Here is a 55926-nt window from a genome sequence, read left to right as displayed (position 1 = left end):
TCGGAGATGGGCGTGACGGGCGCCCTGGTCGTGCTGCGGCACGGCGGCGAGACGCGCTTCCTGCCGGACCAGGTGCCGATGCTGGCGTCGTTCGCCGACCAGGCGGCCGTCGCACTGGAGTTCGCCGAGCAGCAACGCTCGCAGCGTCTGCTGGACGTGCTGGAGGACCGCGACCGGATCGCCCGCGACCTGCACGACCACGTGATCCAGCGGCTGTTCGTCACCGGCCTGACGCTGCAGGCCACCCTGCGCCGCATCACCGAACCCGAGGTGGCCGCCCGCCTGCGCACGGCGGTGGAGCAGCTCGACGAGACCGTCCGCGAGATCCGCACGTCCATCTTCGACCTGCACTCGAGCGACAACACCTCGTTGCGGCGCAGGCTGCTGGACCTCGTCGCCGGCCTGACTGAGGCCACGCACCTCAAGCCGTCCATCCGCATGTCCGGCACCGTCGACAACTCGGTGCCGCCCGAGCTCGCCGAACACGTCGAGGCCGTGGTGCGCGAGGCCGTCACGAACTGCGTCCGGCACGCGTCCGCCACCGAGCTGACGGTGCTCATCGACGCCGGCGAGGACGTCGTGATCACCGTGCAGGACAACGGGATCGGCGTCCCGGCGGACGCGGCACGCAGCGGTCTCCGCAACCTGGCTCACCGCGCGTCGATGTTCGGCGGGTCGCTGGAGGTCCAGGTGCCGGACGGCGGCGGTGCCTGCGTGATCTGGCGCGTCCCGCTCGGCTAGCGCTTGTCGCCGTCCTTGCGGAACTGCGAGGCGAACACCGCGGCCTGGGTGCGGCGCTGCATGCCGAGCTTCGCCAGCAGGTGCGAGACGTAGTTCTTGACCGTCTTCTCGGCGAGGAACATGCGCTCGGCGATCTGCCGGTTCGTCAGGCCCTCGCCGATCAGGTCGAGCACCGTGCGCTCCTGCTCGCTGAGCATGCGCAGCGGGTCGCCCTCCTCGCGCTCGCGGCGGATCCGGTTGAGCAGCGCGGAGGTCGTGCGGGCGTCCAGAAGGGACTGTCCGGCCGCCACCGTGCGGACGGCGTTGACCAGGTCGGCGCCGAGGATCTGCTTCAGCACGAAACCGGACGCGCCCGCCATGATCGCGTCGAAGAGCGCCTCGTCGTCCGCGAAGCTCGTCAGCATCAGGCACTGCAGGCCCGGGATGCGGCTGCGCAGCTCGCGGCACAGCTCGATGCCGTTGCCGTCGGGCAGCCTGATGTCGAGGACCGCCACGTCGGCCTGGGCACCCGGCACCTTGGCCAGGGCCTCCGTGACCGACGCGGCGTCACCGACCACTTCCAGGTCGGACTCCTCGCCGAGCAGGTCCGCAATGCCGCGGCGGACGATCTCATGGTCGTCGACGAGGAACACACGCGTCGCCATGAGGGTCACGGTAGCCCAAAGACCCTGACACGAGGGGACCAACGGCACGCGGCTCACTACGACGATCGGGCCTACTTTGGGATCATGAGCAGTCTCCCCGTGGTGGTCGGTGTCGACGGTTCCTCGTCCGCGCTCGCGGCGGTGGCGTGGGCCGCCCGGGCCTGCGTGCTGCACGGCGCGCCGTTGCGGCTGGTGCACGCCTACTCGTTGCCGACGCGCGGGTACCCGGAGGTCATCTCTTCGGCGCGTGACCTGCGCTCGGCCATGTACGACCAAGGGCGGATGTGGCTTTCTCAGGCCGTTGCCGTCGCACGGGCGGAAGCTCCTGATGTGCCCGTGGAGCACGACTTGCGCATGGAACACCCCACACCCGTGTTGCTCGCGGAGTCTGCACGCGCACGAGAAGTGGTGGTGGGATCGCACGGACTGGGCGGTTTCACCGGCGCGTTGGTCGGCTCAACGGCCGTGGCGCTGTCACAGCACGGTGAGTGCCCAATAGTGGTGGTGCGCGGCAACCGCCAGGAGGGACCCGTGGTGGTGGGTGTCGACCTCTCGCCCGGTTCGGACCCGGCCATCGGCTTCGGGTTCGAGGAGGCGGCGGCGTCCGGGGTGCCGCTGGTGGCGGCGATGGCGCACGTCGACGAGCAGTCGTCGTTGCTGAACACGCGAATGTCCGGGTGGCTGGAGAAGTACCCGGACGTCGCGGTGGAACAGATGGTGGTGGGGGAGCGGCCGATCCCGTTGCTGATCGAGCTGGGGCAACGGGCCGGGCTGCTCGTCGTCGGGTCTCGGGGGCGTGGCGGATTCGCCGGGATGCTGCTCGGGTCTACCTCGCAGGCCCTGATCTACCACGCCCCGTGCCCGGTGGCCGTCGTCAGGCCTGCTTGACGGCCGAGATCTCGAACTCGAGGACGACCTTCTCGCTGACCAGCACACCGCCGGTCTCGAGCGCGGCGTTCCAGGTCACGCCGTAGTCCTTGCGGTTGATCGTGTGCGAGCCCTCGAAGCCCACGCGGGTCTGGCCGTACGGGTCGATGGCCACGCCCTCGAAGGCGAACGGGATCGTGATGCTCTTGGTGATGCCCTTGATGGTCAGGTCACCGGTGATCTCGAAGTTGTCGTCGTCGATCTGCTTCGCGGAGGTCGAGACGAACGTGATCTCCGGGTGGGTCTCGACGTCGAGGAAGTCGTTGGTGGTCAGGTGACCGTCGCGCTGCGCGTTGCGGGTGTCGATGCTCGCGACCTTGAGGGTCACCGCGGCGGTGGTGTTCTCGGGCTTGTCACCGTCGATGGAGATCTTGCCGTCGAACTCGTTGAACGCACCACGAACCTTGGTGACCATCGCGTGGCGTGCGACGAAGCCGATGCGGGAGTGCGAGCCGTCGATGACGTAGTCGCCGGTCAGTTCGGAGAGGTTGGTGGCGGTGGTCATGGTGTCAAGTCCTTCGGTTGCTCGATTTGGTTGAAGTGTCACTCACCCTGCCGGAACGTGGATGATGTGTCAACTATTCCCGTATGCTGAACCAGTGACACGATGGTTGGAACCTGAGCAGCAGCGGGCGTGGCGTGCCTACGTCCGCATGCAGGGGGAGCTCAATGCGCATCTGAGCAGGCAGATGTCAGTCGACTCGGACATCTCGATGGCTGACTTCGCCGTGCTGGTGCAGCTCACGGACACGCCGGATGGACGCGTACGCGTGTTGGAGCTCGCACGTTTTCTGCACTGGGAGAAGAGCCGTATCTCGCATCACGTCGCAAGGATGGAGAAGCGCGGCCTGGTGCGCAGGGAGAACTGCAGCAGCGACGGGCGCGGGTCGTTCGTCGTGCTGACGGACCAGGGCCGGTCGGCGATCGAGGAGGCCGCCCCCTCGCACGCCGAGACGGTCAACAAGCTGGTGTTCGACCTGCTCGACGACTCCGAGGTGGTGGCGCTGCGGGAGATCTCCGAGAAGATCTTCACGCGCCTAACGACAGGAGAATGTGCGGCGGTAATCGCTCGGTGCGATGCCGACGACCCGGTGGAAGTGGTGCCGGAGGAGAGCGGCTGTCCCGAAGCCTGACCTGGTCGCGACCGCGTCGACGTCCAGGTCGGTCTCCTCGAGGAGCCTGCGCGCGTGAAGTACCCGTTGGAGTGACAGCCACTTGTTCGGGGTGGTGCCGGTCTCCGCGGCGAACCTGCGCGCGAAAGTCCGTTCGGACATGACGGCGAGCCTCGCCATCGTGGCCACCGTGTGGTTGTCCGCGATCGTGGCGAGCACCTGCTCCAGCACGGGCTCCAGGCTGTCGGAGCTGCACTCGGGGATCGGAAGCTCCACGAACTGCCGCTGACCGCCGTCGCGCTGCGGGGCCACGACCATCCGGCGCGCGATGGTGTTGGCGACCTTGGTGCCCAGCTCCCGCCGGACCAGGTGCAGGCAGGCGTCGATGCCCGCCGCGGTGCCGGCGCTGGTGATGATGTCGCCGTCGTCCACGAACAGCACGTCCGGGTCCATCTGGGCCTTCGGGAACCGCTCCTGGAACTGCCGCGCCTCCCGCCAGTGCGTCGTGCAGTTCCGGTCGTCGAGCAGCCCGGCCGCGCCGAGGATGAACGCCCCGCTGCACACGCTGAGCAGCGTCGCGTCGGTCTCCTGAAGCGCCTTGACCAGTTTCTCCGGGTAGTGGTCGCGGACCCGCGCGGCGGGCAGTGCGACCAGGTCGACGCTCTGCAGCGCGTCGAACCCGTGTTCCGGTGTGATGCTCACGCCCCGGATGCTCGTCGGCACCGGTTCGTTCGGGAGCTCGCCGCACACCCGGAAGTCGATCAGCGGCACGCCCTCCTCCGTCCGGTCGATGCCGAACACCTCGCAGAGCAGGCCGAACTCGAACGGCGCGACGCCGTCGATGAGGGGAACCGCGACCGATCGGAGCATGGCAGGATTTTAGCGCGCAGCGTCAGATCTGCCACTGTTGGCGGGATATTGCCGACCATACATTTATGACATGACTCTTGCAGTGATCCTCCTGGCAGTAGCAGCCCTCTCCGTCTGGCTCGACCGGCACCGCGACCGCAACGCCGGTCTGGCGGGCTCGACCGACGTCAACGACCGTGACCGCACCCGAGTGCGCAACGACCTCCGGTACCTCACCTGATTCAGTGCCCGATGATCTGCGGTGCCGGTCCCGTGTAGCGGGCGACCGGGCGGATGATCTTCGTGTCCTCGGACTGCTCGAGCGCGTTGGCACACCACCCGATCACCCGGCTGCACGCGAACGTCGGCGTGAACATCTCCCGCGGGATGCCGCACTGCTCCATCACCACGCCGGCGTAGAACTCCACGTTCGCGTACAGCTGCCGGCCGGGCTTGAGCTCGGCCAGCAGCTCCGTCACCCTGCGCTCGACGGTGACGGCGAAGTCCGTGAGCCGGGTCGGCTGCTCCTGCGCGATCTCCTTGAGCAGGCGCGCCCGCGGGTCCTCCGTCCGGTAGACGGCGTGCCCGAAACCCATGATCCGGTCGCCCTGCTCGATGCGCTCGCGCACCCAGGCGTCGATGTTGTCCGGCGACCCGATGAGGTCGAGCGCCTCCAGCGCCCGGTCCGGCGCGCCACCGTGCAACGGCCCGGAGAACGTGCCGATCGCCGCCGTCACCGCTGACACGACGTCCGCTCCCGCCGACGCGACCACGCGCGCGGTGAACGTCGACGCGTTGAAGCCGTGGTCGATCGTGGCGATCAGATACTGCTCGACCGCGCGGCTCGCCCAGGTTGACGGCTCACGCCCGGTCAACATGTACAACCAGTTCGCCGACGTTGACAAATCAACCCTGGGGTTGACGGGATCAAGTCCGAGCTTGAGCCGGTGCAGTGCCGCCAGGATCGTCGGCGTCAGCGCGCTGACCCTCAGCGCGTCGGCCTTCCTGGTGCTCATCGGCGCGTCCCACATCGGCTGCGACGGCAGCATCGACAACGCGGTCCGCAACCCGGCCAGCGCCGTGCACCCCGACCGCGCGACGGCGGGCAGCACCTCGCGGATCGCCGCCGGCAGCGTGCGCAGCTCGGCGGTCTGGCGGGCGAACAGCGCGGCCTCGTCCTGGTCCGGCAGCCGGCCTTCCGCGAAGAGGAACCACACGTCCTCGAACGACCGCGTCCTGGCCAGTTCGATCGCGTCGTGCTCGCGGTAGTGGTAGTAGCCCGCGGCACCGTTCACGTCCCCGATCAGGGTCGTGGTGACGACGACGTCTTTAAGCCCTTTGGGTGCATCAATCAACATGGACACCAGGCTCCGTCAACATGTCTTGTACAGTCAACGTTGATGGAATCAATGTTGACGACGAATCAAGCTGCTCGCCGCCTGGGTGTGAAACCGGCGACGGTCTACGCGTACGTCAGCCGCGGCCACCTGACCAGCACGAAGGTGAACCGCCACAGCATGTTCGGCGTCGCCGAGGTGGAGGCCCTGGCGCAGCGCACTGGTGCGCGCGGAGCAGTGGCCGCTGTGACGGATCGCATCCGCACCCGCATCTCCCTCCTGGAGAACGACCGCCTGCACTACCGCGGCCGTTCCGTCCCTGAGCTCTCAAGCACCAAGCGCTTCGAGGACGTGGCGCACTGGCTGTGGACCGAGATCGACTCGGTGGGCATGCAGTTCCCGGAGGGCCAGGAGATCTGGATGGCCCTGCCCGACAGCGCCACCCTCACCGACCGGGTCCGCGTGGCCATCGCCCTGGCCAGCGTCGGCGACCCGCTGCGCTACGACCTGGACCGCGCCGTCACCACGGCCAAGTCCCTGATCGCCGACGTCGTCGAGTCTCTCCCGATGCTGGGCAGGCCGCAGGGCACCGACATCGCCGAACGGTTGTGGGCCCGCCTCTCGCCCGAGCCCGCCCAGCCTGATCTCCTCAACGCGGCCCTGATCCTGCTGGCCGACCACGACCTGGCCGTCTCGACCATGGCCGCCAGGGTCGCCGCCTCCGCGCACGCCAACCCGTACGCCGTCGTGTCCGCGGGCATGGGCGCCATGGAGGGTCAGAAGCACGGCGCCGCCACCACGATCGCGTACCGGTTCCTGCTGCAGGCCCAGTCCGACCCGATGGGCACGGTCGCCGAGCACCTGCGGTCCGGCCTGCCGATCCCCGGCTTCGGTCACCGCGTCTATCGGGCCCGTGACCCGCGTGCGGACCACCTGTTCGCGTTGCTGCGCAGTCATGGGGACCTGGTGGCGGACAAGGTGATCGCCACGCAGTCGCAGACGTTCCCGAACATCGACCTCGCGCTGGCCCAGTTCGCCCTGCTGTTCAAGATGGCGCCGGACGCCGGCGAGGCGATCTTCGCGATCGCGCGGATCGTGGGGTGGATCGCGCACGCGATGGAGGAGTACAAGGAGCCGGGCCTGCGGTTCCGCACGATGGGCGTGTACACGGGGGACAGGCCGTAGCCGTGTGAAGCGCCAGGCGGCCCCCAGGACGCCTGGCACCTCGGAGCTCGTTCAGTCCGGCAGGCCGGCGTGGTCCTCCCCGGCGAAGGCGAGGATCCGCGCGTTGGTCAGCTCGAGCTCCTCCAGGTTCAGCGCATGGGTCGCCCCGGGCACGATCTCGGTGCGCACGTTCGGGACGAGGGACTCGACGCGCGCGGCGAGCTCCGGTGCCTTGATCAAGCTGCGCTCGCCCAGGATGAAGTAGGTGGGCACGTCGATCGACCGCAGCTCGTCGTCGGTGAACACGTGCAGCGGAGCCATCTGGACCTTGTACTTCATGCCGCGGAACACCAGCGGGCGCATCGTGTGACGCACGGCGGGATCGCCGCCGCTGACCCGGCGCAGGATCGCGGCGGGCAGCCACCAGCGGGACAGCTCGCCGATGCTCCAGAGGACGAACTTCCGGAAGTTGATCCCGAACCCGCCCGGTTCGAAGGCGAGGACGCCGGCGACCCCCGCAGGACGCCGGGTGGCGAGGTTCAGCGCCAGGCAGGCGCCGCGCGAGATCCCGACCAGGTGGACCTTCTCGTGGCCGAGCCCCGCGAGGACGTCGGCGAGCCAGTCCGCCTCGTCGTCGGTGCTCTCCATGGGCCGGGTCTGAACCGAGCGCCCCGGTTCGCCGATCATGTCGACGGCGTACACGGTGTGTCGCGCCGCCAGTTCGGCGACGAAGGGGTACCAGGACAGCGAAGTGCCCATGGCGCCGTGCAGCAGCACGATCGGCGTGCCGGTACCGCTGCGCCGGACGCGGGTCGAGCCGAACCGCGTCCCCACGTCCAGTTCCTCCGACGGCACCGGCCACTTCCGCCGGATCGCCTCGTACGTGGCGAAGTAGCGGTCCGCTGCCTTCTGGTCCACGAACTTCCCGACCATCACACCCCCAGGTTGTTTTTCTAATGCAGATGCAATGTAACAGCGTCGCGCGGTGCCCGTCGACACCGTTCGTTGTGACACAGTGATCACATGCCGAAGCGCGTCGACCACGAGGAGAAACGGCGTGACCTCGCGGAGGCGCTCTTCCGGATCGCGTCGACGCGAGGCCTTCAGTCGGTGACGTTGCGCGCGGTCGCGGCGGAGGCCGGCGTGTCGATGTTCCAGATCCAGTACTACTTCCCGACCAAGGAAGAGATGCTGCGGCACGCCTGGCAGCGGATCACCGAGCTGGGCGCCGAACGTGCCGGGCAGCGCATCGCGGAGGCGATGCAGACCGGTGACGAACGCGCCGTCATGCGGGCGTGTCTGCTCGCGGTCCTGCCGACGGACGAGCGCAGCCGCATGCTCTGCGCGGTGCAGATCGCCTACTTCGCGCTGGACGTCACGCGCGGTGGTCAGGCACCGGACCAGCAGGCGATGATGCCCCACCTCGTGCGCCTGCTCGCCGACCAGCTCGGACTCGCCCGCACACGCGACAGGGTCCCGTCACACCTCGACCTCCAGCTGGAGGCGGACGCGCTCGCGACCATGACGGGCGGCCTCCTCAGCGCGATGCTGGTCGACGCCTACGACGCGAAGCAGGCCGAGGAGATCATCGACTACCGGCTCGGCCAGCTGTTCTCCGGCTAGCGAGGTCCGCCCCTTGGCCGCTGGCGTGATCGCGTCACGAAGCGGACCATGAAAACCATGAGATTGTCCGCTGTGGACAACCTGAAGGTGATCCTGGTGGCGTGGGTCATCGGTGGCCACGCGCTGCTCGGCTACGCCGCGATCGGTGGCTGGCCCTACGACGAGGTCAACGAGGTCACGTTCCACCCCGGCGTCGAGACGGTGCTGGCCGCGGTGATCGGGCCGTCGGGGCTGTTCTTCATGGGCACCTTCTACTTCATGGCCGGGATCTTCACACCCGGTTCGATCGAGCGCAAAGGGCGGCAGCGGTTCATCGCCGACCGGCTCGTCCGGCTGGGTGCGCCGTGGGTGGTCAGTGCCGTTGTCGTGTGGCCGACGTTCGTGTGGATCGCCTACAACGGGGCCGGGCGCGACGTCTCGTGGTGGCAGGCGTTCACGGACCGGCAGCCGTTCCTGGACAGCGGGTCGCTGTGGTTCGTCGGGGTGTTGCTGATCTTCAGCATCGCCATCGCCTTGGCGCCGCCGATCAAAGAGCGCACGATCACCACGAAGACCGTCGTGGGCATGACGATGATCGTGGCGGGCACCACGTTCCTGACGCGGCTGCTGTTTCCGGCGCGCAGCGGGCAGGTCGGGGACCTGCACCTGTGGTGGTGGCCGCAGTGTCTCGGGATGTTGCTGCTCGGGGCCATCGGCGGGCGCAAGCTCGCGGAACGGGTGCCGGACGAGATCTACCGCATGACGCGCAACGTCGTCATCGGCACGATCGCGGTGCTGCCGATCGCGGCGGCGCTCATGGGTGTGCTGGATCTGGCCAAGAGCGCGGAACCGTTCCTCGGGGGCTTGAAGTGGCAGGCCGCGATCCTCGCGCTCATCGAGGGGATCCTCGTGGTGGCGGGGAGTTTGTGGCTCATCGGGCTGGCGCAGCGGCGGCTGACGCGCCAGGGGCCCTTCACCGAGGGGCTGGCGCGGTCCGCCTACGTCGCGTTCGTCGTGCAGGGGCCGATCCTGCTGAGTCTCGCCACCGCCCTGCGCCCGCTGCAGCTGCCGGCCGAGGTGAAGGCGCCGCTGGTGGGAGCGGGGGCGATCGCGTTGTCGTTCGCGATCGGCTGGTACGTCACTTCACGCCGAGGCGCTTCAGCACGCTCGTCGTGATGCCGGCGGCGTCCAGGCCGTGTGCGCGCAGGATGCGGGCACGGGAGTCGTGCGGCAGGAAGCGTGGCGGCAGCGCGAACGTCGCCACGCAGGTCGGGGTGCCGGCCAGCGCCTGACCCAGCCGAGCGCCCAGTGCTCCGGTGGACGTCGTGTCCTCCACGGCCAGGACCAGGCGGTACTGGCCGCTGTGCTTCACGAGGTGCGGGTCCAGGGGCGCGATCCAGCGCGGGTCCACCACGTCCACGCGGACGTCGTGCGAGGCGAGTTCCTCCGCCGCGGCCAGGCACGGACCGGCCAGCGGACCGACCGCGACCAGGAGCACCTCGGCGTCCGGCACCTCGCGCAGCACGTCGAAGTGGCTCACGCGCCGCACGGCCGGCACGTCCGGACCGACGGCGGCCTTCGGGTAGCGCACGACCGTGGGGCCGTCCGACACGTCGACGGCCTCGCGCAGCAGGGCACCCAGCGACGCTGGATCCCGTGGCGCGGCAAGGCGAAGGCCGGGCACGACGGGCAGTACGGAGGCGTCCCACATGCCGTGGTGCGACGCGCCGTCCGGGCCGGTCACGCCCGCGCGGTCCAGCACGAACGTCACCGGGAGCCGGTGCAGCGCCACGTCCATCAGCAGCTGGTCGAAGGCACGGGACAGGAACGTCGCGTAGACGGCGACGACCGGGTGCAGACCACCCATGGCCATGCCCGCGGCGGACGTCACGGCGTGCTGCTCGGCGATCCCGACGTCGAAGACGCGCTCCGGGAACCGTTCGGAGAACGGCCGCAGCCCGACTGGTTCCAGCATCGCCGCGGTCAGGCAGACGACGTCCGGCCGCGAGGCCCCGATGGACACGATCTCGTCGGAGAACGCGTCGGTCCAGGTCCGCCCACCGGAGGCACCGGACGCGCCGACCGCGTGCATGCGGTCCGCCTCGTCGGTCTCGGCGGCGGTGTACCCCTTGCCCTTCACCGTCTTGCAGTGCACGACGACCGGACGGCCGAGCGCCTTCGCTTCCCACAGGGCGTTCTCGACGGCGTGCACGTCGTGCCCGTCGACCTCGCCGATGTACGCGAGACCCAGCGCCTCGAACAGCTGCCGCGCAGAACCGGCCAGCAGCGACGCCGCGAAACCACCGGCGGTCGGGTCGTAGGAGCGGCCGTTGTCGTTCAGCAGCACCACGACCGGGCGCGAGGAGCCGCCGATGTTGTTCAGGGCCTCCCAGCACATCCCGCCGGTCAGCGCGCCGTCACCGACGATGGCGACGACGCGGCGGTCGGTGCCGCCCAGCTCGAACGCCTTGGCCAGACCGTCCGCATAGGACAGTGCGGTGGAGGCGTGCGAGTTCTCGATGACGTCGTGCGCCGACTCGGCCGCGGACGGGTAGCCGGACATGCCGCCGGCCTGCCGCAGCGAGTCGAAGTCCGCGCAGCGGCCCGTCAGCATCTTGTGCACGTACGACTGGTGCCCGGTGTCGAACAACACCACGTCGGTGGGCGAGCTGAAGACCCGGTGCACCCCGATCGTCAGCTCGACGGCGCCCAGGTTCGGGCCGAGATGGCCACCGGTCCGGTGCACCTTGGAGATCAGGAACGACCGGATCTCGGAGGCCAGCGCGGAAAGTTCCGAAGTGGACAGTGCCCGCACGTCCGCGGGCGAGGTGATGTCAGCCAGCACGGCGCACCGCCATCGGCAACGTGAACGCGATCGTCTCCGTCGCGGTCGTGTGCGTCGACACCGTCACCGAACCCAGCGCCTCCAACGCCGCCACGACCTCGTCCACCAGCCCGGGAGGCGCGGAGGCACCGGCCGACAGCCCCACCGACGACACTCCGGCCAGCCAGGCCGGGTCGATCTCCGAGGCGTCGTCGATCAGGTAGGCGGGTGTGCCGCCGCGGGCCGCGAGCTCGACCATCCGCACCGAGTTGGACGAGTTCTTCGAGCCCACCACCAGCACCAGGTCCGACCGCTCGGCGACCTCGCGGATGGCGACCTGCCGGTTCGTGGTGGCGTAACAGATGTCGTCGCTGCCGGGACCGCGCAGCTGCGGGAACTTCCGCTCCAGCGCCTCGACCACCTCGGCCGTCTCGTCCACGGCCAGCGTCGTCTGCGTCAGGTACGACACCGGGCCGGTGATCTCCAGCTTCTCGACGTCCGCCACCGTCTCCACCAGCACCATCTGGCCGGGAGCCTCGCCCAGCGTGCCCTCGACCTCCTCGTGCCCGGCGTGTCCGATGAGGACGATCGTGTCACCGCGCTCGGCGAAACGACGTGCCTCGGCGTGCACCTTCGTCACCAACGGACAGGTCGCGTCCAGCACGTCCAGCGAACGCCCGCGTGCCTCGGCACGGACGGCGGGGGAGACGCCGTGCGCGGAGAAGACCGCCGTGGCACCGAAAGGCACCTCGGACAGCTCCTCCACGAACACGGCGCCACGAGCCTCCAGTGAACGCACGACGTGGACGTTGTGCACGATCTGCTTGCGCACGTAGATGGGGCCGCCGCGTTGGTCGAGCAGTCGTTCCACGATCTCGATGGCGCGCTCCACCCCGGCGCAGAACGACCGGGGTGAGGCGAGCAGCACCGAACGCGGCGGATGTTCCGTCATCTTGCGCCTTCCAGAGGTGGGTTCAGTGGTCCCGGTGGGTGACCAGCTGGGCGAGCGTGCCGAGCTCCACGGCCGCACGCGCGGTCGGTGAGGACTCGCCGAGATGAACCAGTGCCTGCGTGTGGAGCTCGTCCGCCTGCGTCTGGCTCCACGCCCGTCCACCGGCCGTGTCGACCAGGGTCGCCGCCCGCGCAAGCGTTTCCGCGTTCATCTCCTGCTCGCCGGAGTACAGCGACGCGAGCTCGTCGGCGGCAGGCCCGCCGGCGTTCAGGGAGAAGACGACGGGCAGGGACTTCTTGCGGCTCACCAGATCCGAGTGCACGGCCTTGCCGGTGACAGCCGGGTCGCCCCAGATGCCGAGCAGGTCGTCCACGTGCTGGAACGCGAGGCCGAGCTCGGCGCCGAACCGCCGCATGGCCTCGACCTGCAGGTCGGTGCCGTCGCCGTACAACGCGCCCAACGCCGTGGAGGCACCCAGAAGCGCGCCCGTCTTGCCACGCGCCATCTGCTCGACCTCGGGCACCCGCACGTCACCGCGCGTCTCGAAGTCGAGGTCGTAGGCCTGCCCGTCGAGCAACGCCACGGTGGCGTCGCCCAGCGTCCTGATCGCCTCCAGGGCACGGGGATGCCCTGAGCCGGCGAGGACGTCCACGGCCAGCGACTGCAACGCGTCCCCGGCCAGGATCGCCGCGTTGATGCCGTACACGGTCCACGCCGTGGCCCGGTGGCGCCGGGTCGTGTCGCGGTCCATCACGTCGTCGTGCAGCAGCGAGAAGTTGTGGATCAGCTCCACCGCGACCGCCGCAGGGACGGCAGCGGCGGCGGTACCGCCGACGGCCTCGGCCGCCAGCAGCACCAGCGCGGGCCGGATCGCCTTGCCGCCGTTCTCCAGCACCGGGTTGCCGTACTCGTCGCGCCACCCGTGGTGGTACTCCGCGATCGTGCGCATCGACGGCGGCAGCTGGTCGACGGCCTTGCGCAGAGCCGGGAGCACGAGGCTCCGGCTCCACGCGAGCAGCTCACCGGCCGGTCTGCCGGCGGCCAGGTGTTCGGTCATCTCCGCTGTCATGGCTTAGAGACCGATCTCCACGTTCTCCAGCACACCCAGCGCGTCCGGCACCAGCACGGCCGCCGAGTAGTACGTGGACACCAGGTACTTGAGCATCGCGTGCTCGTCGATGCCCATGAACCGGACGTTGAGGCCGGGCTCGTACTCGTCGGGGATGCCGGTCTGGCGCAGGCCGACGACGCCCTGCTTCTCCTCGCCGAGCCGCATCGCGATGATCGACGTGGTGCCGTTCTTGTTGACCGGGATCTTGTCGCACGGCGCGATCGGGATGCCGCGCCACGACTGCAGCTGCTTGCCCTCGACCTCGACGGTCGGCACGTACAGGCCGCGCGAGGACAGCTGCCGGCCGAACGCCGAGATCGCCTTGGGGTGGGCCAGGATCAGCTTGGTGTTGCGGCGCCGCGAGATCAGCTCGTCCATGTCGTCCGGCGTCACCGGGCCGGAGTTCGTGCTGACCCGCTGCTTGAGGTCGGCGTTGGCGAGCAGGCCGAACTCCTTGTTGTTGACGAGCTCGAACTCCTGCCGCTCGCGCAGGGCCTCGATGGTGAGCCGCAACTGGTGCTCGACCTGGTCCATCGGCTGGCTGTAGAGGTCCGCCACGCGCGTGTGGACGCGCACGATCGTCTGCGCCACCGAGAGCTCGTACTCGCGGGGCCGCAGCTCGTAGTCGACGAACGTGCTGGGCAGCGTCGGCTCGCCGTCGTGGCCCGACGAGATGTCGATCTCGGCCTCGCCGTGCTTGTTCGACGCGTTCGTCGGGTTCGCCAGCTGCTGGGCGATGTGCTCGCGCAACGGCTCGATCTGGCCGTTGAGCTGCGCGAAGGCCGCACGCGACAACACCACGGCCGTCGTCGGCGTCAACGCGCGCGCGGTGAAGCTCCAGCTCTTGTCGGAGCCGGACAGCACCGGCTCGTCACCGATGTACTCGCCGTCCGCGATCGTGCCCAGTGCCACGTCGTCGCCGTACTCGCCGCGGCCGGTCTTGGTGACCTTGCCGTGCGCGATGACGATGATCTCGTCCACCGACTCGCCGCGGTGCGCGATCACCTCACCCGGCAGGTACTCGCGCTGCTCGAAGCGGTTCGCGACGGCGGTCAGCGCCGCCTCGTCCTCGAACCCGCGCAGCAGCACGAACTCCGCCAGCTCCTGCGGCACGATCCGCACCTCGGAACCCACGGAGGTGAACGTGACCCGGCCGTCGCCGATCGCGAAGGTGAGCCGGCGGTTGACCCGGAACGCACCACCCTTCGCCTCGACCCAGGGCAGCATGCGCAGCAGCCACCGGGGCGAGATCCCCTGCATCTGCGGTGCGGACTTGGTGGTCGTCGAGAGGTTGCGGGCGGCCTTCGTCGAAAGGCTCAGCTGCCCGCCCTCGACCCCAAGGCCCGGATCGGTAACAGTCACTGGAAGTCCTGCCAATCTGTTGGTGCTGGGTTGCTAGCGAACAAGAACTGCTGTCAGTTCACGCCGACACGCTTTTCGTCGGCGTGAACTGACAGCACGTTTTGCGGTTGAATCGAAAGCGACCGCGTGCCTAGTCCGGACGGCCGGTGGAACGACTTCCTCGCGGGGACCGGGGAGAAGTCGAATCGGCCGGATCTCTGCGTCCACAGGAGCTCACCGGCGAGCCACGACTTCAGGGCCTCGACGTACCGGTGCAGTCCTGCCTTGGCCTCCGCGTCGAGGCCGTACTCGTCGGCGATGGACGGCAGCTCACCGATGATCGAGCCGATCTGCCGCAGCCGTGCCGCGATCAGGTCGGCCACGACCGAGACGGCCTGCTGCACCTCACAGCCGAAGAACTCCTGCACGGCCAGCACGGCGCTGGTCGAGCTGCCGCCGGTGGCGTAGAGGTGGTCGAAGCCGACGATCTCCTGGCGCAGCGCGGGAACGTCGCCGAACGAGTCGACGAGCGCCCTCATCGTGCTGTTGCGCAACAACTCCGCCGGCAGTTCGGCGCCGACGGACTTGCGGGCGAGCTTCGCGGACAGCTCGGTGGCGATCGACCGGCGGCGCATCTCCACGAGGTCGATCGGGTCGGGCACCCTGCCCTGCGCGGTGTTGTGCAGCTCCCACAGCAGCGCGTCGAAGAACTCGACCAGGTGTTCCTGGTCCTCGTTGTCCAGAGTGGACCGCGAGACCAGGTCGGCCAGGCCCCGCTCGGCCGGGTTGGCCGAGGGGAGCGAGCCGCTCAGCACCGACTTCAGCGCCGCCACGAACGCCCTGCCGCCCGCGACGTTGCGCGGCCGCAGGAAGCCCGCCTGGAACGCGTCGGTGACGTAGAAACCCCACGTGTGCCAGTCGTTGATGTGTTTGAGGTCGTCCAGGGACGCCGTCGGGTGGGTCAGCGGGCCGAAGCCGCCGTAGTCCGCGGCGTCGTAGAACGCCTCGGTCCACGGTGCCCCGGCGAGCATGCCCATGTCCCGCACCCACGTCCTGGTGTGCTGGCGGACGCGGTCGACGTGCGGGGAAAGCCTTGCGGCGAAGGGCATGTCGAACGAGGGAACCTCAACCACGGGCCACCCCCAGCCACGCCGCGGACGTGCCCAGGCCGGTCGGCCCGCGCAGGATCGTGCGGAAGAACGCGGAGTTGCCAGCGCCTCCCTCGACCTTCGTGTAGCGGCCCGCGTGCAGGTGCCACTCGTGCCCTCCGGACTGCCAGTCCTGCAGGCCCTTCACGTACTTGAGCACGCGCGCCTGCTCCAGCTGGTCCACCCCGTTCTCGGAGAACAGCACGGGCAGCTCGGTGAAGACGGTGTTCTCGAACTGGTGCAGCCGCGAGGTCAGCAGCGTGTTCACGGCCTCGACCGCGGTCTGCGTGTCGTGGCCGAAGAACTTCTCGAACACGAGCACCCCGTTGGAGTTCTCGCCCTCCTTCAACACCTCCCGCTCGTACGAGAAGATGTCGTTGCGCAGGTGGATCGCGTCGGAGAACGTGTCGGACAGGACCCGCAGCGGCCGGGTGCCCGCGATGGACGCGGGCACCTCGGCCGCCTCGGAGACCTCCACCAGGTTCGCCGACCACGGCGCGCCGCCGACCTTGCGGCGCATCTCGATGTACTCGATCGGGTTGGCGACCGTGCCGCTCTCGATGTTCTTGATCTCCCACATGCACTCGAGCAGCAGGTTGTGGGTGCTCGTGGTGAACCGGCGCCGCCAGTCCTGCGACATCAGCGGAATGGTCCGCTGCCACAGGTCGACGAGGCCGCGTTCGGTCGGGTTCTGCGGCTCCGGCCACGGGTCCGTGCCGTTGAGAGGCATGAACGCCGGCAGCCGGTCGAGATACGCCTTCGCTCCCGACACGTCCTTGCTCTGCTTGAACTCCGCGAAGAACTCGTCGTCGAAGTAGAAGACCCAGACGTACCAGTCCGTGATGAGGTCGAGGATCTCCGCGGGCGCGTCCGGGTGGGTCCACGCGCACATGAACCCGTAGTCGTCGCCCGCGAGGATCTCGTCGGTCCACACCCCGGTGTCGAGCATCCCCATGTCCCGCGCCCACTGCGTCGAGTGCACGCGGGCGCGTTCGAGATGGGGGTTCATCCGTGCCGGGTGCGGCACGTAGAACTCCGGCATGGTGAAGGAGGCCAAGACCTATCCCTCGCGACCGAGCTCGACGTGCTCCAGCACACCGATCGCGTCCGGCACCATGATGGCCGCCGAGTAGTAGGCGCTGACCAGGTAGTTGATGATCGCCTGGTCGTTGATGCCCATGAACCGCACCGACAGGCCCGGCTGGTACTCGTCCGGGATGCCGGTCTGGTGCAGGCCGATGACGCCCTGGTTCTGCTCGCCGGTGCGGATCAGCATCACCGACGACGTGCGGGTGTCGGAGACCGGGATCTTGTTGCACGGCAGCACGGGGACGCCGCGCCAGGCCGGCACCTGCTGGCCGTGGAAGTCGATGTGCTGCGGGTAGAGGCCGCGCTTGTTGAGCTCACGGCCGAACGCCGCGATCGTGCGCGGGTGCGCGAGGAAGTACCCGGGGTCCTTCCACACGATCGACAGCAGCTCGTCGAAGTCGTCCGGCGTGGGCGGGCCGGTGCGGGTGTGGATGCGCTGCTTGAGGTCCGCGTTGTGCAGCAGGCCGAACGACCTGTTGTTGACGATCTCGTGCTCCTGGCGTTCGCGCAGGGCCTCGATCGTGAGCCGCAACTGCTGCTCGACCTGGTCCATCGGGTTGTTGTAGAGGTCCGCGACCCGGCTGTGGACCTGCAGCACGGTCTGGGCGACGCTCAGCTCGTACTCGCGCGGCGAGAGCTCGTAGTCGACGAACGTGCCGGGCAGGACGGGCTCGCCGTCGTGGCCGGACGACATGCCGATCTCGGCCTCGCCGTGCTCGTCCTGCGGCTTGTTGCGGCTGTTGAACGTCTGCTGGATGTGCGCGCGCAGGCCGCCCGCTTCCCCGTTGAGCGCCTGGAAGTCGTCCCACGACAGCGTGAGCACGGTGACCGGGGTGACGGCCTTGGCCGTGTACTCCCACTCGCCCTGCGGTCCCGCCAGCACGGTCTCGCCGAAGTACTGGCCGTCGGCCAGGTTGCCGAGCACGGTGTCGCCGCCGTACTCACCGGTGCCGATCTTGTCGACCTTGCCGTGCGCGATCAGCACGACGGTGTCCTTCGGGCGGCCCTTCTCGACGATGACGTCGCCGACACCGAACTCCTGCTGGGTGAAGCGCCCGGCGAGGGCCGCGAGGACCTCCTCGTCGTCGAAGCCCTTGAGCAGCGCCAGTTCGGTGAGCTCCATCGGCACCACGCGGATCTCCGCGCCGATGTTCGTGAACGAGACTCGGCCATCGCCCAGCGTGTAGGTGAGGCGCCGGTTGACGCGGTACGCACCACCCGCGGCCTGCACCCAGGGGAGCACCTTGAGCAGCCAGCGGGAAGTGATTCCCTGCATCTGCGGGACGGACTTGGTGGTAGTGGCCAGATTTCGTGCGGCGGCCGTGCCCAAACTCAGCTGCTGACGGCCCTCATTGAGGTCAGAATCCGTCACAGTCACAACCTGCACCCACCTATCTCAATGCGCTAATGGACCAATCCGATAAGCCGGAACGGACGTTAGTTCGCGCTGTTGACGGCTGTGAAGAGGCCAAGAAGGCGACATTCGGGTGGGTGGTTTAGGCCTGATGATGCTACGGAGCGTACAACTGCTGCACTATGCAGCAGGCGTTGTATCGGCAGGTGGGTGATCGAGCTGTATTCGTCAAAACATGGAATAGGGCACTCGTTTGGACCAGTAGGATCACCCTTTTGTGCGGACCGGCGTGTGTTGGCCGGATGCTATACAGCACCACTCCGAGTGGGTCGTAATCCACTCGAAGTGGTGTGTATCAATACAACGTTGCGCCCGTTGATGCGAGCTGTTGTCTATAGCCGGATTTTGTGGCAACGGCTATTCGTGCTATTACACCTCTGGGCCGTTCAGGAACGTTTCCAGTGCGCTGACGACGAACGCGTGGTCCTCTGCCTGGGGCAGTCCGGAGACGCCGACCGTGCCGACGGGTCCGGTGCCGCGCACGATCACCGGGAAGACCCCGCCGTGCGCCGCGTACAGCTCCAGGTCGAGACCCGACTCCGCTTCGAACGTCGAGCCCTTCTCGCGGAACGTCGTGCCGACGTAGAACGAACTGTGGCCGAACAGCTCGACGACACGCGCCTTGCGCTCCAGCCACCTGTCGTTGTCCGGCGAGGTGCCGGGCAGCGAGGCGTGGAAGAGCCGGTGCCCGTTGCGCCGCACCGAGATCGCGATGGACAGCCCCTGTTCGCGGGCGGCGGCGAGCAGGTGCAGGCCCAGGTCGATCGCGACGTCGTTGCCGAAGCGCGCGAACTGGAGCTGACGCTCCTGGGCGAGGAGTTCTTCGCTGGTGAGGCTCACAGTGCGACCACCCGGTTCTCTCGTGCGGAAAGGAAAGCGGCTTCGATGACCCGCAGCGCGTCCACGGCGCTCGCGGGGTCGACGGGGACCGCGCCGGAGCGCAGTTCTGCGTAGAAGGTCTGGTACGCACCGGGTTCGACGGCGACCTCGGTCGTGTCGCCGAGGAGGCCGAGCCGTCCGGTGCGGTCCTCGTGCCCCCAGTCCTGTCCGGTCGGGCGGCGGCCGGCGGCGAGCGCGTCCTCCTGCTCGTCCAGGCCGCTGATCTCGAACGCGCCCTCGCTGCCGAGCAGGCGGAACCTCGGCCCGTGGTGCGCCGCGTGCGCGCTGGCCCACAGGTGGGAGCGGACGCCGTTCTCGTGCGTCAGCGCCACGAACACGTCGTCGTCCACCTGGGCGCCGGGGCGGCGCCGGTCGAGTTCCGCGTAGACGTTCCTGACCGGTCCGAACAGCTGCAACGCCTGGTCGACGAGATGCGCGCCGAGGTCGTAGAGCAGGCCACCCGCCTCCTCGGGGGCGCCGAACTCGCGCCAGTTGTCCCAGATCTCCGGCACCCAGCGCTCGAATCGGGACTCGAACCGCCGAACCTCACCCAGTCGGCCGATGATCTTGCGGACGGTGAGGAAGTCGCTGTCCCAGCGGCGGTTCTGGAAGACCGTGAGCGGCACCCCTGCCGCCTTCGCCGCGGCCACGAGCTCGGCGGCCTCGGCGGACGTCGGCGCGAACGGCTTGTCGACGACCACCGCGACGCCCTTGGCGATGGCGCGCTTCGCGTACTCGACGTGCGTCCTGTTCGGCGTGGCCACGACGATCAGGTCGAGGTCCCGCTCGAACAGCTCGTCGGCGGTGACGATCTCGGCACCGGGGTGCGCGGCACGGGCCTGCGCCTGCCGCTCCGGGTTCGCCGTGACGATCGCGACGAGGTCCATGCCCTCGGTGGAGGTGATCAGCGGGGCGTGGAAGACCCGCCCCGCGATGCCGTAGCCCAGAAGTCCGACTCGAATCATGCTTCCGATTAAAGCAACGCTGTTGAATAATTGCGACCGTGGACCTCACCTCGCTGCGTTCGCACAACGACAGGACAGTGCTCAGGCTCGTCCGCTCCGGGGCTCTGAGCAGGGCTTCTCTCGCGTCCGAGACCGGACTGACCCCGCAGGCGGTCTCGAAGATCGTGGCGCGGCTCATCTCGGCGGGCCTGCTGGAGGAGACCGGGGCCGTGCGCGACGGGGGCCGCGGCAAGCCCAGGATCGCGCTGCGGCTCGCCGCCGGCGGGGCCTTCGCGTACGGCGCCTACGTCGACCGCGACGAGCTGCGGGTGGTGAAGCTCGACCTGACCGGCGAGGTGGTGTCGGCCTCGGTCGCGCCGCTGGCCCCGATGTTCACCCCCGACGACGTGCTGGACGCGCTGGAGCCGCTGGTCGAGGCGGGGGAGAAGGTGCTCGGGCTGGGCATCGGCATCGCCGGTCCGCTGGAACACCGGGACGGCGTGGTGTCGCCGAACGGGCTGCCCGGCTGGTCGTCCGTCCCGTTGAAGGCGCTGGCGGAGAAACGGCTCGGGCTGCCGGTCGTCGTGGACAAGGACACGAACGCGGCCGTGCTCGCCGAGGCGTGGCGCAGGCCGATGCGGGACGCGGCACTGGTGTTCGTGGGCACCGGCCTGGGCGTCGGGTTGCTGCTCGGGGGAGAGGTGCACCGCGGCGCGCGGTCGGGGGCGGGCGAGTTCGGGCACACCACGATCCAGCTCGACGGTCCGTTGTGCGTTTGTGGACGGCGGGGGTGCGTCGAGGCGGTGCACGCGGCCAGTACCGGGGGCGAGGCGGCGCGGGTGCTCGGCGCGGCGGTGGCGAACCTGGTGCAGCTGCTGGACCTCGACCAGATCGTCCTGAGTGGACGGAAGGTGCTCGGGTCGCCGGAGCTGTACCTGCGGGCGATGCCGGACGTGGACGTGAGCGTCACGACGTACGGTGCCGACCTGGTGCCCGTCGGCGCTGGTCTGCTGGTTCTGGGCGAATTGTTTTAGCATCGGCGGCATGGACGTCGAGCACGTCGTCGGCCTGCCGCACCCGCGGCTGAGGCCGTTCGTGACGCGGTACTCCGGGTATCGGATGCGCACCGAGCCCGGCATCCACCGCGGCCTGCCGTCGCGCTCGCTCACCCTCGTCGTCACCGTGGACGGCACCGTCGACCTGGCGGAGGGCAGGTTCGCCGCGTTGTGCGGCGGCCTGCACGACGAGGCCGTGATCATCACCCACGACGGGTTCCAGCACGGCGTCCAGTGCGATCTCACCCCGCTGGGGATGCGCGCGTTCTTCGGCATGCCGGCCGGTGAGCTGGCGGCGACCACGGTCGGGCTCGACGCTCTCGACGCCCCGGCCGCCGAGCTGCGCGAACGGCTGCGGGACGCGCCGACGTGGACGGATCGGTTCGCGCTGCTGGACACGGTGCTCGGCGGCCTGGTCCGGCCGGTGCGGCAGCAGGTCGAGGTGGCGTGGGCGTGGCAGCGGCTCGCGGCAGGGGCGCCGGTGGCGGAGATCGCCGCCGAGGTCGGGTGGAGCAGGCAGCACCTGAGCGCGCGGTTCGCCGCCGAGTACGGGCTCACGCCGAAGGTCGCCGGCCGGGTGATGCGGTTCGAGCGGGCGAACCGGATGCTGCGCGGCGAGCGGCGTCCCACGCTGACCGAGGTCGCCGCCGCCTGCGGCTACACCGACCAGGCGCACTTCAACCGCGAGTGGCGGGCGTTGTGCGGGGCGACCCCGACCGAGTGGATCGCGGCCGAGCTTCCATTCGTACAAGGCAGCGAGCACGGTCAGGGCGCAGAGTTGCTCCCATGAGCACACCACCACCCACCTGTTGGCCCTGTCTGTCCTATCAGGACGCTCCCGCCGCCGTCCGCTTCCTCGTCGAGGCGTTCGGCTTCAAGGAACACCTCGTCGTGCCGGGGGAGGCCGACGGCGAGGTCGTGCACTGCGAGATGGTCTGGCCGGAGGGCGGCGGCGTCATGCTGGGGTCCGCCGTGCGGTCGGTCGGCGAGGTCGAGGCGACCAGGGCCGGCGCCGGATCCGTCTACGTCGTGACCGACCGGCCCGACGAGCTCCACGCGCAGGCACTGGCGCACGGGGCGACCGAGATCCGCGGCCTGCGCGACGAGGACTACGGCTCGCGCGGGTTCACCGTGGCCGACCCCGAGGGCAACCGCTGGAGTTTCGGCACCTATCGCGGAGCGTGAGGCAACCTTCACGCGCAGTTCGGAGTCTTCCCGGGTGGAGAGGTTCACACCCAGGGGAGGACACGTGCGTTCAGCACGATGTTTGGTGATCGCCGCTCTCGCCGCCGGGCTGCTCAGCCCGGTGGCGATGGCGCAGGCAGAACCGTTGAGAGCTCAGAACACCTCGACCATCACGCTGATCAGCGGTGACAAGGTCGTCGTCAACGAGCGAGGGGAGCTCGTCAGGGTCGAGGGGCGGCCCGGCGTGCAGTTCGCCCAGTACGTGCAGAACGACCACCAGTACGTGGTGCCGGCGGACGCGGTCGACGCGGTGGGGCAGGAACGCATCGACAAGCGCTTCTTCGACGTCACGTCGTTGCACGCCTACGGGTACACCGACGACAAGATCGACCGGATCCCGTTGCTGAACGGTGGTTTCCGTTCCGCGGGTGCGGTGCAGAAGAAGGACGCGGCGGCGCAGTGGACCGGGCGGCGCACGAGCGCGTCGCGTGCCGAGAAGCTGTGGCTCGACGGCAAGTCCAGGATCTCGCTGACCGAGAGCGTTCCCATGGTGGGGGCGCCCGCCGCGTGGCAGGCGGGGTTCGACGGCACCGGCGTCACGGTCGCGGTGCTCGACACCGGCTACGACCAGAAGCACCCGGAGCTCGCGGGCGTGGTGTCCGTCGCGAAGGACTTCACGCCTTCCGGCATCCAGGACAACATCGGCCACGGCACGCACGTCGCGGCCACGGTCGCGGGGCGCGGCAGCCAGTACGTCGGCGTTGCCAAGGGCGCGTCGCTCGCGGTGGGCCGGGTCTGCGAGGCGGACTGGTGTCTCGACAGCGCGGTGATCGCCGGCATGGAGTGGGCGGCGCGCGAGGTCAAGGCGAAGGTCGTCAACATGTCGCTGGGCGGCGACCAGTCCGACGGCAAGGACCCGTTGTCGGTGAAGGTCGACGAGCTCACGGCCGAGACCGGCACGCTGTTCGTGGTGGCGGCCGGCAACTCCGGTGTGTACCGCAAGGTCGGGTCACCGGCGGCGGCGGATTCCGCGCTGGCCGTGGCGAACTTGACGAAGGCCGGTGGCGTCAACGAGGGATCGTCGCGTGGTCCGCGCATCGGCGACCACGCCGTGAAGCCGGACATCGCGGCACCGGGCACGGACATCGTGGCCGCCCGCGCCGAGAACACGTTGTGGGAACACGCGGTCGACGACCTGCACGCGCGGCTGACCGGCACGTCGATGGCCACGCCGCACGTCGCGGGCGCCGCGGCGGTGCTGGCGCAGCGCAACCCGTCCTGGAAGGCCGCCGAGCTCAAGGCCAACCTGATGACGACGGTGAAGCCGGTCGCGGACTCGCCCGTGAACATCGGGACCGGCCTGCTCGACGTCGGCCGCGCGGTGACGCAGCAGGTGCACGCGTCGGTGGGCAGCCTGTCGTTCGGGTTGGTCGAATGGCCGCACACCAAGACGTTCACGAAGACGATCACCTACTCGAACACCGGCGGCACCCCGGTGACGCTCGCGTTGAGGCACGACCTCGGCGCGGACTTCGCCGTGCCGTCGTCGGTGACCGTGCCGGCCCAGGGCAGCGTCGCGGTCGACGTCGTGCTCGACCCGCGCAAGGGCCTCGGCACGTTCTTCGGTCACGTCAAGGCTTCCGCCGCGGGCGTCGAGCTGACGACCTCCGTCGGCGCGTACGTGCAGGAGGAACGGCACGCGCTGACGCTGTCGATGATCGGGCGTGACGGCAAGCCCGTCGCGAACGAGTTCGCCGTCGTGGTCAACATGACCACGCAGGAGGCATCGGTGCTCAGCATCGGTCCCGACGGCACCGGCTCGTCGAAGCTGCCGGTCGCGGACTACGCGGTGCTGAGCCGGATCGACGAGGTGACGGCGAACTACGACTGGTTCGTGCCGGTCGCCGCGACCGAGGTGGCCGGGCGCGTGTCGCTGGCGGCGGACGTGTCCGTGACGCTGGACGCCAGGCAGGGCAAGCAGATCAGCGTCGAACTGCCCGAGCGCGACTCGGTGGTGTGGTACCGCGACTCCAAGCTGGCGGTGCCGTTCAAGCCCGGCAAGATCAGCGGTGTCGCCAGCATCATCGACGGCAGGGTCCCGCTGTACGGCCTGTCGTTCGGCGCGCCGCTGCCGGAGCTGACCTACGACTCCGGGCTCAAGGGCGGGCAGCCGCTGCTCTCGGTTCCCGGCGGGTTCCCGGTGCGGTACTACGAGAGCAGCAAGTACCTGCCGCCGGGCGAGCACACGTTCGACGTCGCCGAACGCGGTGCTGACGTGCGCGGCAAGCTCGCCCTGGTCCGGCAGGGTGGCGAGAACCCCTACGCGGTCGCGTGGGAGATGAAGGACGCCGGGGCGGTCGCCGTGCTGTGGGCGGGGCCGGTGCCGTTCGGGTACGACGAGCAGACGGCGATCCCGGTGATCGCCGCGGCCGAGCACCACGTGGCCGTCACGCCGGCGAAGCTCACGCTGCGGGCCATCGCGGGCTCCCCGGTGTCGTACACGTTGTTCCAGCAGGACAAGGGCTCGCTTCCGGTGGGGGTCAAGAAGTTCCGGCACGCGGACCTCGCCGCGGTCAAGGCGCGCTACCACACCTCCGGTGGCGACGGCTCGATCAACCAGCGGAACAACCCCGTCGTCAACGGCACCATCGGCGTGACGCTCGACGAACGGCTCTCCGCACCGGCCGCGCGCACCGAGTACTTCACCCCGGGCACCTGGTTCCAGGAGGGCTTCGACGGACGCTCGTACGGGGGCGGGGACGACCCGATCACGACCTCGTGGGCGCACGTGGAGCCGGTGACCTTCAAGGCGGGCAAGACCTACGAGCGCACGAACCTGCGTGCCGTCACCTCGCCGCGGCTGAGCGGCCCGTCGCTCGTGCCGTGGGCCGACGGCGGTGGCGTCGAACGGTCGGGCGACCTGATCAACGCCCGCATCTCGCCGTTCGGCGGGTCTGGCTGGGTGGAGAACTGGCGCCAGACCGGTGGCGGATGGCTGGAGCTGTCCCACGACGGCGTGGTGCAGGGCTACTCCGACGCCCGGAGGGGTTCCTTCTACGCACCTGCCCGCGACGGCCGCTACAAGCTCGTGCTGGACGCGTCGCGCGACTCGCTGGCGTTGTCCACCAACGTGAAAACTTCCTGGGAGTTCTCAGCTTCCGGCGAAGGCAGGCTGCCGTTGCCGGAGGTCGACTACTCGCTGCCGGTCGACCTGCGCAACAGCTGGAAGGCCGGGGTGCCGATGCCGGTGAAGTTCACGGCGGTGTCCGGCAAGGTCTCGGCGCGCTCGCTGACGGCGTACGCGTCGTTCGACGACGGTGTCACCTGGGTGCCGGTGAAGTCGCTGGTTCCCGCCGGAGGCAAGGCAGGCGGGTTCGTCTCGCTGCGCGTGGTGGCGGACGTCGGCGGCAACACGGTCGACCAGACGGTGCTGAGGGCCTACCGGCTGCGCTGATCGTTCCCTCCACTGAGTGATGTTGCTGTGCTACGCCGAACGGTCGTGCTTCTGTTACGTCTTAGGGCGTAACCGCGCGACCGTTCGGTCGTTGTAACCCCCTGCGGCACCTGCCCCGCCGTGCGCGAGACGATCCAGGGACGCGGCGTCTCAGCGCCCAGGGCAGGTGCCGCCGTTTCTCGGTGGCCCGTTCCCCGGTCCTGTGGTGGCATTTCGGTCCATGGGGACTTTCGAGGAACTGGTGGCCGAGGGCGCGGCCGTGCCACTGGAGGGCTGGGACTTCTCGTGGTTCGCCGGCCGTGCCACCGAGGAACGCCCGCCGTGGGGGTACGCGTCGCTGATCGCCGGGCGGCTGGCCGCCGTGTCCTCCGCGCTGGACCTGCAGACCGGCGGGGGAGAGGTCACCGCGTCCGCCTCGGTGCTGCCGCCGCTGATGGCCGCCACCGAGTCGTGGCCGCCGAACGCCCTCGTGGCGTCGAAGAACCTGCCGTTCGTGGTGCAGGCGCCGGACTCCGGGCCGCTGCCGTTCCGCGACTCGGCCTTCGACCTGGTGATCTCCCGGCATCCCGTCGTGACGCCGTGGGGCGAGATCGCGCGGGTGCTGCGGCCGGGCGGGACCTACTTCTCGCAACAGATCGGGGCCGGCACGAACCGGGAGCTGACCGATTTCATGATGGGGCCGCAGCCGGTGAGCGAGGCACGCGGTGTCGCCGCGGCCCGTGCGGACGCCGAGGCCGCCGGGCTGGAGGTGCTGCGGCTGGAGCCGGTGTCGCTGCGGGTGGCGTTCTTCGACGTCGGCGCGGTGGTGCACTTCCTGCGGAAGGTGCTGTGGACCGTGCCGGGGTTCACCGTGGACGGGTACCGGGACCGGCTCCTGGACATGCACGCGCACATCCAGGAGCACGGGGAGTTCGTGTCCACCTCGACGCGGTTCCTCGTGGAGGCCCGCAAGCCCTGACTCACCCGATGAGCCGCAGGGCGGTCTCCTCGGTGATCGGCACCAGTTCGCCGCGTTCGCGGCCGTCGAACATGTCGCTCTGGATGTCGCTGGCCTCCCAGGCGTAGCCGGGGCCACCTACGTGCTGCTGTTCCTTGTGGTTGCCGTTCGGGGCGATCCACGTGCGGACCACCGACGTGGGGTTGTCCACCGAGGCGCTGCCTTTCACCTGTGCGAAGTAGGAGTACTTCCCGTCGGCGGGGTCGTCGGCGTGGACGCGCGCATGCTCCGCCGCCTCGTATGCCGCGACGGCCTCCGCCGGGATCGGGCGCGCCTCCGCCTGCCACTCACCGTTCTCGATCATGACGAGGTCACGGGTGCTCTCCCAGACAAGTCGCGGCGAGTAGTACTCGTCGTGGACCTGGCCCGCTTCGTCGGTCCATCGGCGCACGATCCCGTTCGAGCCGTCGAGCTCGGGGTGGAAGTCGGTCAGCAGGGCGTAGTACTCGTACCGCGGGCTCACACCGGTCCTCGTTCCGCTGGGGCGGGTCGTGCTTCCGGACCAGGGTCGGGAAGCACGGCCACAGGTGTCACTACTGCTACTCGTACTTCTTACCGACCTCGTGCGCCTTCAACGGCGGGCCCTTGTCGGACCTGATGGCGCCCCCGAGCTTCGCCACGCCGTTCTCGAGCTTGAGCGTGCCGCCTTCCGGTCTGATGTTCGTGCCGCTGGGGAACCCGGAGCCGCCCGGCACGTTCACGCGTTCGGCAGGACGTCGCGGAACGAGTTGTGCAAGGCGGATGCCCTGCGCGAGGCCTGAGTCCGCCGTGGTCGTCGGCAGGACCCGCCGAGGTAGTACCCGAACGACAGTGCCCCCACCGGACGTTCCCGGTGGGGGCACTGTCGTTTCAGGACTAGCGGGGCTGGCGCTCGCGGCGGATCGTCACGCGCTTGCCCTTGATCGTGGCGTCGCGCAGCTGCTCGATCACGTCGTTCGCGGCCGGGCCGGGCACCTCGACCAGCGAGAACCGGTCGGCGATCTCGATGGCGCCGATGTCGCGGCCCTTCAGGTTCGTCTCGCCGGTGAGGGCGCCGACGATGTCCTGCGGGCGGATGCCGGACGAACGGCCGGCACCCAGGAACAGCCTGGTCATGCCCTCGGTCGGGCCACGGCGTTCGCGGCGCGGGCCGGAGGGGGCACCGGCGCTGTCGCGACGCGGGCGGTCCTCGCGGGGACGGACCTCCGGGATCTCCTCCTCGTCGGCGGCGGCACCGGAGGCCTCGTGGGCCAGCTTGACCGCGGCGAGCGCGATCTCCATGACGTCGAACTCGTCGGCCAGCGTCTCGACCACGACGCGGAAGCGCGACAGGTCGTCCTCCAGCAGCGACTCGTGCAGCGACGAGCGGGTCAGCTCCAGCTGACGGGCCCGCAGGTCGGCGACCGTCGGGACCTTCTCGACCGGGATCTTGGTCTTGGTGACGCGCTCGATCGTCTTGAGCATCGAGTTCTCGCGCGGCTCGACCAGGGTGATCGCGACGCCCTCACGGCCGGCGCGGCCCACGCGGCCGATGCGGTGCGTGTACGCCTCGGGGGCGGACGGCACGTTGTAGTTCACGACGTGCGTGAGCTGCTCGATGTCGAGGCCGCGGGCGGCGACGTCGGTGGCCACCAGCAGGTCGGCGGTGCCGGAACGCAGGCGCGACATGACGCGGTCGCGCTGCTCCTGGCTGATGCCGCCGTGCAGCGACTCGGCGCGGTAGCCGCGGCCGTTGAGCGTCTCGGTGAGCTGGTCGACCTCGTCGCGGGTGCGGCAGAAGACGACGGCGGCCGTGGGCGACTCGACATCGAGCACGCGGCCGAGGGCGGCGGGCTTGTGCTCGCGGCGCACCAGGTACGCGGTCTGCCGGACGCGCGGGGCCTCGCCCGGCTCCGTCTTCTCGCGCTCGATCTGGATCAGCACCGGCTCGCGCAGGTGGCTCTTGGCCATGCGGTCGATGCGCGGCGGCATCGTGGCCGAGAACAGCACGGTCTGCCGTTCGGCCGGCGTCTCGCTCAGGATCGCGTCGATGTCCTCCGCGAAGCCCATGTCGAGCATCTCGTCGGCCTCGTCGAGCACGACGACCTGCAGGTCGCCCAGCTGCAACGTGCCGCGCTGGAGATGGTCGATGGCGCGGCCAGGGGTCGCGACCACCACGTCGACGCCGCGGGACAGCTCGCGCAGCTGACGGCCGATGGGCTGGCCGCCGTAGATGGGAAGGACGCGAGCGCCCATGTGGCGGCCGTAGCGGTGGACCGCCTCGGACACCTGCACGGCGAGCTCACGGGTGGGGGCGAGGACGAGGGCCAGCGGCTTCTCGCCCTTGCCGATCTTGTCCGCGATGCGTTCGAGCAGCGGCAGCGCGAACGCCGCCGTCTTGCCCGTGCCCGTGGCCGCCTGGCCCAGCAGGTCGTTGCCCGCGAGCAGTGGCGGGATCGCTTCGCTCTGGATCGGCGTCGGCTCCTCGTAGCCCAGCGTGGTGAGTGCGTTGAGGATGTCGGAGCGCAGCCCCAGGTCGGCGAAACCGTTGTCGGCGGAGGTCATGGGGAGTATCTTCCCCCACCGCCTCACATCGCACTCACTCAGACCAGGTCACGGCGACTCCGCGGCCTCCACGCGCACGTCCGCGCTGCTCGTCGCGCCGTTGACCGTGACCGAGATCTTCGCCTGACCAGGCCTGATGCCCGTGAGGACACCGTTGTCCGGTTCGAGCCAAGCGACGTGCCACGGCTTGATCCCCGACTTCGCGCCGACGTGCAGCGCACGTGACCCTTCCCACACCGCGCCCATCGGATAGCGCACCGGCAACGACCGGGAACCCTGTTTCACCGTCGCCGCAACCGTTTCCGCGACGCCGGATCGCAGGGTGGACGGAGCGTGCACCTGGAGTGCGTCCACGTGCGGCCGGATCTCGGCCTTGACGCCGCTCCCGGAGACGCCGACGAGCGTCCAGCCGGTGAACCCGCCCGTCTCCGCGGGTGCCTTGCCGGAGTTGCCGTTGACCACGAACGGCACGCCGTCCACAGTGGACGCGAAGAACCCGCCCACGTGGCCGCCGACGAACGCCGTGGGTTTGTCTCGTTCGGACAGCAGTCGCTCGAAATAGGACGCTTCCAGCCGGTCGGCGAGCTGGCTCGTGCGCGCGGGCGTGGGATCGCGCGGTGGGTGGTGCATCATCACGACCGCTTGTCCTTCGGCGGTCCGCAGCGCGTTCCGGAGCATCTCCATCTGGTCGAGGCCGCCGCCCCTGAGCGTTCCGGTCGACGAGTCGAGCAGCACGAACCGCGTGCCCCGGTGGTCGAAGGTGCGGTGGGTGCCGCCGAACTCGCGGCGGAAGTTCTCGATCGTGCCCGGACCCATGATCTCGTGGTTGCCCGGCACGTAGTACCAGGGGAAGTCGCCGAGCTCCTCGGTCAGCACCCTGCGCGCGAGCTTGAGGTCCTCTGGAGAGGCCTCGTCCACGAAGTCACCGTTGATCACGACGAACTCGGCGCCGGAGCTCCTGATCTCCCTCAGCGTGCGGCGGGCGGAGCGGACCAGGTCGCTGTCCGGGTCGCGCGCCACGAACTGGGCGTCGGACATGACCGCGAACTTCCAGCCCTCCGCCTGGCCGATCACGTCCTCGCGCAGGTCGGGGGTCGGTGGCAGGGTGATGTCCGGCGGCACCCTCGCCACGATGTCGTCGACCGTCACCTCGCCTTGGTAAGACCGGTCGGCCTTGGTCTCGATCGCGGTGAACCTCGTGACCTGGACCGGGAACCTGAGCTCCGGCGGCACGGCGACCTCGATCTGCCGCCAGCCGTGCCAGGTGACGTAGGGGCCGTAGAGGGACCGCGACTGTCCTGTCGAGTCCGTGACGGTGAACGCGGTCCACTCGCCCTGGCCGTGGCCGTCGACCCAGGCGGCGAGCGACAGGGGTTGCCCGCCGACCTGGATCGGCTGCGGCGGTACGGCGTAGGCGGTGCGCGTACCGGTGGACTGCGTGAAGTCGTAGCTCAGCTTCAGGCCGGCGCCGGTGTGGCCGTCGGGCTCCGGCTCGGCCTTGCCGGTCGCGCGCGCCGACCCGAAAGTCCACTGTGGAGCGTTGTCGAACGTGGCGAGCGGCTGGTCCTGCACGCCGACCGTGACCGCCGTCCGCGTCTCCTTGCCCTGGCTGCGTGCCCTGATCGTGGTGGCGCCGGGCTTCAGTGCCTTGATCTGCAGATCCGGGGTGACCTCGACGACGCTCCGGTCGTAGCTCAGGTCGAGGTCGGCCCGCTCGATCGGCGCGCTGAAGCCCCTCGCGTCGAAGCCGTTGATCCGCAAAGGTGTGCGCTCGTCCTCGCTCAGGCTGATCCTCGGTTCGGCCGGGGCGAGTCGGGCGAGCTTGCCGAGCACGGTGAGCTTGGCGGTCTTCGTGGTGAGGCCGCGGAAGGCGGTGAACGACGCCGGCCCCGAGTGGGGTGCCGCGTGGAAGGTGTCACCGATCGCCCACCCGCCGGTCGCGCGCGTGACGTGGCTGGTGTTCGCGGCCGGTCCGAACGTCTCGTCGTGGCCGCGCACGGTCATCCTGCGCGTCATGCCGGGGAAGACTCGGGTGCTCGCGGTCTGCACGTCGAAGCCGACCAGCTTTCGAGTGCCGGCGGGGGAGTAGAGCGCGAGGCCGTTCGGGACCGGGCGCTCGCCGCCGTCCGAGGGTGTGTTGACGACCTTGAGCTCGGTCGTGCCGGGTTCGCGGGCGAGCATGGTCGACGAGCCGCCGCCGTCGAGGTTGAGCGCGTCGTGCGCACCCAGCTCGATCATGGCGTCGGCGAGGTCCCGAAGGTCCAGGCCCTGCAGGTAGGCGCCCTGGCGTCCGTCGACGGTCAGCATCGTCATCTTCTTGCCGTCCGCGGAGAACCCGACGGCGGTGCGCGGGTGCAGCGGGTCGGCCGGCGCGACGTTCCTGCCGTCCTTGACCAGGAGCTGGCGTCCGCCGATGGCCGTCTTGGGTTCGCTGCCGTTGCTGGTGCGGCTGCGGTAGGTGACGTCCGCGCGGTCGCCCGGCTTGAGGGTCTTGAGCACGTCGGCGCCCTTGTCCCTGCCGACGAGCGCGTACCCCTCGACGGGCGTCGCGCTCGGGCTGCCGACGCTCTGGACGACGTCGTCCTTGACGATCACCTCGGCCGTGTTGGCCGCACCCTGCGTCGCGCGCGCTCTGCTGTACGTGCCCCACAACGGGTTGAAGACACCGATCCCGTCCACGTCGATACGCGCGCTGTTGAGCTGTGTGAGCTTGTGCGTGCCGTTGAGCGTGCCTTCGAAGAAGGTCTCCATCACGCTGCCGATACCGGCCGCGTCGATGCCCACGGCCCTGCCCTCGCCGGACTTGCGCAGCCGGCCGTCCTGGATGCCGACGCCTTCCGGTGCGTTGGAGTTGTTGATGTCGAAGAAGTCGCCGTTGATCGCCGCGACCGCTCTCGGCGTCTGCAGGCTGAGCGGCGCCGCCTGCGCCACGGTGCCGGGATCGACGTAACCGACCTGGGTCTTCGTGAGGTCGACGGCCAGCGCGTCCCCTCGGACCCACCCGTCGGCCTCGTAGAAGTCGAAGGAGCTGAGCGTGACGCCGGGAGCGACGGGTCTCTCGGTCCGTTCGGTCTCGATGCGTCTGTCTGCATCGGCGTGAGCAGGGGAAACGGGCGCAAGCAGGACAGCGGCGATGATCACCGCTAGTGCACGTCTCGTCACGCCCCGGAACCTAGACTGGCGCGGTGAAGAATCGCCTAACGGTCTGCGCCTCGCACCTGATCACCCTGCCCAGCGCTCCCCACGGGCCGGTCCGCGAGGCGATCGGCACCGCCCGCGAGGCCGTTGCGGCGTTCGACCCGGACCTCGTGGTCTTCTTCGGCACCGACCACCGCCGCGCCTTCCGTTCCGTGGTCCCGACCTTCGCCGTGGTGCTGGAGGCCTCCGCCCAGGGCGACGTCGCCGGACCCACCGGTTCCTACGACGTGCCCGCCGATCTGGGACGCGCGCTCGTGGCCGACCTCGTGGCGCACGAGTTCGACATCGCCACGGCCTACCGCGCCGCCCTGGACCACGCCTTCGGCCACACGACCCGCGACCTGCTGGGCTCGATCGACGCCAAGCCCGTGCTGCCGATCTTCATCAACTGCGCGTCCCCGCCCCACGCGACGTTCCGGCGCGCTGCCTCGCTGGGCCGCCGCGTGGGGGAGTTCTTCGCCGGCCAGCGGGTCCTGTACGTCGGGTCCGGCGGCCTGGCGCACGACCTGCCGGGGTTCCGCGAACCCGAGACCGGTGTGGTGCTGACGGAGGACGAGCGCCAGGAGTGGATCAAGTCCGTCAACTCGCGGGCCCGCGCCGAGGGCACGATCCGCGAGCTGGTGCGCACGTGGGACGAGTCCTTCCTGGCCGGGATCGCCGGCACGTCGTGGGAGTGGCTCGACTCGATCGGCGCCGACCTCGTCGAACGCGGCGGGAACGGCGCGGCGGAGTGCCTCACCTGGACGGCGGCTTGGGCTGCCGGTGGGCAGGGCCTGACGACGCTGGCTCACGAGTTCGACACCAGCGGGCGCGCGGTCGTGCTCTCCGCCCCGTAGCAGGACTTTGCCGGGTTGCGCTGAACTGCGGGTATGCGAGTGGGTCGAGCGCCTGGCGTGCGCCGCGGACTTCGCTCTGAGCGGTTCCGCGCCGCCGCCGGGCAGGCCCGAAGTCGTGCCTCGTTTTTGCCTCACGCGGGGCGCTTTCGTACTGACTTGCAGTACGAAAGCGCCCCGCGTGAGGCAAAAAGGGAGAGCGAGGACCGGTGGTCCTCGTCGGCTGGCGAGTGGTTCGCCAGCCGACTTCTGGCGCGGCGCCCTAGGACTTCAAGTCGGCGGCATCTCCACGGTGCTGAGCTCGTCGGCCTCCGCCAGGTACAGCCGGCCGAGGTCGATGAGCAACGTGCCCAGTTCGCGATAGTGCTCCGCGCGTTCCAAGTCCGGAATCAGCCCGCACGTGCGCAACATGTTTTGTGCGAGCAGCTCACCGAACTGTGGATAACTCTTCACCACCTCACGCGAAAGGCGCTGAAGGGAAACGCGCAACAGGTCTTCTGTCAGGAATTCCGCGGCCACGGCTTGATCCCCTCGCTCTCTCGCCAGATGCCGTCGCAGTCCCAGCACGTCGGCCACACTATCTTGTCCCGCCACAGGTCAAGCTCTTGTGGCACAAACGGATCGCCGCACAGGGTCTCGACGAGCCGCCCCCTGGCCAGCTCGTCGGAGATGGCGTGTCGCCGCCCTTCGTGGGGCGTCCATCGAAATCTCACAGGAATAGTGTGCAGCTTGGAGGAGGTCCAAGCTAACGCCCTTTTGGGTTGTGTTGGCGTCAAATGTTCTGGAGCCCCCGGGAATGGGTCTACCGTCCTTCCCATGCCGAAAAGATTCTCCACAGCAAGGGGTCGGGAGTTCGGTGACGGGCTCCGCGCGGCCATCGCCGCCACGGGCATGACCTCGCGCAAGGTCGCCGAACTCGTCGACTGGCAGGAGGCCAAGCTCTCCGACCTGATCAACGGCAAGGGCGGCGCCACCGAGCTGGAGCTCGCACTCCTGCTGGGCGCGTGCCGCACGCCGTCGGCCGAGCGGGAACACCTGCAGAAGCTCTTCCGCGCGACGAACGTCAAGGGATGGCTCCAGGAGCACGGGGCCGCCGAACCGATCCTGCCGCGCACCCTCGTGCAGCACGAGGCGATCGCGAAGACCCTCGTGAGCTGGTTGCCGTTGCTGGTGCACGGCATGTTGCAGATCCCCGACTACGCGCGTGCGGTGATCGCCGCGAACGCGAACGTGCCGGAGGACGAGGTGGAAGAGCGCGTCCTGGCACGAGTGGCGCGACAGGAGGCGTTGCGGCCGGGGCTGAAGGCGACCTTCTACCTCCACGAGTCCGTGCTCAGGACGCCGGTCGGTGGCGAGGAGGTGATGCGTGCCCAGTTGGAGCACCTGCTGAAGGTGTCGATTCGGCCGTACGTCGTGATCAGGGTGATCCCGACGTCGATCGGGGCGCACGCGGGGCACGCCGGGGGTTTCAACCTGATGAGGTTCCACAAGATCGAGCCGGTGGTCTTCGTGGAGAGCGAGAACGCCAGCCTGATCATCGAGTCCCCTTTGCCCATCAAGAGCTACGACGCGGTGGTCGAATCACTCGCTCGGACGGCGTTGGACGAGGAACAATCGAGGAGTCTGATCAAGGACATCGCCGGTTGAGGAGAAGCAGATGGCCGAATGGCGCAAGAGCACCTACAGCGCGAACGCCAGCGAGTGCGTCGAAGTCGCCATCGGCATCGGTCTGAGGGACAGCAAGGCGCCCGTCGCCCACGTCGAGGTGGGCTCGGCGGCCTGGGCCTCGTTCCTGGGCACGGTCAAGCGATCGGCCTGAGCCCCGGTCGTTACCATCCGAACCATGACGATGCCCGCAGCGATCGAGGCCGTGCGAGAAGCGTTCGTCGGGCTGGCCGCGGAGGAGTTCGAACTGCCCGCGCGGCAGGCGTTCAGCGACAGCCGGTCGCTCGTCATGGCCGCGCATCACCTGCCCACCAGGTCGACGGCGGTCAAGGTGATCAGCATCGAGATCGAACGCGATCCGGTGATCACGGGCACGGTCGTGTACTCGCACCCGGACGGCCAGTTCGTCACGGAGGCGGTGTCGCTCACGTCGTTGCGGACGGGCGCTGTCGTCGGTGTGGCAACGGATCTGCTGGCCGACGAGGACGCCTCGCACCTCGCGCTGCTGGGTGCCGGAGGGCAGGCCGCCGACCAGATCAGGGCCGTGCACGCGGTGCGGCCGTTGAAGACGCTCGTCGTGTACAACCGCAACGTCAAGAAGGCGGAGGCGTTGCTGGAGGACCTGAAGGACGAGCTGCCGGACACGGTGATGGACGTGGCGACCGACGCGGACGAAGCCGTGGAGCGCGCGGACATCGTGTGCTGTGCGACGGCGTCGACCGTGCCGTTGTTCCGGTGCGGTTCGCTCAAGGAACGCGTGCACGTCAACGCCATCGGGTCGTACCGGCCGGTGATGCGGGAACTGCCGGAGGAGCTGCTGGCGACGGCGGGCGTGGTGGTCGTGGACCAGGTCGAGGCGGCGCTGAGCGAGGCCGGCGAGATCATCCGCGCCGTGCAGTCGGGCGTGCTGAGGCTGGAGTCGCTCGTCGAACTCGGTGCGGCGCTGGGGAATCCGCCGCTGCGCGAAGGCCGGACGGTGTTCAAGTCGGTCGGTGTCGCGGTGCAGGACTGGGCCGTCGCAAGGCTTCTCGCCTAGAAGCAGAAAACGCTGGACGTGAACCCATCCGCCGCGGGGGTGCACGTCCAGCGCAGTTGTTCTCCCTGTCAGGCCATGCGCGCCCGGTCAGGGAGAGAACTCAGACCTGCCACTTCTGGCTGGCGACGCCGAGGCAGTCCCAGATGTGGGTTCTCGTGCCGTCGGCCGAGGAGCCGCCGATGGCGTCGAGGCACTTGTTGGATTGCGGGTTCACGATGTCCTGTGCCCCGCTGACGGCCCATTGCTGGGCGCCCGTGCCGTTGCAGTCCCAAAGCTGGACCACTGTGCCGTTGGCGGTTCCGCTGCCGTTGACGTCCAGGCACTTGCCCAGCGCGCGGATCGTGCCGTCACCGGGACGGCTCCACTTCTGGGCGGCGTTGCCGTTGCAGCCGACGATCTGGATGGGCGTGCCGTTGGCGGTGTTCGCCCACGGGACGTCGAGGCACTTGCCGCCGATGCCGCGGATCTCCGAACCGCCACCGCTGGGCGGGGTGTCGTTCGAGACGCGGACCCAGTCGATCACGAGCTGCTGCGGGAACGTCGTGCTGCCGTCGGGGTAGCCCGGCCACTCACCACCGACCGCGAGGTTGATGATGATGAAGAAGGGCTTGTTGAACACCCACGGGTTGCCGTTGACATCAGTCGGCGTGTTGCGGGCGTAGACGTTGCCGTCCACCGACCACGTGATCTCGCCCGGCTTCCAGTCAACCGCGAAGTTGTGGAAACCGTCGGAGAAGTTCGGGCCGTTGTAGGCGTGGGACTTGCCGCCGGCACCGGAGTAACCGGGGCCGTGGATCGTGCCGTACACGGTGTTCGTCTGGTGTCCCAGGAACTCCATGATGTCGATCTCACCGGAGCCCGGCCACGGGTTACCGGTGTTGATGTCCGCGCCGAGCATCCAGAACGCGGGCCAGATTCCCTTGCCGCGCGGCATCTTCATGCGCGCTTCGAACCGGCCGTAGGTCTGGGTGAACTTGTTCGCGGTGTTGATGCGCGCGGACGTGTACTCACACCGTCCGTACCAGCAGTTGTAGTTGCCGGGGTTCTCGCGCTTGGCGGTGATGACCAGGTTGCCCTGGCCGTCGTGCGCCGCGTTCGAGGTACCCGACTGGTACCACTGGCTTTCCCTGTTGTTGCCGTTGTTGTTTCCCACTTCCATGTTCCACTTGCCGCCGTCGACACCTGAACCGGCGGGAGCGTTGAACTCGTCGGCCCAGGTCACCGCCGCGTTGGCAGGGGGAGCTTGGCTGGTGGTGGCGACGGTGATCCCTGCGGCAACCATCAAGGCAGCGGCAAGGGCCGTCCCGATGCGTCGCTGCATCGAACCGACCTTTCCGGGTGTTAGTAGTGCGCCCAGTGGTTCGGAAGTGTTGTCGCGCCGTGACCCTCGGTCAACGTGTAAAGGTTTTCATGAATTTGTCAGATGAGAGCGCTCTCAAGTGATCTAGCTCGCTGCCAGTGGATTTAAGGCTGCTTAAGTCAAAGCTGCGTCTCCGGAGGGCCCGAAACCGGGCCCTCCGGAGACTCGGGCGTCAGCCCTGCGGGGTGGTGATGACGTTGAAGACCGAGCCGCCGCTCGCCTGGCGGGCGCTGAGGTCCTCCAGGATCGTCGAGAGCGGGGCGTAGTTGTTCAGCTCGCCCAGCTGGCAGGCACCGCTGCGGGCCTGCTGGCTGCCCTCGAGGATGCCCAGCCCGGCCTTGGTCACCTGGCTGAACAGCGGGCTGCCGCTGTCGCCGGCCCTGGCGCACAGGTCGGTGTTGATGCCGACGTCGGTCGACAGGACCCGGCCGCACCGGGTGCCGACGAGGTAGCCCTCACCGGCGCCGCTGTCGACGGAGTCCGGGTAGTTCACCGCGCTCGAACCGGAACCCGTGGCGCACACGACGGCGCCGGTCAGGATCTGGGCCAGCGGGGTGACCGAGGTGATCTCCTGGTTCTGGGAGGTCGCCTGCGGGCCGCACGGGGTGTCGCCGTTGCTGTCGAGACCACCGTTGCGGCAGTACTTGAGCACCGTGTTGCGGTTGGTCTGGCTCTCCAGCCACGTGTTCCTGGTGGCCGCGTCGACGTACTGCACGGCGGCGTAGTCGTACGGGTACGCGTTCTTCTCGATGCCGTGCTGGTTCACGACGTCCTGGCGGTTGTGCTGCGTGGGGACCTGGTTCGTCTTGGTCGCCATGCAGTGCCCGGCGGTCAGGACCCACGGCACGCCGGGGAACGCTCCGCCGGTCGTGCGCAGGTTGAAGCCGCTGGTGCAGCCGCCGGTGGTGCCGTTGTCGCGCCTCATGTCCAGGCGCAGACCGCCGCGCATGGGGCCGTAGTTGGTGCAGTACAACGGATGGCAGAAACCCCAGTCGATCGGGTCGACCGACGAGTACGGCGTCGGCTTCTGCAGGACGCGGGCCGAGACCATGCTCGGATCCGCGTCGAACGTGCGCATCTCCGCCTGCTCGCTCACGCCGGGCTTCTTGAGCCAGGAGCGTTCCCAGACCACCACGCGGTTCTCGGTCTGGCTGACGGCCGGCAGGTACACCGAGTCCGCTCCAGCGCCGACCTGGCGGCTGATCCGGTCATGCGCCGCCTGCAGTGAGGCCAGCGAGTTCTTGACCGTGCGGACCTTGACGTTCGCGCGGTCGGGCATGGCGGAGATCTGCCGCTGGGCCGCGGCGGGCTGCGTCATCGCCACGACGAGCTGGCCCGTCTGCTGGTCGAGCCACATGCCGCCGTACTCGCCGGCGGCCTCCTTCCTCAGTCTCTCCTCGAGCTTCGCCGCGTCGTTCTGCAGCTCCAGCCGGCGCAGCGCCTCCCGCTCGCTGACGCGGTAGGTCTGCACCAGGTACTCGATCGACTCCTTGACGGTGCTCGGGTCGATCGTGGTCGTCGGTCCGGCCGTGGCCGGGGCAGCCGTGATGGTCGACGCGAACAGCATGCTCGCGGTGACCGCCCCCAGAATCTTGGCTAATCGCAATGGTTTCTCCTTGCCGATGCGAATGACTTGCCATTCATATCCGTGATGGCACCGCCCGTGCCGGGGATCCACAAGATCTCCACAAAACCTTCGCTTGACGCGCACGGCTAATGGTCGTAGCTTTTCAGCTATGGCTGTTCGACCCCGTCTCACCACCGCCAAGGTCGTGGACGCCGCACTGGACCTGGTCGACGAGCACGGCGTCGAGGCGCTGACGCTCGCCGCCGTCGCCGCCAGGACCGGCGTCGCCACACCCTCGCTGTACAAGCACGTCGCGAGCCTCGGCGACCTCAAAGGCCACGTCGGCCTGCGGGTGCTGGAGGAGATGACGGCCCGGTTCACCGGCACAGTCGTCGGCAGGGCGGGGGACGACGCCGTCCGGGCGCTCATGCACGCGTACCGCGCGTACGTCCAGGAACACCCGAAGCGCTACACGGCCGCGCCGATGGACCCGCTGCACGACGAACTGCAGCGGGAGGCCGGCCTGCGATTCATGGAGCTGATCCTCGCCACGCTGCGGAGCTACGGCCTGGAGGGCTCGGACGCCGTCCACGCCACGCGCCGGCTGCGGGTGATCGTGCACGGCTTCGCGTCGATCGAGTCCAGCGGCGGCTTCGGCCTGCCGGAAGGACTCGACGACACCTACGACCAGCTGGTCCAGATGTATCTCGACGATCTCAGGGGGCAATCGTGAAGTGGACTCTCACCGCCGCAGGCCTGCTCTTCCTGCTGTACCCGGCGTCAAGACCGTGGCACGACGAAACGACGGCGGCGGGCGCGGCTGCCTCGATGGGCTCGACGGCGTGGGTGCTGTCGCACCTGTGCGCGATGATCGGCTTCATCCTCGTGCCGATCGCGTTGCTGGAGATCCACCGCACGGCCGCGATCACGTTCTGGGTCGGCGCCGGCCTCACGCTGCCGTACTACGGCGCCGAGGACTTCGGCCTGCACGCCATCGCGGCACAGCCGAACGTCCTCGAACTCGCCGAGGCCGTCCGCTACAACCCGTTCGCCGTCACGGCTTTCGGGATCGGGCTCGTCACCATGGGCGTCGCGGCGGTCATGGTCGCGCTGAAGCTCCGCACCACCGCGGCGATCGTGTTCGCAGCCGGGTTCGCGTTGTTCCTGCCGCAGTTCTTCACGCCGCCGGCGGTGCGGATCGCCCACGGTGTGCTGATGATCGTGGGCTGCGTGTGGCTGGCGTGGGACTCAGCGCGCACTCAAGCGGAAGACGCGCAGCTCGCGGCCGCCTGACCGTTCCACGTAGTCCTGGAACGTGGGGTAGGCCGCCACCATCCTGGTCCAGGCGGCCTCCCGCTCGGCGCCTTCGAGCAGGGTTCCCCTGACGTTCCGGACGTCGCCGCGGACGTTCACCTGGATGTCCGGGTTCTTGAGCAGGTTCGCGGTCCACGCTGGGTGGTGCGGCTTGCCCCAGTTCGACCCGACGACCAGCATCGTGTCTCCGTCGGCCACGTACTGCACCTGGTTCTCGCGCCGCTCACCGGACTTCGCGCCGACGGTGATCAGCGTCAGGCCGGTCTGCTTGCTGAACGAGACGAGGCCGACCTTGCCGCCGGTCAGCTTGTAGAGCAGGCGATCGGTGCCGATGACGGCCTTTTCCTGCCAGGACATTCAGAGTGCTCCCGTCGACCTCGCCGCGTGGACCGCGGCGGTTCTGTTGTGCACCCCCAGCTTGCGCATCGCGCCCCGGAGGTAGGCCTTGACGGTTTCGGTGCTCAGCCCGAGCTCGGCGGCGATCTCCCGGTTGGACGCACCGACCGCGGCCAGCCGAAGCGTATCGAGTTCCCGCGGGGTCAGGCCGCTCGGGACGCTGACGGGTGGTTCGCCGCCGAGGTTCTGGTGGACCTTGCGGAGTCGTTCGCGCAGCACGGGATCGCCGACGAGCTTGGCGACCTCGGCGAGCTCGCGGAGTGCGGCCTGCGTGTGGATGGAAGGCATGTCCAGGTCCTGTGCGAATCCCTGCGCGATGGCGCCGGCCATCCTGATGGCGCGGTCACCGACTGTCGTCTGTCCGCGCACGGCTCCGTAGAGGACGCCGCGCACGGTGCCGCGCACCGTCACCGGATAGGCGAACACCGAGGTCAGACGTTCGTTCACGACCACCATCTGATCGAACTCGTGGGTGATCGCCCTGGTCGTGGCGTAGTCGTTGACGCGGACCGCGGTGCCCATGGCGATCGCCGTACCGCCCAGACCTCGGCCGGTGCCGACGCGCAGTCCGTGCAACGACGAGCCGTGTGTGCCGAGGAAACTGCTCAGCACCAGGTCGTGGCCGGGCGTCAACGCTCCACCGAACACGACGGGCAGCCCGGTGGCTCGGCGGAGCATGTCCAGGCGCTGCGGCAACATCGCCTGGAATCGGTCTGGCAGCACGTCCAGCAGTTTCGCCGACGACGGCACCCTCGAAAAGGGGTGCACCCCCATCCGGGGGTATACCGGCGGCCCCGGCGCTCGCACCCTCGGCGTCATGTCCAGTCACGACATCTACCGCGCGGCCCGCGACCTGATGCTCACGGACCCCGGCGCGTTCACCTGGCCGAGCTTCGACGGCAGCTTCAACTGGGCGCACGACTGGTTCGACTTCATCGCGGAGGGCAACACCGCCACGGCGTTGCACGTCGTCGAGGAGGACGGCTCCGAGCGCGCCTACACGTTCGACGAGCTGCGCCGCCGGTCGAACAGCGTCGCGCGCTGGCTCACGTGGCACGGCGTCGGCCGCGGCGACAGCGTGATGATCATGCTGGGCAACCAGGTCGAGCTGTGGGAGTCGATGCTCGCGGTGATGAAGCTCGGTGCGGTGATCATGCCGACGACCACCGCGCTGGGCCCCGCCGATCTCGCCGACCGGGTGGAGCGGGGTTCGGTGCGGCACGTCATCGCACGTGCCGAGGACGCCTCGAAGTTCGCAGAAGGACCCGTCGTGATCACCGTCGGTGGCACGGGCCGCCTGGCCTACGCCGAGACCGCCGAGGCGCCCGACACCCCGTTGCCGCACCCGAAGACCAAGGCGGACGACCGGCTGCTGCTGTACTTCACCTCCGGCACGACCAGCCGCCCGAAGCTCGTCGAGCACACCCAGGTCTCCTACCCGGCCGGCCATCTCACGACGATGCACTGGATCGGCGTGAAGCCCGGCGACGTGCACCTCAACATCAGCTCGCCCGGCTGGGCCAAGCACGCCTGGAGCTGCTTCTTCGCGCCGTGGATCGCCGAAGCGACGATCTTCGTCTACAACTACGCCCGGTTCGACGCGGCGGCGTTGCTGGACCAGATCCGGTCGAAGGGCGTCAGCACGTTCTGCGCGCCGCCGACCGTCTGGCGGATGCTGATCAAGGCCGACCTCAGCGGCGGGCCCGGCGGGCTGCGCGAGGTCGTGGCCGCGGGGGAGCCGCTCAACCCCGAGGTGATCGAGCAGGTCCAGAAGCAGTGGGGCCTCACGATCCGCGACGGGTTCGGCCAGACCGAGACCACGCTGTCGGTGGGCAACGTCCCCGGTGCTCCGGTGAAGCCTGGTTCGATGGGGCGGCCGTTGCAGGGCGTTCCGGTGGTGCTGGTCGACCCGATCACGGGCGAACTGGCTGACGAGGGCGAGATCTGCATCGACCTCGCGCAACGGCCGATGTCGCTGATGGTCGGCTACCACGGTGACGAGGAGCGCAACGCCGAGGCGATGGCCGGCGGTTACTACCACACGGGCGACATCGCGAGCCGTGACGACGACGGCTACCTGTTCTACATCGGGCGCACGGACGACGTGTTCAAGGCGTCGGACTACAAGATCTCGCCGTTCGAGCTGGAGAGCGTGCTGATCGAGCACCCGGCGGTGACCGAGGCGGCCGTGGTGCCCGCCCCCGATCCGCTGCGGCTCGCCGTGCCCAAGGCGTACGTGGCGCTGAGCGCGGGCTGGGAGCCGAACCGCGAGACGGCGCTGCAGATCCTGCGGCACGCGCGCGAGCACCTGGCGCCGTTCCAGCGGATCCGGCGCCTGGAGTTCTTCGAGCTGCCCAAGACCGTGTCCGGCAAGATCCGGCGCGTTGATCTGCGGGCTCGGGAGGATGAGGGCTTCGACGGAACAGGGGAGTGGCGGGACGACCAGTTCCCCGAGTTGCGCGCCTGAGCACCTGGCCAGAAGCTCTGTCCCAGCCCATCGTGCCCAGTTCCCGCAGCGACACACACAGGGTGCCTCGCGCGCCCTTTTTCCTGCGGCACGCGGGGGCCCCGCGTGCGCTGTGAGAGTACGTAGGGTCCCCGCGTGAGGTTCTAAAGTTGAGCCGGGTGCGCTCAAGTTTAGGGGGCTGGGGTGTAGCCCGCCGGTTCGGGCAGGCGTTCCGGTCGGGTGCTTGGCATCGGGTTTGTGGGCTGGACCTGTGTGTGCGCCGGGCGTGGTCGCGGGCGGAAGCGCTGCTCACGGCGCTCGGGCACGTCGATCTGGCGGGCATCCGGGTGAAGCTGATCGACTCTGGCGTGGCGGGGCGATCGCTGGAAACGTGAGGTGCTCGCGACGACAGGAGCACGAGCCATGGTCCGCAAGATCTCAGGACGTCCGGCGGTGATCACCGGGGCTGCCTCTGGCATCGGTCGCAGCCTCGCTCAGCGGCTGTCCCGGCACGGCTCCCCGGTGGTCATCGCCGACGTCGACGAGATCGGGCTGGAGGAGACCGCCGCGTCGCTGAACGGCCCGGTGCTGAGCCGGGTCCTGGACGTCCGCGACGCCGACGACGTGCAGCGGTTCGCCAAGGAGGTGCAGGCCTGGCTGGACCTGCCGCTCGCGGCGGTGTTCAACAACGCGGGCGTCGCCACGTCCACGTCGGTGCTGAACACCGTGGCGGAGGACGACTCCTGGCTGTTCGACATCAACTACTGGGGTGTCGTGAACGGCACGCGGGCGTTCCTTCCGTTGCTGGTCAAGCAGAACTACGGCGTCGTCGTGAACACCTCCAGCGTGTTCGGGCTGTGCGGGATGCCGAACCAGAGCGCCTACTGCGCCGCGAAGTTCGCCGTGCGCGGCTTCACCGACTCGCTGCGCCAGGAACTTCGTGGCACCGGGGTCTCCGCGGTCGCCGTGCACCCCGGCGGCATCAAGACCGACATCGTCCGCAAGGGGCGCTTCCACGCCGAGCTCGACGAGCAGGGCCGGTCGCTGGAGCAGATCGCCGCCGACTTCGACAAGATCGCGCTGACCACGCCGGACAAGGCCGCCGAGATCATCCACCGCGGTGTCGAACGCGGGAAGGCACGGGTGCTGGTCGGGCCGGACGCCTACGTGTTCGACGCGCTCGCCCGCATCACGCCGACCCACTACTACTCCATCTTGGCGCGCCTGCTCGAACGGTGAGGCATGATCCTCGCCGTGGCAACGGAGACGGTCGTGCGGCGGACCGAGCAGTGGTTCGTCCGGCAGGGCGCGCCGACGATGATCGAGGGCTACGGCTTCCGCTCGCACGTGCTGCCGAGGATGTTGCCGGCGTTGACGTTCGTGGCGGTCGGCAGTCTCGCGTGGCTGGTGCTGCAGCAGTCCGCCGGGCTGTCGCGGTGGGTGCTGCTCGGGGCGATCGTCGCGGCGATGGTGTCCGCGTGGGTCCTGCTCTCGTTGTTCGTGCGGCGGATGCCGAACTTCTCGCCGCGGATGACCGTGCTGGTGCTGGTCGTCTACGCGGCGATACCGGTGATCACACCGTTGATCCAGTCCGCGATCGACGTCAAGTTCACCGCGCCGGACGGGGACCAGGAGACCGAGTCGGTGTGGGTCGCCCTGATCTGGTTCGTCGTCGTGTTCGGGGCGGCCTTCGTGGCGACCATGCTGGCCACGACCTACGGGCTGGGCGCGTTGCTCAAGGCCGCCATCCGGCACGTGATCGCCGACCTGAGCAACAGCGTGCACCTGCTCGGCAGGGCGTTGCCGCCGATGCTGTTCGTGACGCTGTTCCTGTTCTTCACCGGTGAGCTGTGGCAGGCGATGAACCAGCTGCGCTGGCCCCGGGTCAGCCTGGTCGTGCTGCTGTTCGCGGCGATCACCGTGCTGGCGGCGGCAGCCCGGTTGCGCGACGAGATCGGCCGCGTCGAGCAGGACCTGCGGCCGGAGATCCTCTCCGGCGCCTGCAAGGGCACGCCGCTGTCTGGTGTGGAGATCACCGAACCGTTGCCGCCCAAGCGGTTGAACGGCCGCCAGTCGCGCAACCTGCTGGTGATGCTCGCGATCAGGCAGCTCGTGCAGGCGGCGGTGATCGGGCTCGCGCTGTTCGCGTTCTTCGTGGTGCTGGGCCTGATCGTGGTGACACCCGAGATCGCCGAGCAGTGGATCGGGTCGCCGGCGAAGGAGTCCATCATCCCCGGTGTGCCGTCCGCGATGCTGCGCAACGCCACGCTGTTCGCGGCGTTCGGCAGCATGTACTTCTCGGTGATCTCGATGAGCGACGCCGAGCACCGGCGCCAGTTCTTCGCGCCCGTGATCGAGAAGGTCGAGCGGACGCTGGAGGTCCGCGCGGTGTACCTGAACGTCAGAGAGCGGGCTGGAGCGTGAGCTTCGCGTCCCTGCTGGGCGGCGCGCCGAACTGACGGCGGTACTCGCGGCTGAACTGCGACGGGCTGTCGTAGCCGACGCGGTGGCTGACGCTCGTCACGTCCCTGTTCGTCGCGAGCAGCAACCTGGCCTCCTGCAACCGGATCTGCTTCTGGAACTGGATCGGGCTCATCGCCGTGACGGCCTGGAAATTGCGGTAGAACGCCGACTCGCTCATGCCCGCGATCCGCGCGACGTTCTCGACCTTGAACGACTCGGCGTAGTTCTCGCGGATCCACCTGACGGCCTTGGCGATGTGGCTGAGGCTGCTGTCCTGGGCGCCGAGCTGCCGCACGACCGCGCCCTGTTCGCCGGTCATCACCCGCCAGAGGATCTCCTGCTTGATCAGCGGGGCCAGCGCCCGCGCGTCCCTCGGCTGGTCGAGCAGGCGAGCGAGCCTGGTCACGGCGTCGATCAGCTCCGGGCTCGCGTCGCTGACGGCCAGGCCCTCCGGTGTGCCCGCGGGTTTCGGGAGATCGCCTGCCAGCAGTAGTTCGGCGACCTTGTCCGGCCGCAGCACCAGGCCGATGCCGAGCGCGGGTTCGGACGGGCTGATGTCCACGTAGTTGCCGGTGATCGGCATGTCGACCGAGGCCACCAGGTACTGGCCCGCCCGGTAGTCGTAGACGCGCTCACCTAACGCGATGCGTTTGCGGCCCTGGGCGACGAACGCGAGGATCGTGCCGGACATCGACGGCGTGGGCGGACCGCCGAGCGTGGTCCTGGAGACCAGGACGTCCTCGATGATCGAGGTCATGTCGGGCCGGGCGTGTTTGGCCAGCAACGCGCGTAGTTCGTCCACGAGGCTGATGGTCCTCGCTGATGGTGGGATCAGGCAAGTCCGTCGGCGAACGTGAGCGCCTCGGCCAGCGGTTTGCGGTGCAGGTCCGGCACCTCGCAGTCGTCGGCAGGGTAGCCGACCGGGAAGAGGATGTAGGGCCGTTCGCCGTCCCGTCCCAGCAGGTCGGTCAGGAACGTCATCGGGTTCGGGGTGTGGGTGAGGGTCGCGAGGCCCATCGAGTGCAGTGCCGCGATGAGGAAACCGCAGGCGATCCCGGCGCTTTCGTTGGTGTAGTAGGTCTTCTTGCCGTCCTGCTGCTTCTGCGCGAACGCGACCACCAGCCAGGGCGCGACCTCCAGGAACTCCTTGGTGGCGTCGGTCTCCAGCCGTGCCAGTGCCGCGTGCCAGTCGGGCAGCTCGCGTTCGTGGTAGAAGCGGCGTTCCTCTTCTTCGGCTGCCTCACGGATGCGGCGCTTGAGCTCCGGGTCCTGGATCGCGACGAACCGCCACGGCTGCTGGTGCGCGCCGCTTGGGGCGGTGTTCGCGGTCTGCACGGCGAGCTCGATCGCTTCTCTTGGCACGGGATCGGGCGAGAACCAGCGCACCGACCTGCGCCCGTCGAGCAGGTCGTGGAAGGCCCTGCCGCGGGCGAGCCCCTCCTCGATCGGCAGGCGAGGCGGTGTGTACGGGATGAACGGGTGCGTGTGCGGTCGGGTCACGGTTCGGACGATGCCGGTGGCGAACTCTTTTGGCCAGTTCAAGTTTCTTCGACCAGTTATAAGCTCGGCTCATGAATCTGCCCAACGTGACGGTGCGGCAGCTCGAGTACCTGATCGCGGTGGCCGAGACGGGGTCGCTGACGACCGCCGCCGCGCGGTGCCACGTCTCGCAGGGCGCGATCTCGCTGGCGTTGAGCGAGCTGGAACGGGTGCTGGACCTGAGGCTGGTCGTCCGGTCGCCGCGCAGGGGTGCGGCGTTGACGGCGGCCGGCGCGCAGGTGCTGGCCGACGCACGGCGGGTGGTCGGCGCGATGGGAGACCTCGGTGCCGAGGCACGCGGACTCAGCTCGACGGTGAGCGGTGTGCTGACCGTCGGGTGTTACGCGCCGATCGCGCCGTTCCACCTGCCCGCCGCGATCGCCACGTTCGAGCGCGCGCATCCGGAGGTGTCCGTCCGGTTCGTCGAGGGGAGCCTGCCGGAGATCGGGGAGGACCTGATCACCGGACGGTGCGAGATCGCGTTCCTCTACGACCAGGACCTGTTGCCCGGCATCGAGACCCGGACCTTGTACGACCAGCCGCCACGGGTCCTGCTGCCCGCCGACCACCGGTTGCGGCGCCGTCGGGCGGTGGCGTTGAGCGAGCTGGCCGACGATCCGTTCGTGCTGCTCGACGTGCCGCCGAGCGAGCGCTACTTCCGGTCCGTGTTCGCCGCCGCGGACGTCGAGATGGTCGTGACGCACCGGGCCCGCAGCTTCGAGCTGGCCCGGTCGCTGGTGGCGCGCGGCATCGGCTACTCGATCACCGTGCAGCAGCCGGTGCTGACCCGGTCGTACGAGGGACTGGAGGTCGTGGCGGTGAAACTGCGCGACGACGTGCCCACCACACCTGTGGTGCTGGGCTGGGCGAGCGGGCCGCTGACGCGCCGCGCGCAAGCGTTCGCCGAGCACTGTGCCGAGTTGTTCGGTTAGGGGCGTTCTCCTCGTGCCGAGCGAATTCACCGCGTGAATACTCTGCCGATTCCGGCTTGGCAAGGGTGATGAAGAGACAAAAATTTCGGTTCAGCTGAGGTGCATTTCCCGGTATGGTCCAGACCAGGAGGCCATTCGGTTGATCCGCAGGTTGCCGCAGGTCAGCGGCATGTTCATCGCCTTTGCGGCGAGAAACTGCGTATCAATTGGTGGCTGTGGTCCGGGCAGGGAAGGACACCGCCGAAGTGACGAACAGCGGTCCGCTCGACGAGGTTCGCCGCACCCGATTCGAATTGGTGCGCAGTGGACGGTGGAATGAGGCTGACCGGCTCGCCGGTGCCGTGCTGGCCTGGACGGGGTCCGGGCTGGACCTCGCCTACCTGCCGGGTGGCCAGGTCCCCGAGACCGGCCGGCCCGCCGTGTTCAGCGCTGTGCAGGCGGCCAACCGCGGCACGGGCCGTGCCGCGGCCGTCGACATCGCACGGCGCGTGCTGGCCTCGGCCGAGTCGCTGGACGCCGGTGCGTTCTGGCAGGCGGTCATGGTCCTGACCTACGCCGACGAGACCGCGCTGGCCCGCCGGCACTGGATTGCCGCCCCAGACCATCTCGGCGACGTCCACGACCTCCTCGGCGGCCGGATCATGGTGCTGTGCGGCGATCCCCGCGCGGCGGTCCGGCTGCTGGATGGCGCACGCGGCAGGGGTGTCCGGCCGGGGCTGCGGGTCGTCGCGCTCGCGTGGCTGGTCCTGGCGCTCGTCGAAGCCGGTGAGCCCGACAGGGCACGCGCCGTGCTGGAGAGCGAACGGCTGACCGCGCACGCGGACTGCGCCGAACTCTGCTTCGCACGCGGCCGCCTTCTGCTGGCACAGGGCCAGAGCGCCGCGGCACTGGACGAGTTCCTCGACTGCGGGCGGCTGCTCTCCGCGTGGGGCGTCGTCAACCCGGCGGTGCTGCCCTGGCGTTCGTCGGCGGCCCTGGCTGCCTGCGACGTCGGGGATCTCGTGCTCGCGCGGATCTGCGCGGACAAGGACCTGGTCGCGGCGAGACGCTGGGGCGGCCCCAGGGGAATCGGCCTCGGCCTGCACGCGGCCGCACTGGCCCGCGGCGGTGACGACGTCCTGCTCGAAGAGGCCCTCACCTTCCTGGGCCAGGCCTCGACCGCGTCCGAGGCACTGCGCGCCCGGCACGACCTGGCGCAGCTCCTGCTCGCCCGCGGCGAGATCGACCGCGCCAGGAGGCACACCCGGCGCCTGCGCGAGACGGCGTCCGGTCCTCAATGGACTCAAGCCGTGGACGTGCTGGCGTCACGGCTGTTGCGCAACGACGGCGAGTCCGCGCTGAGCGTCCAGGAACGCCGGATCGCCCTGATGGCCAGGGCAGGGAGGTCGAACCGGGAGATCGCCGCCGAGCTGAGGCTGACGTTGCGCACCGTCGAGTTCCACCTCACCGCCGTCTACCGCAAGATGGGGGTGGCGGGCAGACCGGGGCTGCGCCGGGCGTTCGTGCCCACGGCATGAACCGGTGGCCGGCCGAACCGGGCCACGCGTGCCCGGCGGCGGTCGCGGCCGGTCTGCTGGCGGCGGGGGAGAACTGGACCGAGGCCGTCCAGACGGCCGAGTTGGCGGTGGCGACTCCCGCCTGCCGGGAGAGCGCGTCGTGCATGTCGCGCGCGTTGGGCACGCTGGTGTGTGCGGGCGAGCTCGTCGTCGCGGACGAGTACAGCCTCGCCCTGCTCGAGGAGAGCGCCGATGATCGGGTGATGGCGGAGCACATGCAGCTCGCCAGGGCGTGCGTCGCGCTGCGCACCGGTGATCTCGCGAGGTGCTCGTCGTTGCTCGACGCGTTGCGGTGCAACGGAACTGTGGCCGAGATCCGCCCGGTCGTGCTGCTCTGGACGGTGGAGGTGCTTGTCGCGCAGGGGGAATCGCAGGGCGCCGAGGCGTTGCTGCTCGCCTTCGATGCCGACGCCCATCACCCTGGCCGTGCACTGCTGCTCGCCGCCAAGGCCGTGGTGGCGATGGCGATGAGCCGTCCCCACGACGCCCTCACGGCCCACCTCGCGTGTGGTCAGGAACTCGTCGAGGCGGGAGTCGCCAACCCCGCCGTCCTGCCGTGGCGATCCCGAGCCGCACGCGCCGCGCTGGCGTGCGGCGACACCGGCACGGCCCTGCACCTGGCGATGGAGGAGCACGCCGCCGCGGCCCGCTGGGGCGAACCCCGCGCCCTGGGCACAAGCCTGGCGGCGGTAGCGGAAGCGAGCCCCCACGGCGAGGACCTCCTGGCCTACGAACGCGCGATCCGCCTGCTGGAGATGGCGCACGCCCGTTTGGAACTCGCGGAAGTGCTCTGCGACTACGGCGACCGCCTCACCGCACACGGCAAGCAGGCGGCCGAGGTCTACGCGCAGGCACGTGCGACGGCCCTCGACGCCGGTGACACCGTCCTCGTGCGGCGTGCCGAGGAGGCGATCAGCGGCGCAGGGGCGGAACCGGCGCTGACGACGGTCGAGGCCGAGGTCGCGCGGCTCGTGCACGCGGGCCTGAACAACAGGGAGATCGCGGCCAGGCTCGCGATGGCGACGCGGACCGTGGAGCTGCACCTGACCAGGGTCTACCGCAAGCTCGGGCTGTCGGGCCGGCGCGAGCTGCAGGCCAGGCGGGCCCGGTTCCGCACGACCCCTCCCGGAACTTTGCGGACTCACCGTGGTGCCCCCGGCGGCCCCTCCACGTGATCGTGGAGTCCTGACGACATCCGGTGCACCAGCGCCGGTTTCGCAGGAGGGAGCCCGCAATTGTCCACACGATCACTCGGCCGCTGGGTCGCGGCACTGTTCGCACTCGCCTTCGTCGTCGCCGGCACGTCCACGGCGAACGCGGCGATCGACCACACGGTCACGCTGGTCAACAACACCGGTCAGACGATCTGGGTGGGCAGCACCGTCAACGCGGACGGCTCGCGGGCGCTGACGAACCTGCCCGTGCTGCAGAACGGCCAGTCCGCCACGATCACGATCCCCGAGACGTCCTCTCCAGGCCACTGGCGCGGCACGTTCTTCGCCCGGCAGGGCTGCACGGGCACCTCCGGCTCGAACTTCCGTTGCGCGGTGGGGGACTGCGGCGTCCAGGCGGCCCGCTGCGTCACCGGTGAGCAGCCCGCGAGCCTCGCCGAGTTCAACTTCGACACCCGCGACCGGCTTGCGCCTTGGTACAACGTCAGCTACGTCAACGCGTTCTCGGTGCCGGTGAGCATCTCGGCGGTGAACGCGGTCATACCGCCGGGCTCGACCTCGTGCGGCACCGCCGGGTGCACCGAGAACCTGCTGCCCCGCTGCAACCCCGCGTACGTCAAGTACGGCGTCAACGGCCAGCGGATCAACTGCGTCAACCCCGACCGCGACGCGCAGACCGACTACAGCAACACGATCAAGTCCCGCTGCCCCAAGGCCTACGCCTGGTCCAAACAGGACACCGAACCCGGCAACCAGACCGTGTTCCAGTGCGCGAACTGCAGCGGTTTCAAGGTCACGTTCCACTCCGTGGCCTGAGACGGTCCCCACCCGTGAAAGGAGAACCATGAAGTCCACCGCCAAGGTGCTCGGCGCCGTCGCGTCGGCAGCGGTCCTCTCGTTCGTCTTCTCCGGCACCGCCTCCGCCGTCAGCGGCACCGCCAGCTACTACAACGACGCCGGCTACGGCGCCTGCGGCACCAAGATCAACGCGGCCACCGAACTGCTGGTCGCGGCACCCGCCGCGCTGTGGACGACGCCCAACCCGAACAACGACCCGTTGTGCCGCAAGTCGATCCGGGTCACGCACAACGGCAGGACCATCACGGTGCCGATCAAGGACAAGTGCCCCAGCTGCGCGAGCAACAAGATCGACCTCAGCCAGCCCGCCTTCTCCCGGCTGGCCAACACCTCGGTCGGGATCATCAACGTGACGTGGCAGATCGTCTGACCTCAGCACGCCGAGGGGGAGCAGGAACCCCGGCTCCCCCTTCTCTCACAGGAGATCAACCATGTTGCGAACCTCCCTGCTCGTCGCCATGACCCTGGCGGCCGTGCTCACACCCCAGGCGTCGGCGGCCACCGTGCAGGAGGACGTCATCGCCCTCACGAACGCCGAACGCGCCAAGGCCGGCTGTCCCGCCCTGCGGTCGAACGCCGCGCTGAACACCGCGGCCCAGCGGCACTCGGCCGACATGGCCGCGAAGAACTTCATGGGCCACACCGGCTCGGACGGCAGCACCGTGGTCGTGCGGATCGAACGGGCCGGGTACACCCGCTGGACCAGGGCCGCGGAGAACGTCGCCGCCGGGTACCCGAAGGCCGCCGAGGTCGTGCACGGGTGGATGAACAGCTCCGGGCACCGGGCCAACATCCTGAACTGCGCCCTTCGTGACATCGGTGTCGGTCACCAGTACCGGCAGGGCACGACCTACGGCCACTACTGGACGCAGGACTTCGGCACGCGCTGAGCACTGCGCCTCCCTCTCGCACCCCTGATACGTTGCCGGGTGGACGGGTCGCAGCGGATCCTGCGGCCCTTGTGAGAAGGGTTGGCTCGATGAGCTTGCTGCGCAGCTACGTGTCGGGTGGATGGCACACGCCCTCCGTGGAGGGCGCGCCGTTGCACGACGCCGTCACGGGCGAGGAGATCGCCCGGATCTCGTCGGCCGGCGTCGACATGGGGGCGGCGCTGCGGTACGGGCGCGAGGTCGGCGGGCCCGCGTTGCGCGAGCTCACCTTCCACCAGCGCGCGCAGCTGCTGAAGGCCGTCGGGCTGTACCTGAAGGAGCACAAGGCCGAGCTGTACGCCCTGTCGGCGCGGTCGGGCGCGACCAGGTCCGACTCGTGGATCGACATCGACGGCGGCTTCGGCGTGCTGCTCGGGTACGCGTCCAAGGCCAAGCGCGAGCTGCCGAACGATAAGGTCTACGTCGACGGGCCCGTCGAGCCGCTCGGGCGCGGCGGCACGTTCGTCGGCCAGCACATCTGCACACCGCTGCGAGGCGTCGCGGTGCAGATCAACGCCTTCAACTTCCCCATGTGGGGGCCGCTCGAGAAGTTCGCGCCCGCGTTCATCGCCGGGGTGCCGTCGCTGATCAAGCCGGCGTCCCAGACGGCGTACGTGACCGAGAAGATGGTCGAGCTGATGCTCGCCTCCGGGCTGCTGCCGGAGGGGTCGCTGCAGCTGGTCTGCGGTTCGGCGGGCGACCTGCTGGACCACCTGACCGAGCAGGACCTGGTCGGCTTCACCGGCTCCGCGTCCACGGCCCAGCACCTGCGCACGCACCAGGCCGTGATCCGGTCGTCGGTGCGGTTCAACGCCGAGGCAGACTCGCTGAACTGCTCGATCCTCGGCCCGGACGCGGTGGCGGGCACGCCCGAGTTCGACCTGTTCGTGGGTCAGCTGGTGGCCGAGATGACGACCAAGGCCGGCCAGAAGTGCACGGCGATCCGGCGCGCGCTGGTGCCCGCCTCGCTGATCGACGAGGTCGGCGAGGCCGTGGCGGCGAAGCTGGCCGAGGTCGTGATCGGCAACCCCGCCGACAAGTCCGTGAAGATGGGCGCGCTGGCCGGGCTGGAGCAGCGCGAGGAGGTGCTCCGCTCGCTCAAGGCGTTGCGGGAGAACGCCTCTGTCGTCTACGGCGACGGTGCTCTGTCTCTTGTGGACGCTGACGCCGAGCGCGGCGCGTTCATGTCGCCGATGCTGCTGCGCGCGGCCGCCGATGCCGCCCAGCCGCACGAGGTCGAGGCGTTCGGGCCGGTGTCGACGCTGATGCCGTACACCTCCGTCGACGACGCCGTCGCGCTGGCGGCGCGCGGCCAGGGTTCGCTGGTCGGCTCGGTCGTCTCGGCCGACACGGACTTCGTGCGCGACGTCGTGATCGGCGTGGCGCCGTGGCACGGCCGGTTGCTGGTGCTGGACCGCGAGGACGCAGGCGAGTCGACCGGGCACGGCTCACCGCTGCCGATGCTCGTGCACGGCGGACCTGGGCGTGCCGGTGGCGGTGAGGAGATGGGCGGCATGCGCGGCGTGCTGCACCACATGCAGCGCACGGCCGTGCAGGGCAGCCCGCGCGCCTTGAGCGCCATCACGAACCGCTGGGTCACGGGCGCGCCTCGCCGTGAGGAAGAAGTGCACCCGTTCCGCAAGACCCTCGCCGAGCTGTGCCTGGGCGACACGGTCGTGGCAGGGCCGCGCGAGGTGACGCTGGAGGACATCGAGCACTTCGCGGAGTTCACCGGCGACACGTTCTACGCGCACATGGACGAGGAGGCCGCCGCGGCGAACCCGTTCTTCGGCGGCAGGGTCGCGCACGGCTACCTCGTGGTGTCGTTCGCGGCGGGGCTCTTCGTCTCGCCGGAGCCGGGACCTGTGCTGGCGAACTACGGGCTGGAGAACCTGCGGTTCGTCACGCCGACGTTCCCCGGCGACCAGCTGACCGTGACGCTGACGGTCAAGCAGATCACGCCGCGCGAGGACCAGGAGTACGGCGAGGTCCGCTGGGACGCGGACGTCGCGAACCAGAAGGGCGAGTCCGTCGCCAAGTACGACGTGCTCACGCTGGTCGCCAAGAAGTAGTTCCCGCGCACTTACCGCGCGGTGACCTCCCGGGGTCACCGCGCAATGGTGCGGAAACATCCGACGCGTCTACCGTCCACAGCAAGCCGAAGGCTGGTTCGGTGCTCTCCGTGGTGGACAAGCGGAAGTGGACGTATGTCGAACCTGGTGAACCATCTCCCCGTCGAGGTCGTGCGCTGGCCGGTGGACGCGGCGGCACGGGAGGCGTGCCAGCGCAGCGGGACGCTGTGCCTGCTGGTGCTGGAGAAGAACGTCCCCGCGCCCGTGCTCACCGACATGCGGGAGGACTGGGTCCGCGCGCCGGTGCCGCACCAGGACCTGGCCGTGCGCATCGCCATGCTCAGAGCCCGCGCGGCCCGCTACGCCGTGCCGGAGCTGGACATGTCCGGCATCCTGCGGTTCCGCACGCGGTCGGTCGTGCTCTCGCCGACGGAACGGGCGCTGGTCGGCGAGCTGCTCAGACGCTTCCGGTCGCTCACCACGCGCGAGGACCTGCTGCTCTGCCTGCCCACCAAGGACGGCGACACCAGCAACGCCCTGCACCTGCACATCATGCGGTTGCGGCGGCGGATCTCCCCGCTCGGCCTGGTGATCAAGACGCTCTGGAACCAGGGCTACCAGCTGGGCCCGGCAGGTCCGTAGTGGTGTGGTTCAGAAGGTTGGCGGCGGGTAACCGCAGAGCGTGAACACCGAGCTGCTGGGCATCTACCTCAACGACCACCTGGCCGGGGCGATGGCGGGCACCGAGCTCGCCCGTCGCATCAGCCGCACCCACCCCGAGCTGCGCATTCTCGCGGACGACATCGAGGCCGACCGCAAGGAGCTGCTCGACCTCATGCGCGAGACCGGCGTCGAGCCGCGTCCGCACAAGGAGGCGATCGGCTGGCTCACGGAGAAGGCGGGCAGGCTCAAGTTCAACGGCAGGGTGCTCGGCCGTTCGCCGCTGAGCGACGTCCTCGAACTGGAGACCCTGCGCGTCGGCATCGAGGGCAAGACCTCGCTGTGGCGCACGCTGCGGAAGCTGAACAGCTTCGACGACACCCGGCTGGAGCGGCTGGAGCACCGGGCCGGGAGCCAGGCCGAGCTCGTCGACCAGTACCGGCTGCACCTCGCGCCGCAGGCGTTCAACTCGCCGCACGTGTCCGGTGTGGACGTCGAGCGCACCTTCACCGTCGCGTCCACCCCCGAGGGCGTGACCGAGTACCTGCGCGACTTCTCCCGCGCCGAGCAGTGGGATCCGGGCACCGTGTCCTGCACGCGCCTGGACACCGGCCCGGTCGCGGTCGGTTCGCGCTGGC

56 protein-coding genes (2 of these 56 only partly in view) are annotated in these 55926 nt (G+C 69.3%); 30 read left to right on the top strand and 26 right to left on the bottom strand.

Annotation, left to right across the window (positions count from 1 at the left end; all coding sequences use genetic code 11):
* Positions 1–741, top strand: partial view of a GAF domain-containing protein gene (locus ACSHWB_RS47160; protein ID WP_439664797.1) — the end only. The gene continues 825 nt to the left of window position 1, outside the view; 741 of the gene's 1566 nt are visible here — the last part of the coding sequence; the start codon falls outside the window, past its left edge; the stop codon is at positions 739–741.
* Here ACSHWB_RS47160 and ACSHWB_RS47155 read toward each other — a convergent pair.
* On the bottom strand, positions 738–1385 hold the full coding sequence (locus ACSHWB_RS47155) for a response regulator transcription factor (protein ID WP_439659872.1): 648 nt from the start codon (positions 1383–1385) through the stop codon (positions 738–740). The two genes, ACSHWB_RS47160 and ACSHWB_RS47155, sit on opposite strands and share 4 nt — an antisense overlap.
* An 84-nt stretch (positions 1386–1469) precedes the next feature.
* Between ACSHWB_RS47155 and ACSHWB_RS47150 the strand changes: the two genes are divergently transcribed.
* Positions 1470–2273 carry a universal stress protein gene (locus ACSHWB_RS47150; RefSeq protein WP_439659871.1) on the top strand — a complete coding sequence of 268 codons (804 nt, stop codon included), beginning with the start codon at positions 1470–1472 and terminating at the stop codon, positions 2271–2273.
* On the opposite strand, the gene ACSHWB_RS47145 is transcribed toward ACSHWB_RS47150, so the two are convergent.
* On the bottom strand, positions 2260–2817 hold the full coding sequence (locus ACSHWB_RS47145) for a YceI family protein (RefSeq protein ID WP_360034849.1): 558 nt from the start codon (positions 2815–2817) through the stop codon (positions 2260–2262). The two genes, ACSHWB_RS47150 and ACSHWB_RS47145, sit on opposite strands and share 14 nt — an antisense overlap.
* Positions 2818–2911: 94 nt before the next feature.
* Between ACSHWB_RS47145 and ACSHWB_RS47140 the strand changes: the two genes are divergently transcribed.
* Complete coding sequence (locus ACSHWB_RS47140) at positions 2912–3445, top strand: MarR family winged helix-turn-helix transcriptional regulator (protein ID WP_439659870.1); 534 nt, start codon at positions 2912–2914, stop codon at positions 3443–3445.
* Here the strand turns inward: ACSHWB_RS47140 and ACSHWB_RS47135 are convergent.
* Entirely contained in the window at positions 3350–4294 is a 945-nt protein-coding gene (locus ACSHWB_RS47135; protein WP_439659869.1) for a helix-turn-helix domain-containing protein, read from the bottom strand. The two genes, ACSHWB_RS47140 and ACSHWB_RS47135, sit on opposite strands and share 96 nt — an antisense overlap.
* Positions 4295–4364: 70 nt before the next feature.
* On the opposite strand from ACSHWB_RS47135, the gene ACSHWB_RS47130 reads away from it, so the two are divergent.
* Complete coding sequence (locus ACSHWB_RS47130; RefSeq protein ID WP_439659868.1) at positions 4365–4514, top strand: hypothetical protein; 150 nt, start codon at positions 4365–4367, stop codon at positions 4512–4514.
* Position 4515: 1 nt separating this feature from the next.
* On the opposite strand, the gene ACSHWB_RS47125 is transcribed toward ACSHWB_RS47130, so the two are convergent.
* The gene (locus ACSHWB_RS47125; RefSeq protein WP_439659867.1) at positions 4516–5631 is read right to left on the bottom strand and encodes a citrate/2-methylcitrate synthase; all 1116 of its coding nucleotides are present in this window, start codon (positions 5629–5631) and stop codon (positions 4516–4518) included.
* A 42-nt stretch (positions 5632–5673) separates the two neighbouring features.
* Here ACSHWB_RS47125 and ACSHWB_RS47120 point away from each other — a divergent pair, with 42 nt between their 5' ends.
* Entirely contained in the window at positions 5674–6795 is a 1122-nt protein-coding gene (locus ACSHWB_RS47120) for a citrate synthase (RefSeq protein ID WP_439659866.1), read from the top strand.
* A 51-nt stretch (positions 6796–6846) separates the two neighbouring features.
* Here ACSHWB_RS47120 and ACSHWB_RS47115 read toward each other — a convergent pair whose 3' ends face one another.
* Entirely contained in the window at positions 6847–7707 is an 861-nt protein-coding gene (locus ACSHWB_RS47115; protein WP_439664796.1) for an alpha/beta fold hydrolase, read from the bottom strand.
* A gap of 90 nt (positions 7708–7797) precedes the next feature.
* Between ACSHWB_RS47115 and ACSHWB_RS47110 the strand changes: the two genes are divergently transcribed.
* Complete coding sequence (locus tag ACSHWB_RS47110; protein WP_439659865.1) at positions 7798–8397, top strand: TetR/AcrR family transcriptional regulator; 600 nt, start codon at positions 7798–7800, stop codon at positions 8395–8397.
* Positions 8398–8454: 57 nt separating this feature from the next.
* On the top strand, positions 8455–9552 hold the full coding sequence (locus tag ACSHWB_RS47105) for an acyltransferase family protein (protein ID WP_439659864.1): 1098 nt from the start codon (positions 8455–8457) through the stop codon (positions 9550–9552).
* Here ACSHWB_RS47105 and ACSHWB_RS47100 read toward each other — a convergent pair.
* The 9 genes from ACSHWB_RS47100 to ACSHWB_RS47060 all read right to left on the bottom strand — a co-directional run bounded on the left by ACSHWB_RS47100 (position 9515) and on the right by ACSHWB_RS47060 (position 20099).
* Complete coding sequence (locus ACSHWB_RS47100; protein WP_439659863.1) at positions 9515–11221, bottom strand: 1-deoxy-D-xylulose-5-phosphate synthase; 1707 nt, start codon at positions 11219–11221, stop codon at positions 9515–9517. The genes ACSHWB_RS47105 and ACSHWB_RS47100 overlap by 38 nt on opposite strands.
* Complete coding sequence (gene ispH, locus ACSHWB_RS47095; protein ID WP_439659862.1) at positions 11211–12152, bottom strand: 4-hydroxy-3-methylbut-2-enyl diphosphate reductase; 942 nt, start codon at positions 12150–12152, stop codon at positions 11211–11213. The genes ACSHWB_RS47100 and ispH overlap by 11 nt, the downstream gene beginning before the upstream one ends.
* Before the next feature lie 22 nt (positions 12153–12174).
* The gene (locus ACSHWB_RS47090; RefSeq protein WP_439659861.1) at positions 12175–13209 is read right to left on the bottom strand and encodes a family 2 encapsulin nanocompartment cargo protein polyprenyl transferase; all 1035 of its coding nucleotides are present in this window, start codon (positions 13207–13209) and stop codon (positions 12175–12177) included.
* A 15-nt stretch (positions 13210–13224) separates the two neighbouring features.
* Entirely contained in the window at positions 13225–14625 is a 1401-nt protein-coding gene (locus ACSHWB_RS47085; protein ID WP_439659860.1) for a family 2B encapsulin nanocompartment shell protein, read from the bottom strand.
* Positions 14626–14678: 53 nt separating this feature from the next.
* A complete protein-coding gene (locus ACSHWB_RS47080) occupies positions 14679–15713 on the bottom strand; it encodes a terpene synthase family protein (RefSeq protein ID WP_439659859.1) in 1035 nt (344 codons plus the stop codon).
* A gap of 16 nt (positions 15714–15729) precedes the next feature.
* Entirely contained in the window at positions 15730–16809 is a 1080-nt protein-coding gene (locus tag ACSHWB_RS47075) for a terpene synthase family protein (RefSeq protein ID WP_439659858.1), read from the bottom strand.
* Between the two features lie 3 nt (positions 16810–16812).
* Positions 16813–18219 carry a family 2B encapsulin nanocompartment shell protein gene (locus ACSHWB_RS47070; RefSeq protein WP_439659857.1) on the bottom strand — a complete coding sequence of 469 codons (1407 nt, stop codon included), beginning with the start codon at positions 18217–18219 and terminating at the stop codon, positions 16813–16815.
* A 405-nt stretch (positions 18220–18624) separates the two neighbouring features.
* A complete protein-coding gene (locus tag ACSHWB_RS47065) occupies positions 18625–19095 on the bottom strand; it encodes a heme-degrading domain-containing protein (RefSeq protein ID WP_439659856.1) in 471 nt (156 codons plus the stop codon).
* Complete coding sequence (locus ACSHWB_RS47060; RefSeq protein ID WP_439659855.1) at positions 19092–20099, bottom strand: Gfo/Idh/MocA family protein; 1008 nt, start codon at positions 20097–20099, stop codon at positions 19092–19094. The genes ACSHWB_RS47065 and ACSHWB_RS47060 overlap by 4 nt, the downstream gene beginning before the upstream one ends.
* Positions 20100–20137: 38 nt before the next feature.
* On the opposite strand from ACSHWB_RS47060, the gene ACSHWB_RS47055 reads away from it, so the two are divergent.
* The 5 genes from ACSHWB_RS47055 (at position 20138) to ACSHWB_RS47035 (ending at position 26730) form a co-directional block, all read left to right on the top strand.
* Entirely contained in the window at positions 20138–21112 is a 975-nt protein-coding gene (locus ACSHWB_RS47055) for an ROK family transcriptional regulator (protein WP_439659854.1), read from the top strand.
* Positions 21113–21122: 10 nt separating this feature from the next.
* A complete protein-coding gene (locus ACSHWB_RS47050; RefSeq protein WP_439659853.1) occupies positions 21123–21923 on the top strand; it encodes a helix-turn-helix domain-containing protein in 801 nt (266 codons plus the stop codon).
* Complete coding sequence (locus ACSHWB_RS47045) at positions 21920–22318, top strand: VOC family protein (RefSeq protein WP_439659852.1); 399 nt, start codon at positions 21920–21922, stop codon at positions 22316–22318. The genes ACSHWB_RS47050 and ACSHWB_RS47045 overlap by 4 nt, the downstream gene beginning before the upstream one ends.
* Positions 22319–22382: 64 nt before the next feature.
* Positions 22383–25772, top strand: coding sequence for a S8 family serine peptidase (locus tag ACSHWB_RS47040; protein WP_439659851.1), 3390 nt, complete (start codon positions 22383–22385; stop codon positions 25770–25772).
* Between the two features lie 220 nt (positions 25773–25992).
* A complete protein-coding gene (locus tag ACSHWB_RS47035; protein WP_439659850.1) occupies positions 25993–26730 on the top strand; it encodes a methyltransferase domain-containing protein in 738 nt (245 codons plus the stop codon).
* Between the two features lies 1 nt (position 26731).
* Here the strand turns inward: ACSHWB_RS47035 and ACSHWB_RS47030 are convergent, their stop codons facing one another.
* The 4 genes from ACSHWB_RS47030 to ACSHWB_RS47015 form a co-directional block, all read right to left on the bottom strand.
* A complete protein-coding gene (locus ACSHWB_RS47030; protein ID WP_439659849.1) occupies positions 26732–27232 on the bottom strand; it encodes a hypothetical protein in 501 nt (166 codons plus the stop codon).
* Between the two features lie 76 nt (positions 27233–27308).
* Positions 27309–27470, bottom strand: coding sequence for a hypothetical protein (locus tag ACSHWB_RS47025; protein ID WP_439659848.1), 162 nt, complete (start codon positions 27468–27470; stop codon positions 27309–27311).
* 154 nt (positions 27471–27624) lie between these two features.
* Positions 27625–29292: a DEAD/DEAH box helicase gene (locus ACSHWB_RS47020; RefSeq protein ID WP_439659847.1), complete on the bottom strand. Its 1668-nt coding sequence runs from the start codon at positions 29290–29292 to the stop codon at positions 27625–27627.
* A gap of 48 nt (positions 29293–29340) precedes the next feature.
* Positions 29341–32454, bottom strand: a complete 3114-nt coding sequence (locus ACSHWB_RS47015) for a phosphodiester glycosidase family protein (RefSeq protein ID WP_439659846.1) — start codon at positions 32452–32454, stop codon at positions 29341–29343.
* A 23-nt stretch (positions 32455–32477) separates the two neighbouring features.
* On the opposite strand from ACSHWB_RS47015, the gene ACSHWB_RS47010 reads away from it, so the two are divergent.
* The gene (locus ACSHWB_RS47010) at positions 32478–33326 is read left to right on the top strand and encodes a hypothetical protein (protein ID WP_439659845.1); all 849 of its coding nucleotides are present in this window, start codon (positions 32478–32480) and stop codon (positions 33324–33326) included.
* 267 nt (positions 33327–33593) lie between these two features.
* On the opposite strand, the gene ACSHWB_RS47005 is transcribed toward ACSHWB_RS47010, so the two are convergent.
* Complete coding sequence (locus tag ACSHWB_RS47005) at positions 33594–33899, bottom strand: hypothetical protein (protein ID WP_439664806.1); 306 nt, start codon at positions 33897–33899, stop codon at positions 33594–33596.
* Complete coding sequence (locus ACSHWB_RS47000) at positions 33824–34141, bottom strand: zinc finger protein (RefSeq protein WP_439659844.1); 318 nt, start codon at positions 34139–34141, stop codon at positions 33824–33826. The genes ACSHWB_RS47005 and ACSHWB_RS47000 overlap by 76 nt, the downstream gene beginning before the upstream one ends.
* Between ACSHWB_RS47000 and ACSHWB_RS46995 the strand changes: the two genes are divergently transcribed.
* The 3 genes from ACSHWB_RS46995 to ACSHWB_RS46985 are packed head-to-tail and all read left to right on the top strand — an operon-like array spanning position 34140 to position 36024.
* Positions 34140–34970: a DUF5753 domain-containing protein gene (locus ACSHWB_RS46995; protein WP_439659843.1), complete on the top strand. Its 831-nt coding sequence runs from the start codon at positions 34140–34142 to the stop codon at positions 34968–34970. The two genes, ACSHWB_RS47000 and ACSHWB_RS46995, sit on opposite strands and share 2 nt — an antisense overlap.
* Before the next feature lie 10 nt (positions 34971–34980).
* Complete coding sequence (locus ACSHWB_RS46990; protein ID WP_439659842.1) at positions 34981–35142, top strand: DUF397 domain-containing protein; 162 nt, start codon at positions 34981–34983, stop codon at positions 35140–35142.
* 24 nt (positions 35143–35166) lie between these two features.
* Positions 35167–36024 carry an ornithine cyclodeaminase family protein gene (locus ACSHWB_RS46985; protein WP_439659841.1) on the top strand — a complete coding sequence of 286 codons (858 nt, stop codon included), beginning with the start codon at positions 35167–35169 and terminating at the stop codon, positions 36022–36024.
* Between the two features lie 100 nt (positions 36025–36124).
* Here the strand turns inward: ACSHWB_RS46985 and ACSHWB_RS46980 are convergent, their stop codons facing one another.
* Both ACSHWB_RS46980 and ACSHWB_RS46975 read right to left on the bottom strand, forming a co-directional pair.
* The gene (locus tag ACSHWB_RS46980; protein WP_439659840.1) at positions 36125–37345 is read right to left on the bottom strand and encodes a family 16 glycosylhydrolase; all 1221 of its coding nucleotides are present in this window, start codon (positions 37343–37345) and stop codon (positions 36125–36127) included.
* A 211-nt stretch (positions 37346–37556) separates the two neighbouring features.
* Entirely contained in the window at positions 37557–38990 is a 1434-nt protein-coding gene (locus ACSHWB_RS46975; RefSeq protein ID WP_439659839.1) for a trypsin-like serine protease, read from the bottom strand.
* Positions 38991–39120: 130 nt separating this feature from the next.
* Here ACSHWB_RS46975 and ACSHWB_RS46970 point away from each other — a divergent pair, with 130 nt between their 5' ends.
* Positions 39121–39684, top strand: coding sequence for a TetR/AcrR family transcriptional regulator (locus ACSHWB_RS46970; RefSeq protein ID WP_439659838.1), 564 nt, complete (start codon positions 39121–39123; stop codon positions 39682–39684).
* Entirely contained in the window at positions 39681–40244 is a 564-nt protein-coding gene (locus ACSHWB_RS46965) for a hypothetical protein (protein WP_439659837.1), read from the top strand. Before ACSHWB_RS46970 ends, ACSHWB_RS46965 begins: the two co-directional genes overlap by 4 nt.
* Here the strand turns inward: ACSHWB_RS46965 and ACSHWB_RS46960 are convergent.
* Both ACSHWB_RS46960 and ACSHWB_RS46955 read right to left on the bottom strand, forming a co-directional pair.
* On the bottom strand, positions 40200–40622 hold the full coding sequence (locus tag ACSHWB_RS46960) for a nitroreductase family deazaflavin-dependent oxidoreductase (RefSeq protein WP_439659836.1): 423 nt from the start codon (positions 40620–40622) through the stop codon (positions 40200–40202). The two genes, ACSHWB_RS46965 and ACSHWB_RS46960, sit on opposite strands and share 45 nt — an antisense overlap.
* Positions 40623–41384 (bottom strand): LuxR C-terminal-related transcriptional regulator, encoded by a 762-nt coding sequence (locus ACSHWB_RS46955; RefSeq protein WP_439659835.1) that lies wholly within the window; start codon positions 41382–41384, stop codon positions 40623–40625.
* Positions 41385–41478: 94 nt separating this feature from the next.
* On the opposite strand from ACSHWB_RS46955, the gene ACSHWB_RS46950 reads away from it, so the two are divergent.
* From ACSHWB_RS46950 to ACSHWB_RS46940, 3 genes are all read left to right on the top strand, one after another.
* Positions 41479–43128, top strand: a complete 1650-nt coding sequence (locus ACSHWB_RS46950) for an AMP-binding protein (RefSeq protein WP_439659834.1) — start codon at positions 41479–41481, stop codon at positions 43126–43128.
* A gap of 402 nt (positions 43129–43530) precedes the next feature.
* On the top strand, positions 43531–44346 hold the full coding sequence (locus tag ACSHWB_RS46945) for an SDR family NAD(P)-dependent oxidoreductase (protein WP_439659833.1): 816 nt from the start codon (positions 43531–43533) through the stop codon (positions 44344–44346).
* A 15-nt stretch (positions 44347–44361) separates the two neighbouring features.
* A complete protein-coding gene (locus ACSHWB_RS46940; RefSeq protein ID WP_439659832.1) occupies positions 44362–45531 on the top strand; it encodes a hypothetical protein in 1170 nt (389 codons plus the stop codon).
* Here the strand turns inward: ACSHWB_RS46940 and ACSHWB_RS46935 are convergent.
* Both ACSHWB_RS46935 and ACSHWB_RS46930 read right to left on the bottom strand, forming a co-directional pair.
* On the bottom strand, positions 45509–46372 hold the full coding sequence (locus ACSHWB_RS46935; RefSeq protein WP_439659831.1) for an AraC family transcriptional regulator N-terminal domain-containing protein: 864 nt from the start codon (positions 46370–46372) through the stop codon (positions 45509–45511). The two genes, ACSHWB_RS46940 and ACSHWB_RS46935, sit on opposite strands and share 23 nt — an antisense overlap.
* A 29-nt stretch (positions 46373–46401) precedes the next feature.
* Entirely contained in the window at positions 46402–47070 is a 669-nt protein-coding gene (locus ACSHWB_RS46930; RefSeq protein ID WP_439659830.1) for a nitroreductase family protein, read from the bottom strand.
* A gap of 71 nt (positions 47071–47141) precedes the next feature.
* Here ACSHWB_RS46930 and ACSHWB_RS46925 point away from each other — a divergent pair, with 71 nt between their 5' ends.
* The 9 genes from ACSHWB_RS46925 to ACSHWB_RS46885 form a co-directional block, all read left to right on the top strand.
* The gene (locus tag ACSHWB_RS46925) at positions 47142–48041 is read left to right on the top strand and encodes a LysR family transcriptional regulator (protein WP_439659829.1); all 900 of its coding nucleotides are present in this window, start codon (positions 47142–47144) and stop codon (positions 48039–48041) included.
* A gap of 245 nt (positions 48042–48286) precedes the next feature.
* Entirely contained in the window at positions 48287–49558 is a 1272-nt protein-coding gene (locus tag ACSHWB_RS46920; RefSeq protein ID WP_439659828.1) for a helix-turn-helix transcriptional regulator, read from the top strand.
* Complete coding sequence (locus tag ACSHWB_RS46915) at positions 49555–50772, top strand: LuxR C-terminal-related transcriptional regulator (RefSeq protein ID WP_439659827.1); 1218 nt, start codon at positions 49555–49557, stop codon at positions 50770–50772. Before ACSHWB_RS46920 ends, ACSHWB_RS46915 begins: the two co-directional genes overlap by 4 nt.
* Positions 50773–50832: 60 nt before the next feature.
* Entirely contained in the window at positions 50833–51585 is a 753-nt protein-coding gene (locus ACSHWB_RS46910; protein WP_439659826.1) for a thaumatin family protein, read from the top strand.
* Positions 51586–51613: 28 nt separating this feature from the next.
* Entirely contained in the window at positions 51614–51997 is a 384-nt protein-coding gene (locus ACSHWB_RS46905; RefSeq protein WP_439659825.1) for a cysteine/serine endopeptidase inhibitor, read from the top strand.
* Between the two features lie 61 nt (positions 51998–52058).
* On the top strand, positions 52059–52517 hold the full coding sequence (locus ACSHWB_RS46900; RefSeq protein WP_439659824.1) for a CAP domain-containing protein: 459 nt from the start codon (positions 52059–52061) through the stop codon (positions 52515–52517).
* A gap of 89 nt (positions 52518–52606) precedes the next feature.
* Positions 52607–54628, top strand: a complete 2022-nt coding sequence (gene paaZ, locus ACSHWB_RS46895) for a phenylacetic acid degradation bifunctional protein PaaZ (RefSeq protein ID WP_439659823.1) — start codon at positions 52607–52609, stop codon at positions 54626–54628.
* A gap of 135 nt (positions 54629–54763) precedes the next feature.
* Complete coding sequence (locus ACSHWB_RS46890; protein WP_439659822.1) at positions 54764–55270, top strand: helix-turn-helix domain-containing protein; 507 nt, start codon at positions 54764–54766, stop codon at positions 55268–55270.
* Between the two features lie 40 nt (positions 55271–55310).
* Positions 55311–55926: the 5' portion of an SRPBCC family protein gene (locus ACSHWB_RS46885; protein ID WP_439659821.1), read on the top strand. It continues 299 nt past the right edge of the window; 616 of the gene's 915 nt are visible here — the first part of the coding sequence; it begins with the start codon at positions 55311–55313; the stop codon falls past the right edge of the window.

It is taken from the genome of Lentzea sp. HUAS TT2, from assembly GCF_051853195.1.
In the GTDB taxonomy this organism is placed as follows: Bacteria; Actinomycetota; Actinomycetes; order Mycobacteriales; family Pseudonocardiaceae; genus Lentzea.
This window is presented reverse-complemented; position numbering and strand designations above follow the sequence as displayed.

What these genes read in the sequence shown, in the direction of transcription:
- ACSHWB_RS46990 (WP_439659842.1), top strand. Translation starts at nt 34,981, where the DNA reads ATGGCCGAATGGCGCAAGAGCACCTACAGCGCGAACGCCAGCGAGTGC.
- ACSHWB_RS46945 (WP_439659833.1), top strand. Translation starts at nt 43,531, where the DNA reads ATGGTCCGCAAGATCTCAGGACGTCCGGCGGTGATCACCGGGGCTGCC.
- ACSHWB_RS47080 (WP_439659859.1), bottom strand. Translation starts at nt 15,713, where the DNA reads ATGCCCTTCGCCGCAAGGCTTTCCCCGCACGTCGACCGCGTCCGCCAG.
- ACSHWB_RS47120 (WP_439659866.1), top strand. Translation starts at nt 5,674, where the DNA reads ATGGAATCAATGTTGACGACGAATCAAGCTGCTCGCCGCCTGGGTGTG.
- ACSHWB_RS47000 (WP_439659844.1), bottom strand. Translation starts at nt 34,141, where the DNA reads ATGGGAAGGACGGTAGACCCATTCCCGGGGGCTCCAGAACATTTGACG.
- ACSHWB_RS47110 (WP_439659865.1), top strand. Translation starts at nt 7,798, where the DNA reads ATGCCGAAGCGCGTCGACCACGAGGAGAAACGGCGTGACCTCGCGGAG.
- ACSHWB_RS47020 (WP_439659847.1), bottom strand. Translation starts at nt 29,292, where the DNA reads ATGACCTCCGCCGACAACGGTTTCGCCGACCTGGGGCTGCGCTCCGAC.
- ACSHWB_RS46960 (WP_439659836.1), bottom strand. Translation starts at nt 40,622, where the DNA reads ATGTCCTGGCAGGAAAAGGCCGTCATCGGCACCGATCGCCTGCTCTAC.
- ACSHWB_RS47130 (WP_439659868.1), top strand. Translation starts at nt 4,365, where the DNA reads ATGACTCTTGCAGTGATCCTCCTGGCAGTAGCAGCCCTCTCCGTCTGG.
- ACSHWB_RS46890 (WP_439659822.1), top strand. Translation starts at nt 54,764, where the DNA reads ATGTCGAACCTGGTGAACCATCTCCCCGTCGAGGTCGTGCGCTGGCCG.
- ACSHWB_RS46995 (WP_439659843.1), top strand. Translation starts at nt 34,140, where the DNA reads ATGCCGAAAAGATTCTCCACAGCAAGGGGTCGGGAGTTCGGTGACGGG.
- ACSHWB_RS47050 (WP_439659853.1), top strand. Translation starts at nt 21,123, where the DNA reads ATGGACGTCGAGCACGTCGTCGGCCTGCCGCACCCGCGGCTGAGGCCG.
- paaZ (WP_439659823.1), top strand. Translation starts at nt 52,607, where the DNA reads ATGAGCTTGCTGCGCAGCTACGTGTCGGGTGGATGGCACACGCCCTCC.
- ACSHWB_RS47105 (WP_439659864.1), top strand. Translation starts at nt 8,455, where the DNA reads ATGAGATTGTCCGCTGTGGACAACCTGAAGGTGATCCTGGTGGCGTGG.
- ACSHWB_RS46905 (WP_439659825.1), top strand. Translation starts at nt 51,614, where the DNA reads ATGAAGTCCACCGCCAAGGTGCTCGGCGCCGTCGCGTCGGCAGCGGTC.
- ACSHWB_RS46970 (WP_439659838.1), top strand. Translation starts at nt 39,121, where the DNA reads ATGGCTGTTCGACCCCGTCTCACCACCGCCAAGGTCGTGGACGCCGCA.
- ACSHWB_RS47145 (WP_360034849.1), bottom strand. Translation starts at nt 2,817, where the DNA reads ATGACCACCGCCACCAACCTCTCCGAACTGACCGGCGACTACGTCATC.
- ACSHWB_RS46915 (WP_439659827.1), top strand. Translation starts at nt 49,555, where the DNA reads ATGAACCGGTGGCCGGCCGAACCGGGCCACGCGTGCCCGGCGGCGGTC.
- ACSHWB_RS47155 (WP_439659872.1), bottom strand. Translation starts at nt 1,385, where the DNA reads ATGGCGACGCGTGTGTTCCTCGTCGACGACCATGAGATCGTCCGCCGC.
- ACSHWB_RS46980 (WP_439659840.1), bottom strand. Translation starts at nt 37,345, where the DNA reads ATGCAGCGACGCATCGGGACGGCCCTTGCCGCTGCCTTGATGGTTGCC.
- ACSHWB_RS47045 (WP_439659852.1), top strand. Translation starts at nt 21,920, where the DNA reads ATGAGCACACCACCACCCACCTGTTGGCCCTGTCTGTCCTATCAGGAC.
- ispH (WP_439659862.1), bottom strand. Translation starts at nt 12,152, where the DNA reads ATGACGGAACATCCGCCGCGTTCGGTGCTGCTCGCCTCACCCCGGTCG.
- ACSHWB_RS47060 (WP_439659855.1), bottom strand. Translation starts at nt 20,099, where the DNA reads ATGATTCGAGTCGGACTTCTGGGCTACGGCATCGCGGGGCGGGTCTTC.
- ACSHWB_RS47115 (WP_439664796.1), bottom strand. Translation starts at nt 7,707, where the DNA reads ATGGTCGGGAAGTTCGTGGACCAGAAGGCAGCGGACCGCTACTTCGCC.
- ACSHWB_RS47150 (WP_439659871.1), top strand. Translation starts at nt 1,470, where the DNA reads ATGAGCAGTCTCCCCGTGGTGGTCGGTGTCGACGGTTCCTCGTCCGCG.
- ACSHWB_RS46950 (WP_439659834.1), top strand. Translation starts at nt 41,479, where the DNA reads ATGTCCAGTCACGACATCTACCGCGCGGCCCGCGACCTGATGCTCACG.
- ACSHWB_RS47125 (WP_439659867.1), bottom strand. Translation starts at nt 5,631, where the DNA reads ATGTTGATTGATGCACCCAAAGGGCTTAAAGACGTCGTCGTCACCACG.
- ACSHWB_RS46900 (WP_439659824.1), top strand. Translation starts at nt 52,059, where the DNA reads ATGTTGCGAACCTCCCTGCTCGTCGCCATGACCCTGGCGGCCGTGCTC.
- ACSHWB_RS47135 (WP_439659869.1), bottom strand. Translation starts at nt 4,294, where the DNA reads ATGCTCCGATCGGTCGCGGTTCCCCTCATCGACGGCGTCGCGCCGTTC.
- ACSHWB_RS46985 (WP_439659841.1), top strand. Translation starts at nt 35,167, where the DNA reads ATGACGATGCCCGCAGCGATCGAGGCCGTGCGAGAAGCGTTCGTCGGG.
- ACSHWB_RS47035 (WP_439659850.1), top strand. Translation starts at nt 25,993, where the DNA reads ATGGGGACTTTCGAGGAACTGGTGGCCGAGGGCGCGGCCGTGCCACTG.
- ACSHWB_RS47090 (WP_439659861.1), bottom strand. Translation starts at nt 13,209, where the DNA reads ATGACCGAACACCTGGCCGCCGGCAGACCGGCCGGTGAGCTGCTCGCG.
- ACSHWB_RS46925 (WP_439659829.1), top strand. Translation starts at nt 47,142, where the DNA reads ATGAATCTGCCCAACGTGACGGTGCGGCAGCTCGAGTACCTGATCGCG.